Source organism: Solidesulfovibrio sp., assembly GCF_029978005.1.
Taxonomy (GTDB): Bacteria; Desulfobacterota; Desulfovibrionia; order Desulfovibrionales; family Desulfovibrionaceae; genus Solidesulfovibrio.
On record NZ_JARKOZ010000002.1, the window covers coordinates 1 to 57,256 of the forward strand.

Annotated in this window: 52 protein-coding genes and 1 other RNA gene (1 of these 53 cut by a window edge); 21 read left to right on the forward strand and 32 right to left on the reverse strand. The window is 62.3% G+C overall.

Annotated features, from left to right (window positions below; genetic code table 11):
• Window positions 1-115: 115 nt before the first annotated feature.
• The 11 genes from Q1K70_RS00055 to Q1K70_RS00105 form a co-directional block, all read right to left on the reverse strand.
• The gene (locus Q1K70_RS00055) at window positions 116-679 is read right to left on the reverse strand and encodes a DUF1018 domain-containing protein (protein ID WP_300154009.1); all 564 of its coding nucleotides are present in this window, start codon (window positions 677-679) and stop codon (window positions 116-118) included.
• A 337-nt stretch (window positions 680-1,016) separates the two neighbouring features.
• Window positions 1,017-1,556 (reverse strand): NUMOD4 domain-containing protein, encoded by a 540-nt coding sequence (locus tag Q1K70_RS00060; RefSeq protein ID WP_300154012.1) that lies wholly within the window; start codon window positions 1,554-1,556, stop codon window positions 1,017-1,019.
• Window positions 1,557-1,558: 2 nt separating this feature from the next.
• Entirely contained in the window at window positions 1,559-1,906 is a 348-nt protein-coding gene (locus Q1K70_RS00065) for a hypothetical protein (protein ID WP_300154015.1), read from the reverse strand.
• Window positions 1,907-1,913: 7 nt separating this feature from the next.
• Window positions 1,914-1,983: hammerhead ribozyme type II (locus Q1K70_RS00070), an RNA gene on the reverse strand.
• A gap of 6 nt (window positions 1,984-1,989) precedes the next feature.
• Window positions 1,990-2,286 (reverse strand): HU family DNA-binding protein, encoded by a 297-nt coding sequence (locus tag Q1K70_RS00075; protein WP_300154018.1) that lies wholly within the window; start codon window positions 2,284-2,286, stop codon window positions 1,990-1,992.
• 17 nt (window positions 2,287-2,303) lie between these two features.
• A complete protein-coding gene (locus Q1K70_RS00080) occupies window positions 2,304-2,609 on the reverse strand; it encodes a hypothetical protein (protein ID WP_300154021.1) in 306 nt (101 codons plus the stop codon).
• A gap of 220 nt (window positions 2,610-2,829) precedes the next feature.
• Window positions 2,830-3,447: a DUF3164 family protein gene (locus Q1K70_RS00085; RefSeq protein ID WP_300154024.1), complete on the reverse strand. Its 618-nt coding sequence runs from the start codon at window positions 3,445-3,447 to the stop codon at window positions 2,830-2,832.
• Window positions 3,444-3,626 (reverse strand): hypothetical protein, encoded by a 183-nt coding sequence (locus Q1K70_RS00090; RefSeq protein WP_300154026.1) that lies wholly within the window; start codon window positions 3,624-3,626, stop codon window positions 3,444-3,446. Before Q1K70_RS00090 ends, Q1K70_RS00085 begins: the two co-directional genes overlap by 4 nt.
• Entirely contained in the window at window positions 3,610-4,233 is a 624-nt protein-coding gene (locus tag Q1K70_RS00095) for a hypothetical protein (RefSeq protein WP_300154029.1), read from the reverse strand. Before Q1K70_RS00095 ends, Q1K70_RS00090 begins: the two co-directional genes overlap by 17 nt.
• Window positions 4,230-4,952, reverse strand: coding sequence for an ATP-binding protein (locus Q1K70_RS00100; RefSeq protein ID WP_300154031.1), 723 nt, complete (start codon window positions 4,950-4,952; stop codon window positions 4,230-4,232). The genes Q1K70_RS00095 and Q1K70_RS00100 overlap by 4 nt, the downstream gene beginning before the upstream one ends.
• The gene (locus Q1K70_RS00105) at window positions 4,949-7,024 is read right to left on the reverse strand and encodes a Mu transposase C-terminal domain-containing protein (RefSeq protein ID WP_300154033.1); all 2,076 of its coding nucleotides are present in this window, start codon (window positions 7,022-7,024) and stop codon (window positions 4,949-4,951) included. The genes Q1K70_RS00100 and Q1K70_RS00105 overlap by 4 nt, the downstream gene beginning before the upstream one ends.
• Before the next feature lie 132 nt (window positions 7,025-7,156).
• Here Q1K70_RS00105 and Q1K70_RS00110 point away from each other — a divergent pair, with 132 nt between their 5' ends.
• Entirely contained in the window at window positions 7,157-7,576 is a 420-nt protein-coding gene (locus Q1K70_RS00110) for a hypothetical protein (protein WP_300154035.1), read from the forward strand.
• A 229-nt stretch (window positions 7,577-7,805) separates the two neighbouring features.
• Here Q1K70_RS00110 and Q1K70_RS00115 read toward each other — a convergent pair whose 3' ends face one another.
• The 4 genes from Q1K70_RS00115 to Q1K70_RS00130 form a co-directional block, all read right to left on the reverse strand.
• Window positions 7,806-7,964, reverse strand: a complete 159-nt coding sequence (locus tag Q1K70_RS00115; RefSeq protein ID WP_300154037.1) for a hypothetical protein — start codon at window positions 7,962-7,964, stop codon at window positions 7,806-7,808.
• Between the two features lie 35 nt (window positions 7,965-7,999).
• On the reverse strand, window positions 8,000-8,278 hold the full coding sequence (locus tag Q1K70_RS00120; protein WP_300154039.1) for a hypothetical protein: 279 nt from the start codon (window positions 8,276-8,278) through the stop codon (window positions 8,000-8,002).
• A gap of 105 nt (window positions 8,279-8,383) precedes the next feature.
• Window positions 8,384-8,587 (reverse strand): helix-turn-helix transcriptional regulator, encoded by a 204-nt coding sequence (locus Q1K70_RS00125; RefSeq protein WP_300154041.1) that lies wholly within the window; start codon window positions 8,585-8,587, stop codon window positions 8,384-8,386.
• Window positions 8,577-9,011, reverse strand: coding sequence for a hypothetical protein (locus Q1K70_RS00130; protein WP_300154043.1), 435 nt, complete (start codon window positions 9,009-9,011; stop codon window positions 8,577-8,579). Before Q1K70_RS00130 ends, Q1K70_RS00125 begins: the two co-directional genes overlap by 11 nt.
• 183 nt (window positions 9,012-9,194) lie before the next feature.
• Between Q1K70_RS00130 and Q1K70_RS00135 the strand changes: the two genes are divergently transcribed.
• Window positions 9,195-9,815, forward strand: a complete 621-nt coding sequence (locus Q1K70_RS00135; RefSeq protein WP_300154046.1) for a helix-turn-helix domain-containing protein — start codon at window positions 9,195-9,197, stop codon at window positions 9,813-9,815.
• A gap of 378 nt (window positions 9,816-10,193) precedes the next feature.
• On the opposite strand, the gene Q1K70_RS00140 is transcribed toward Q1K70_RS00135, so the two are convergent.
• Entirely contained in the window at window positions 10,194-11,087 is an 894-nt protein-coding gene (locus Q1K70_RS00140) for a glycyl-radical enzyme activating protein (RefSeq protein WP_366521631.1), read from the reverse strand.
• Between the two features lie 400 nt (window positions 11,088-11,487).
• Between Q1K70_RS00140 and Q1K70_RS00145 the strand changes: the two genes are divergently transcribed.
• The 11 genes from Q1K70_RS00145 to Q1K70_RS00195 all read left to right on the forward strand — a co-directional run bounded on the left by Q1K70_RS00145 (window position 11,488) and on the right by Q1K70_RS00195 (window position 26,245).
• A complete protein-coding gene (locus Q1K70_RS00145; RefSeq protein ID WP_300154049.1) occupies window positions 11,488-13,893 on the forward strand; it encodes a pyruvate formate lyase family protein in 2,406 nt (801 codons plus the stop codon).
• A gap of 205 nt (window positions 13,894-14,098) precedes the next feature.
• Complete coding sequence (locus Q1K70_RS00150; RefSeq protein ID WP_300154051.1) at window positions 14,099-14,254, forward strand: hypothetical protein; 156 nt, start codon at window positions 14,099-14,101, stop codon at window positions 14,252-14,254.
• Window positions 14,255-14,305: 51 nt separating this feature from the next.
• Window positions 14,306-14,599: an ErpA-related iron-sulfur cluster insertion protein gene (locus Q1K70_RS00155; RefSeq protein ID WP_300154054.1), complete on the forward strand. Its 294-nt coding sequence runs from the start codon at window positions 14,306-14,308 to the stop codon at window positions 14,597-14,599.
• Between the two features lie 345 nt (window positions 14,600-14,944).
• Complete coding sequence (locus Q1K70_RS00160; RefSeq protein WP_300154057.1) at window positions 14,945-15,775, forward strand: tetratricopeptide repeat protein; 831 nt, start codon at window positions 14,945-14,947, stop codon at window positions 15,773-15,775.
• A complete protein-coding gene (locus tag Q1K70_RS00165; RefSeq protein WP_300154060.1) occupies window positions 15,753-16,373 on the forward strand; it encodes a DUF4125 family protein in 621 nt (206 codons plus the stop codon). The genes Q1K70_RS00160 and Q1K70_RS00165 overlap by 23 nt, the downstream gene beginning before the upstream one ends.
• Before the next feature lie 457 nt (window positions 16,374-16,830).
• The gene (locus Q1K70_RS00170) at window positions 16,831-17,589 is read left to right on the forward strand and encodes a DUF169 domain-containing protein (RefSeq protein WP_300154062.1); all 759 of its coding nucleotides are present in this window, start codon (window positions 16,831-16,833) and stop codon (window positions 17,587-17,589) included.
• Between the two features lie 160 nt (window positions 17,590-17,749).
• Window positions 17,750-20,077: a methyl-accepting chemotaxis protein gene (locus Q1K70_RS00175; RefSeq protein ID WP_300154066.1), complete on the forward strand. Its 2,328-nt coding sequence runs from the start codon at window positions 17,750-17,752 to the stop codon at window positions 20,075-20,077.
• 1,645 nt (window positions 20,078-21,722) lie between these two features.
• A complete protein-coding gene (gene dctP, locus Q1K70_RS00180) occupies window positions 21,723-22,766 on the forward strand; it encodes a TRAP transporter substrate-binding protein DctP (RefSeq protein ID WP_300154068.1) in 1,044 nt (347 codons plus the stop codon).
• A 93-nt stretch (window positions 22,767-22,859) separates the two neighbouring features.
• The gene (locus Q1K70_RS00185; protein WP_300154071.1) at window positions 22,860-23,486 is read left to right on the forward strand and encodes a TRAP transporter small permease; all 627 of its coding nucleotides are present in this window, start codon (window positions 22,860-22,862) and stop codon (window positions 23,484-23,486) included.
• Complete coding sequence (locus Q1K70_RS00190; protein ID WP_300154074.1) at window positions 23,486-24,808, forward strand: TRAP transporter large permease; 1,323 nt, start codon at window positions 23,486-23,488, stop codon at window positions 24,806-24,808. The genes Q1K70_RS00185 and Q1K70_RS00190 overlap by 1 nt, the downstream gene beginning before the upstream one ends.
• 216 nt (window positions 24,809-25,024) lie before the next feature.
• On the forward strand, window positions 25,025-26,245 hold the full coding sequence (locus tag Q1K70_RS00195; RefSeq protein WP_300154076.1) for an MFS transporter: 1,221 nt from the start codon (window positions 25,025-25,027) through the stop codon (window positions 26,243-26,245).
• A gap of 406 nt (window positions 26,246-26,651) precedes the next feature.
• Here Q1K70_RS00195 and Q1K70_RS00200 read toward each other — a convergent pair whose 3' ends face one another.
• Window positions 26,652-28,073 carry a sodium:proton antiporter gene (locus Q1K70_RS00200; RefSeq protein WP_300154079.1) on the reverse strand — a complete coding sequence of 474 codons (1,422 nt, stop codon included), beginning with the start codon at window positions 28,071-28,073 and terminating at the stop codon, window positions 26,652-26,654.
• A gap of 1,066 nt (window positions 28,074-29,139) precedes the next feature.
• Between Q1K70_RS00200 and Q1K70_RS00205 the strand changes: the two genes are divergently transcribed.
• The 7 genes from Q1K70_RS00205 (at window position 29,140) to Q1K70_RS00235 (ending at window position 38,594) form a co-directional block, all read left to right on the forward strand.
• Window positions 29,140-30,204, forward strand: a complete 1,065-nt coding sequence (locus tag Q1K70_RS00205) for a sigma 54-interacting transcriptional regulator (protein ID WP_300154082.1) — start codon at window positions 29,140-29,142, stop codon at window positions 30,202-30,204.
• Window positions 30,205-30,257: 53 nt separating this feature from the next.
• Complete coding sequence (locus tag Q1K70_RS00210; protein ID WP_300154084.1) at window positions 30,258-30,605, forward strand: helix-turn-helix domain-containing protein; 348 nt, start codon at window positions 30,258-30,260, stop codon at window positions 30,603-30,605.
• 1,558 nt (window positions 30,606-32,163) lie between these two features.
• Window positions 32,164-33,783: a nitrogenase component I subunit alpha gene (locus Q1K70_RS00215; protein WP_300154086.1), complete on the forward strand. Its 1,620-nt coding sequence runs from the start codon at window positions 32,164-32,166 to the stop codon at window positions 33,781-33,783.
• A gap of 2 nt (window positions 33,784-33,785) precedes the next feature.
• A complete protein-coding gene (gene nifK, locus Q1K70_RS00220) occupies window positions 33,786-35,147 on the forward strand; it encodes a nitrogenase molybdenum-iron protein subunit beta (protein WP_300154088.1) in 1,362 nt (453 codons plus the stop codon).
• 139 nt (window positions 35,148-35,286) lie between these two features.
• Window positions 35,287-35,694, forward strand: a complete 408-nt coding sequence (locus Q1K70_RS00225) for a NifB/NifX family molybdenum-iron cluster-binding protein (protein WP_300154091.1) — start codon at window positions 35,287-35,289, stop codon at window positions 35,692-35,694.
• A gap of 43 nt (window positions 35,695-35,737) precedes the next feature.
• A complete protein-coding gene (gene nifE, locus Q1K70_RS00230) occupies window positions 35,738-37,114 on the forward strand; it encodes a nitrogenase iron-molybdenum cofactor biosynthesis protein NifE (RefSeq protein ID WP_300154094.1) in 1,377 nt (458 codons plus the stop codon).
• Window positions 37,115-37,151: 37 nt separating this feature from the next.
• Window positions 37,152-38,594, forward strand: a complete 1,443-nt coding sequence (locus Q1K70_RS00235; protein WP_300154097.1) for a nitrogenase component 1 — start codon at window positions 37,152-37,154, stop codon at window positions 38,592-38,594.
• A gap of 166 nt (window positions 38,595-38,760) precedes the next feature.
• On the opposite strand, the gene Q1K70_RS00240 is transcribed toward Q1K70_RS00235, so the two are convergent.
• The 5 genes from Q1K70_RS00240 to Q1K70_RS00260 all read right to left on the reverse strand — a co-directional run bounded on the left by Q1K70_RS00240 (window position 38,761) and on the right by Q1K70_RS00260 (window position 43,728).
• Entirely contained in the window at window positions 38,761-40,317 is a 1,557-nt protein-coding gene (locus tag Q1K70_RS00240) for a sigma 54-interacting transcriptional regulator (RefSeq protein ID WP_300154100.1), read from the reverse strand.
• 187 nt (window positions 40,318-40,504) lie between these two features.
• A complete protein-coding gene (locus tag Q1K70_RS00245; RefSeq protein WP_300154103.1) occupies window positions 40,505-41,245 on the reverse strand; it encodes an ABC transporter permease in 741 nt (246 codons plus the stop codon).
• A gap of 18 nt (window positions 41,246-41,263) precedes the next feature.
• Window positions 41,264-42,043, reverse strand: coding sequence for an ATP-binding cassette domain-containing protein (locus tag Q1K70_RS00250; RefSeq protein WP_300154105.1), 780 nt, complete (start codon window positions 42,041-42,043; stop codon window positions 41,264-41,266).
• Between the two features lie 65 nt (window positions 42,044-42,108).
• Entirely contained in the window at window positions 42,109-43,086 is a 978-nt protein-coding gene (locus tag Q1K70_RS00255) for an ABC transporter substrate-binding protein (RefSeq protein WP_300154108.1), read from the reverse strand.
• A gap of 27 nt (window positions 43,087-43,113) precedes the next feature.
• Window positions 43,114-43,728, reverse strand: a complete 615-nt coding sequence (locus Q1K70_RS00260) for a Fe-only nitrogenase accessory AnfO family protein (protein WP_300154110.1) — start codon at window positions 43,726-43,728, stop codon at window positions 43,114-43,116.
• A 613-nt stretch (window positions 43,729-44,341) separates the two neighbouring features.
• Between Q1K70_RS00260 and Q1K70_RS00265 the strand changes: the two genes are divergently transcribed.
• Window positions 44,342-45,343, forward strand: a complete 1,002-nt coding sequence (locus Q1K70_RS00265; RefSeq protein ID WP_300154113.1) for an aldo/keto reductase — start codon at window positions 44,342-44,344, stop codon at window positions 45,341-45,343.
• Window positions 45,344-45,429: 86 nt separating this feature from the next.
• Here Q1K70_RS00265 and Q1K70_RS00270 read toward each other — a convergent pair whose 3' ends face one another.
• The 10 genes from Q1K70_RS00270 to Q1K70_RS00315 all read right to left on the reverse strand — a co-directional run.
• Entirely contained in the window at window positions 45,430-46,170 is a 741-nt protein-coding gene (locus Q1K70_RS00270; RefSeq protein ID WP_300154116.1) for an N-acyl homoserine lactonase family protein, read from the reverse strand.
• Window positions 46,171-46,182: 12 nt separating this feature from the next.
• Window positions 46,183-46,548 carry a DsrE family protein gene (locus Q1K70_RS00275; protein WP_300154119.1) on the reverse strand — a complete coding sequence of 122 codons (366 nt, stop codon included), beginning with the start codon at window positions 46,546-46,548 and terminating at the stop codon, window positions 46,183-46,185.
• 3 nt (window positions 46,549-46,551) lie between these two features.
• Window positions 46,552-48,906, reverse strand: a complete 2,355-nt coding sequence (locus tag Q1K70_RS00280; RefSeq protein WP_300154121.1) for an ATP-binding protein — start codon at window positions 48,904-48,906, stop codon at window positions 46,552-46,554.
• On the reverse strand, window positions 48,903-50,885 hold the full coding sequence (locus Q1K70_RS00285; protein WP_300154124.1) for a response regulator: 1,983 nt from the start codon (window positions 50,883-50,885) through the stop codon (window positions 48,903-48,905). The genes Q1K70_RS00280 and Q1K70_RS00285 overlap by 4 nt, the downstream gene beginning before the upstream one ends.
• Before the next feature lie 209 nt (window positions 50,886-51,094).
• Window positions 51,095-51,451 (reverse strand): response regulator, encoded by a 357-nt coding sequence (locus Q1K70_RS00290; RefSeq protein ID WP_300154127.1) that lies wholly within the window; start codon window positions 51,449-51,451, stop codon window positions 51,095-51,097.
• 29 nt (window positions 51,452-51,480) lie between these two features.
• Window positions 51,481-52,128 (reverse strand): DUF1641 domain-containing protein, encoded by a 648-nt coding sequence (locus Q1K70_RS00295; RefSeq protein ID WP_300154130.1) that lies wholly within the window; start codon window positions 52,126-52,128, stop codon window positions 51,481-51,483.
• A 13-nt stretch (window positions 52,129-52,141) separates the two neighbouring features.
• A complete protein-coding gene (locus Q1K70_RS00300) occupies window positions 52,142-53,383 on the reverse strand; it encodes an FAD/NAD(P)-binding oxidoreductase (protein WP_300154133.1) in 1,242 nt (413 codons plus the stop codon).
• A 230-nt stretch (window positions 53,384-53,613) separates the two neighbouring features.
• A complete protein-coding gene (locus tag Q1K70_RS00305) occupies window positions 53,614-55,047 on the reverse strand; it encodes a sigma-54 dependent transcriptional regulator (protein ID WP_300154136.1) in 1,434 nt (477 codons plus the stop codon).
• Window positions 55,048-55,060: 13 nt separating this feature from the next.
• Window positions 55,061-56,641, reverse strand: coding sequence for a PAS domain-containing sensor histidine kinase (locus Q1K70_RS00310; RefSeq protein ID WP_300154138.1), 1,581 nt, complete (start codon window positions 56,639-56,641; stop codon window positions 55,061-55,063).
• A gap of 370 nt (window positions 56,642-57,011) precedes the next feature.
• A protein-coding gene (locus Q1K70_RS00315; protein WP_300154141.1) for a glutamine synthetase III crosses the window boundary here: on the reverse strand, window positions 57,012-57,256 show its end. It continues 1,936 nt past the right edge of the window; the window shows 245 of its 2,181 coding nt (coding positions 1,937-2,181); its start codon lies off the right edge, out of view; the stop codon is at window positions 57,012-57,014.

Here is a 57,256-nt window from a genome sequence, read left to right on the forward strand (position 1 = left end):
GCAGTTGCAGCACCACAGAGTTGGTGACGCCGGTCGCATTGCAGTAGGCTTTGATGCTGCGATGGGGGGCCTGGATGGCGGCCCGCAACGCCTCGCGCTAGGCCAGATCCATGCGTCATCTTGCCATGGCCGTGGCATGCCGTGTGCCGCCGGCCTCGGCCGGATCAGGGTCGATGCCGGCCTTGCGACAACGGCTCCACAGGTCCTTGGCCAGGGTGGCCAGGGCGACCGGATCGGCCAACCAGGCGAACCGCTCTACACCAAACTGCTTGGAGACCCGGACATCCAGCCCCTTGGGCTCGTAGCCGAGCAGGCACCACAGCATGAGGACGTACCGTTTCTGCCGGGCCAGCGGGCCGGCCGGGATGTCCAGGCGCTCGTAGCCGTCGGCAGCGTCGCCCTTGCGCCAGTCGCGCAGGCGTTTCGGCAGGAGCGGGATGTCGATGGCCGCATGCTCGGGCAGCCACCGCGTGGCCAGGGCGTCGAGCACCTGGTTGCGCTGGCCAAGGGTCAGCTTGGACCAGGACGGGGCCTCGCCGCCGAGGATACGGCCGAAGATCTCGACGAGCTGATCCTTGTCAGCTTCGTACCGAAACGGCGAGGCCGGCAGGATGCTGCCGAAAAAAACCTTGGACTGCATGCTGTAGATGGCGGCGCAAGAGACAATCTGCTTTGCCATATTATTTACTCCCGATTTTCCTTCCGAGGGCAGACGGGCACGATTCACAACCGCCACCGCAAAGACTAAGACCAATGCAAGGTGGCGGAGTAACATTCACTTTTTTCATGACGACAAGCCGATCATCGTGGGTGACGCCGGCTGTCTCCGGGATGCGGCATCGCCGCCCGCAGCCAGGACAGCACAAGCCGTCCGCGAACTTCCGGGCGATATACATACCCGGACGCTTGCAGGGTTTGTAGCCGGATTCCGCCTCCACATAGACATGCCCGTGGGCGCGTCCCACCACAGTGAGCCAGTAGGTGCATTCTCGAGATTTACCCATGGCGACCCTCCCCTACAGCGCGACCGATCCGCTGAAGTCGTCTTCGGTATGGCCGCCCCCTTCCGGGAACGCGTGATCCGGGCAGCGACGCCAAAACCCCGGAGGCAGGAGGCAGCCGCAAACGACGCAGTACCGTTTCTGCGCGCGCTTCGGCCCTGTCTTGCGACAGACGGGGCACACGCGCTCATCGCCCTGTGGCGCAAAATCCTGCAAACAAGTGATGCACCGACGTTTCGCCTGCGGCTTGGCAGCAACGGACGGTTGCGGACGCTCCGGCGATGCGACAGGCGCGGTCGCGGCATTGCCTTCCCGGGCCTGGCGCAGGGCCTTTTCCAGCTCCGCGACACGCGCTCGCAGACAAGCCACTTCCTCCGGGGCTGGGTAGGCCCGCGCCACGAGTTCCGACGCCTGCACGCGGCAGCAAGAGCCGTTGACGTACAGTTGGTAGCCGCTCCCCTTGCGCGTTAGCCTGTGCTTTGTGCTCCGGGAGCGGACATAACCGCTATGGCTTACTTCGTAGGTCTCAAATCCGGGGATGGTGCGCCATTCCATGGCTATTCCTCGCTCATTCCTCTTGATGATACTGACTTTGATATGCTATTTTTCTTGCCTCTCGCGAGGCGGGATATCTTGATTTTAATTTTAGCAAGCCGAGACTCGAGATATTCCATTATGGCTGTCGCTCTTTCTCCGAGTTCAACGTCGCCGGATTTGATTTCAACAAATAATTTATCAATCCCTTCTTTCTCTTGCGTCAAACGTGCAAGTTTTACAGCATTCTGCAATTCATCCATTTTTTTCTTGAGTTTTGGCGAAATGGGGCCAGACAGCATCAGTATGCATGATGCCAGGGTGTACTTGTCATATTTGAGAAGTGCCTTGAATTCAGCAGTATAACTCATTGCCCCCTCCCGGCTGCTCATCAGGCCCGGACGCGCCACCGTCCGACGACCGCCCCGCATGCAGGGCGGTTTCGCATGGGGTCTTATTTCAGTACGTCCGTCAGCGCTTTCCCGGGATCGAACGACACCGCCATACGGGCCGAGATTTCGACGGGAGCCCCGGTCCTGGGGTTGCGCCCCATGCGCGCCTTGCGCTGCTTGGCCTTCAGTTTGCCAAGCCCTGGCAAGGGCACCTCGCCGCCGCTGGCCAGGCTCTCGGCGGCCACCGTACCCAGGGCGTCGAGCACAGCGGCGATGACCGTCTTCTCGTGGATGTGCTTGGTGTTGGTGCCGGCCGCCAATTGCCCCTTGATCTTCTCGATGAGTTCCGATTTGGTCATGGTGCCATCCTCCTTGGTTAGATGATTGTTTGTATCCGCCGGGCTTCATTGACGTAGTCCGCAGCCATGGCCCCGTCCGATGCGGCTCTGGCGATCAGCGACGAGAGCTTTTCCGCTTTCCCCAGCCAGTAAAGGACCTGGGCTTCGGCGCTCAAAAGCGCTCGCCAAGCCACGAGCCTGCCCCCAGCGGGAGCCGCGCAGGGCTCGATCTCAAAGGAGCCGCAGCAGGCGCACACCGGAGCCTCGGGTTGCCCCTCGTCAAGCGCCGGCCGGGGGCCCACATGCCCGCAACGCAGACAGTGATGCCAACGGTCCCCGTTCATGCCGTTCCCTCCGTTGTCAGGCACTCGACCAGCCTGATACTGACGGCAGCGAGTTCCGCCGCTGCCGCGCATGCTTCCGTCGGGCTCCCGGACTCACAGCTCTCCAGGAGACGGAGCACGCATTGGGCGGTGCTCCGCCCGAGCACCGGCAAGTCGGCAACCGAGACCAGGGCCGGTCGCCGCTCAAGGGCCTGGCGCACCTCGATGGGCAGCGCGTCCATCACAGCGCCGCCAGATCGAGGGCGATGGCCTCGTATTTGCCGTCTTCACGCCGCGTATAGACCCTGACGTAGGCTTTCGTACCCGACACTTGCAGGCTGTCGGACACGGCCTGCATGGCCCGCCGCCAGCGATCGTCGTCGATGGCCAGCCGGCGCAGGCCCAGAACGCGGCCGGTGTTGATGCTGCCGGTGCTGTCCACCCGGAAGGTGTCGTTAATGAGGGCCTTGAGCTCGTCGCGGCTGCCCTCGGTCCATTCGGTCATGCATTCGTCTATCAACGACTTCGCGGCCTGGAGGCGCTCGTCGAAGACCAGGGTTTCGGCGACCGCACGCTGCACCTTGAACCGGCCGTCATAGCTGGTCAGGGTGACGTTTCCCTTGGTCCCGCCGACCCTGGCGTCATACTGTTCCGCCGAGAGCTGGATAAACGCCGCGACATCGCCGAGGACGTCGTCGCGAAAGCCGCGCATGGCCTCGCGCAGGGCAACCGCCTTGCCCGCGATCTCCCGCACGAGCTGGTCGCGTGCTTGGTCGATGGGTTTGACCATCTTGAGGGGCACCAGCCGCCCCTGGGCATCCTCCATGAAGCCTTCGCGCGCTTGCGGTTCGTCGCTCATGACTTCACCTCCTTGCCTTCGCCGAGGCCGACCACCCTGGCCGTGGGCAGCCCCATTTGCTGGATCACCTGGCGCAGGTTCGTCCGGGCCGCGACCACGCGCTCCTTGACGGCCTGGGGGTTCGTGAGCCCGTCCACGGCCATGAGGTCGGCAAGCACCTCCCTAAGCTGTCGCATCATCCTGGTCCTCCTTTTCGAACCGAGCCAGGATGGCCCGGCAGTTCTCGACGATCTTTTTCCGTGTGGCCGGCTGATAGGGATCGTGCGTCAGAAAGAGGCGCACGATTTCCAACGTGGCCCGTTTCTCGGTCTCGAACGGGTCGCGGATTTTCCGAGGCGGCCATGGCGTATCCACCCTGTCTTTGGCGGCTTCGCTGGCGCGAAACAGGTAAGTCTGGCCGCGTTTGCCATGGCGTTCCAGGAAACCCGCCTCGGCCAACCATTGGCAGTATTTGCGCACGTGGTCGTAGGAGACGCGTGAGACGGTGGCCAAATCTTGATAGGCAAAACCGGGCTTGGCCGAGCGGACCGCCCGCCAGACGCGCTGATAAAACTCGCCGGAGCGCTTTTCTTCGGTATCGGGATTGAACCGGAACACGCCCTCCTCGACACGAAGCAGTTCTCGGCGCTTGACCATCTCGTTGACTTGCTTGCGAACCCTGGCTTTGGCCGGCTCATCGGAGCAGGCCAAAGCCTCGTAGATAAGGGGGTAGGCTACGGTCTGCTTGCCACCGACGGACAGCCCTTGGATGACCAGGCGCAAGCGATCCGCTTCTGGTGTTCTCATTCCCGCCTCCAGCTCCGCTGCTTCTGGATCGCCGCCACCATGGCCACGTCGGCGATGTTCGTTTCCCTGGCCCTGGCCGCCTGCTCGAGGAGCTGCACCATGTTGCGCACCAGCCGCATGTCGCCGTCGGAGGTGGCCCGGACCATGGCGCAGGCCTCGGTGGTGAGGTCGAGATTGGCCGCCTCCAAAGCAAAAGCGGCGACGTCGGCCTCGTCCACCGGCCCAAAGGGCACCTCCTGGGTCACGCGGGACCAGATGCGACGCTGGTTCGAGAGCAGGCCGATCAAATCCTCCTCGCCGATCAGGATCACGGGGCAACCGGTCTCATTGTGGATGTCCCGCAGGTCGTTGACGCGGCCGATATGCAGCCTGTCCGCCTCATCCATGTAGATGGTGACCGCCTGTCCTTGGTCGCGCCGTTTCGCCAGGGTTTCGATGATGCGCACCTTGCAGGCATGGGCGGATCGAGGTGCGCTGTTCTCTCCTGTGGTCTCCCTGCACAGCCTCCCCAGGAAGGCGGCCTGCGTCATGCCCTCCCAGGCCGAGAGGAAGACACCCCCGCGCTCGGTGTAGCTGTTGCGGGCTGTGAAGGTCTTGCCCCGACCGGCTTGCCCCCAGGCCACGACGATGCCCGGCTGCCCGCGTTCGGTGTCCTCGACGGTCCGCACAGCCCGCCGGAAAGCGGTCACGTTGCCCGTCTCCACAAAAACCGATCTCATGCGTTTCCTCCCCCGTTGGCGGCCATGCGGCGGCGCTCGTAGACGGTGCGCAACCGCGCGTAGCGTCCACTCGCGCAGGCCGCGTATTCCTCGGTTTGCTCGTAGCGGGCCATCCAGGCGGCGTCGGCCTCGCGAAGGGGCACGCCATCCCGGACGGACACGTTGAAAAGGTATTCGTAGCGGTCGAGCTCGGTGACGATGGATGCCATCTGCGCCGGCGGCACATAGGCCGGCGCGGCTTCGAGCTTGGCCCGGGCCGCGGACTTGGCGGCTTCGATGCTCTTGACGTTCGGGGCGGGCGGTTCCGGCAGGGCAGGCGGGGCCGTGGCGGTCTTTTGCTCGGCCACGAGCTGCATGCGGTGCTGCGTTTCCGGGAGCACCACGTTGGCGAGGAACTCCCTGGCATCCGCTGTGACATGGTTTTCAAGTGCCTTTTTGTAGGCGATCTCGGCCGCCAGCAGGGCCTTATCTTCGTCCGTGCCCAGGATGCCGGCCGCCGGGTGCACATTGGTCGGCACTGGGGGGGCCTCGCAGATCAGCCGCTTGCCCGTCTCGTCGTAGACCAGCACCGACCGGCGGTCCTGGTCGTCGTAGCGCACCAGCACCGGATGGCGCAGCGAATGCAAAAATGGGTGGCGGTAATGCCGGCCGAAGATCTTGACGCCGTTTTGCTCGATTTGCCGAATCGTCTTGGAGAGCATGCACAGCCGCAGCTTCAGCAGCTCGGCATCGGTCAGGCCCGGGCCGGCTCCCGGCGCGAACACATCAAGGGGGGCCTGGCCTTTCAAGTGGCCACGTTGCGGCCGGTGAACGTACTCGTCGAACCACATGGCCACGGCCGTGTGGGCCTCTTCCAGGGTCAGCGGCCGGTAGCCTGATGCTTCGTAGAGCTTGCGGTGCAGGTCCTCGCCGCGTTTGAGGCGCGGCGGCTTGGTGGCGATGGAAGAACCGACGTAGGAAGGGCACCAGCGTTCCAACTCGCCGAAGGTGCCGAAAAATCGTTCCACGGTTTTGGACTGGCCGTGATAACCCCAAGCAAAAATTGTTTGGATGCCAAGCTCTTGGAATACGCCGCCCAGGCCGCACTGCGTCAGGTCCACGCCGTTGAAAAACTCCCCCTTGAACGCCTTGCCGTTGTCCAGGTAGGCGACGCGGGGGAACTTCCCCAGGCGCAGGCAGGCCCGGCGTAGGGCCGAGGCGATGGCCTGCGTGTTTTCCGTAGGCATGATCTCCCAGCCGAGAGGGTAAGACGACTTCATGTCGTACCAGAGCACCAGCTCCATGCGAGCGCCCTTGCCGGTCTCGGGATCGAGGATTTCGAAATTGAGCTTGTGGCCGTCGGCCACCAGGATGTCGCCCACCGCGATCTTGGAGTAGTCGCGCACGATGTACGGGCAGCATTCGTCCACCCAGGCTTTCTTGCCCTTTCTGGAGTAAACGAATTGGCCGTAATTGTTGGCGATCCACTTTTCGATAAACCGGCGAATGGTAATTTCGGAGCACGGCGGCAGACCTGCCGGCTTGAAGGCTTTGAGCGCCTCGCGGCAGACTTCGGCGATGTTCGGCGCGTTGGGGTGCCGGACCAGGGCGGTGATGATGGTCTGGTGGCCCACGGTCAGGACCGGTTCGATGCGCACGCCCCCGCGCGTGTCGGCCAGGGCCAGGGCGGAGCCGGTGCGGCGTAGCTTGAGCTTCCAGCGTTCCAGGGATTGCGCGGATACCGACTCGCCCAGCACTTCCTTGATTTTCGGCCAGACACCGGCCCGGTAGGCCGACAAAAATTCCTTTTGCGCCACACCCTTGCGCGGGGCCTTGGCCAACGCCTCGGTGTAGAGGCGCACCAGGTCCGCCCGGGCCAGCGCCCCGCGCCGCTGGTCTTCGGTGAGCAGCGTTTCGTCGTCGGTGACGGCTGGGAGGTTCGCGCCTTCATGGGCGGCCAGGGCGTCCCGGACCTCGGCAGGGAGGGAGGCCGCCAGATACAGCCGACGGCGGCCGCCACGGCAGGCCTGCTCCTCAAACGTCCAGGATTCCTTGCCGGCCCTGGCATGAGCTGCCCGCTCCGTGATTTCCATCGCCTGTGCGATCTCTTTTGCCGTGTATGTGTCCTGCATCGTGCCGCCGTCCGCTTGATAGAGTTCCGCGCCCCCTGATAGGGTCTCCGTTACCTGTTCACCTGACCGTCAACCCGCAAAGGAGGCGCGGAAATGCTTTTCGACAACTATGCTGCCGCGAGCCGGGTTCATGTTCATGAACTGCTCACCATTCTCTCGGCCGACGAAATCAATGGTCTGCGCGAGACCTGCCGGCGTCTCGGGCAAAAAGGCGTGCAGCAATGGTATGGTGAACATTTCGATCTTGTTCTCGACTATGTCCGCGCGACACCCAGCGAAAGAAAACGTAAGAAAGCCTGGCAAGTTCAAGATATAAAAGGGATACTTGTACTCGTATCTTCAATACATGCCGCACAAGCCAGGGGGCTTTTAAAGGCCATAACGAACAGGGTCTTTGCTCCTGGATTGTCATACCGGGAAACGACAGCCCTAGCTGGTGAAATTTATCTCGACGTTCTAATGCAGCCAGTACCTTACTGGCCCTTTGATCCGCCTGATCCTTTTGCAGAGTAGGCATTGTGTTCACCACGCTTGTTGGCTGCTCATTAGGCCGGGAACGTGCTCCATCCGCTTTATGTGCCGGCGGAGTGTCGTCTCCGAGCAATCCGACAAACCGCGTTCCTCAAAGATCATGCGAGCCCAACGACAGACTACGGCGATGGGCGGTTTGGCTGGATGGTTGGCCAAGGCAAGCAGAATCGAGGCATGGGCATCGGACACGGCCATCCGCTTGTTCATGACGCTACTCCTCCACCCCGAGGAAGCGCTTTGTGGTCGCGGATTCAACCCCTGTCCCGCTGTCCCGCAGCATCACGCCGACGCCGCACATGCCCAGCAGCGCGGCCCGAACCGCCGCTTCGGGAATGTTGTTTTGCCTCAAAACCTGGGCAATCTGCCGCATCTCTTCCGCCTTCCCGGTCATCCGCTTCCGCTTGCTCACTGCGTCACCCCCAGAAGGGTATGGCCCTGTTCCCGGCACCTGCGGCGCAGGGCGACATGGGCGGCGCGGAAGCCGTCCCGCGTGAGGCAGAAGAACACGCCCATCGACGCATCCTCGAACGCGTCGATGTCGAACCGGCCATTCTTCATGAAAGGCTTCTCGTCGGTGGGGGCCGCGACAAGATAGCCAACCAACCCGCTCGTCGGTTCGGTATGCAACCCGGAGACACCACAAAGACCGGGTTCCACCCGCCACATGTCCATGATCATCTCCATCACCTGTCCTCCTGTTTCGGTTGATATTTTCCGCGCCCCCGGGGGATGGTACTGGCGGTCTGGCCGCTCGGCCCAAACGCCGTGAGGCGCGGAAATTCCTGGCGGCTAGGCCGCTTGCTTGTCTTTTGCTCCCAGGTACTTGGCCGGACAGCCATGTTCCCGCAGCCAACCGAGGATCGCGGGGGAGTTTGTCTTGCGCCCGGCCAGGAAGTGGCTGACGTAGCTGCGGGACACTCCCGCGCCGGTGGACACGTCCACTCCCTTGATGCCCTTACGGACGAGCCAGACCCTGATTCGTTCAACCTTCACCATTGATCCGCTCCCAAAGTTCCCGCTTCCGTCGGCTGCGCTTTCGTTCTTCGACCACCACCTTGCCCATCTCGTAGATGGCCGCCTCTTCCGGCGAGAGCACGACGTACCCGGCCGGACAGGCGGCGGCCAAAATCCGGGCATCGCCCAGGATCACGGTCAAAGCGGCCACATATTCCAAAGGAATATGGCGCTCGCCCTTTTTGCTCGCGGCGGTCCAACTGTTGATGTGGTGCTCGCTCACGTTGGCCCCGGTCAGTCTGGCCAGTTCGTCGGCGATGTACTGTCGGGTGAGGCCGGATGCCTTGATGGCGGCATCCACCGCTTCGTAGACGGCCTCGAGGCAGCGGAGGCTGCCGGCCGCCATGTGCGTCGTCGGCAGACTGGACAGGGGCAACGTGAGCTGCACCATGCGACTGTCCAAATTGCGCTGCCTCTTAGCCATTGCCCTTCCCAGGTTTCCCGACTAGATTCCGGGCCAAGGCGGTCAATTTGTTGACCGCGTAGGAAAGGTTTAGGCTCGTGAGTAAAAGTTGTCAACGGGTAATAAAGCTACTTCGGGCTTTCGATCCTGTGGGTTCTATATATTTCCAAACAATAGACTGATATGACTAGCGAAAATAAAAAACCAGCTACTTCTGACTTAGCTTCGGGCTTTCAAGACGAAAGCCTGAATTCCTTTGATTTTGCCATAAAAAGATTGCGTCTTGCAATAAATGTGAATGATATTGGTGAGTTAGCGTCATTTCTTGGAATTAGTCGGCAGGCGATAAACAAAGCTCGCTCGGCGAAAAAAATTCCTCCATCGTGGTTTATTCAAGTTGGTCAAGGAACAAATGTTTCGATTGATTGGCTTGTTTCCGGCGACGGCCCCATGCGCCGGGGTGAAACCGCCGTGCCCGCGACCACTTCAGCGCCGCCGACCGCCGATGCCTTCTTGACGGCCCCACAAGAAGAATTTCGAATGTCGGATATGCTGACCAAGACGGCCGAAGTGCTGGAGTCCGACACCATTTATCGGACAGCTTTAGCGAGCAATATCAACGCGTTTCATCAAGCGGTGAGGAGCGAGCGGACGCTGGCTCGGCTGGAAGAGCGCATGGGGGAGATCGAAGCCAAGGCGGATGCCATGGCACGCGAACTAAGCGAATTACGTCGTGAAAACAGGGAATTAAAGGAACGGCTGGAGCCTGCCAGCCAGGACAAGGCGGTGGGTGCGGCGGGGTAAGCTGATTATTGTATCAAATTGGGCTATTAGCTCTTTTTTTATGTCCATCGCCTTCGACGATTCGATATTTCTTGGCTCCGTCATGTAGGCGGCCTTCAAACTTTCTCACTTTGCCTGATATTTTCACCCCCATTTCGGCCCAATTTCTCATCTTGCCTTCCGCCCGCCCCGCGCGTCTGGCCGACGCCCGCAAGCCCACGTCCGGCCTATGTTTAGCCCACGTTGAGCCTACCCGATTCAGGCCCCACGCCATTTCTCATTTTGCCTGACTCCCCACACCAAAGGTCGGCCCGGCCCGCTCTTGTCGCTTCCCGGGGCGTGTGGCCGCTCCCCCATTTAGTGTCGGCCACAAGCCCTGAAAGACAACCAGGACCAGCATCAAACAATGATGGTGACCATGAGGTCATGCTTGGCGAACCGGGCGAGCGCCGTCTGCAGTTCCCCCGGCTGGTAAGATCCCATATGCGGCCGAGGAAGATTCAGGGCGTCGTATTTGCTGTATCCGAAAGTATGGCAGGGCAGCACATCGATTTCATGTCGCCCGTGTTTATGGAGAAACATGGCCATATCCGCGATATTTTTCTCCGTATCATTGACTCCCGGCATAAGCGGCACGCGAACGCGCACCTCCCTCCCCGATTCGAAAAGCGTATGAAGGTTTTTCAGGATGATCGCGTTGTCGCGGCCGGTCAGGCGTTTGTGCTCTTCAGGGTCCATATGCTTGCAGTCGAAGAGGAAAAGCTCGGCCCTTCGCATGACTTCCCTGAACCGCTCCGGCTCGCACACGCCGCAAGTATCGATGCAGGTATGATACCCTCTCCTGTTGCACGCCGCGAGGAGATCAAGCAGAAAATCACCGGCCGCCGTCGGTTCGCCACCGCCGATAGTCACGCCGCCGCCCGAATTGCTGTAAAAGAGGCTGTCGCTATCGCTGATGCGTAAAATGTCCTCCACGGACATACGTTTTCCCGACATTTCCCGCGCCTTCGCCGGACACACCTCCACGCATGCCCCGCAATCCGTGCAGAGCGTCCGATCACGGTTGTAAACGCCGTCTCTCTTGGTCACTGCGCCCTGAGGACAAACTTTCTCGCATTCGCCGCAACCCGTGCAAAGATTTGCGAAAACCATGAGCTGCGGCTTGAAGCTCTGCGATTCCGGATTGCTGCACCAGGGGCAGTGCAAGGGACAACCTTTGAGAAAAATCGTCGTCCGCAATCCTGGTCCGTCTTTCGTCGACATCCTCTGTATGTTGTACACAATCCCGTCCACCAGTCGCACTCCTTCTATAGAATGTTTGCCCGCCTCGCCTTGAACTCCAAGGTTCCCTTCGACGGGCAGTTTGCAAAGCATTTTTGATGCCACTGAAAAACTACAAATAAATCAGCGTAGTACGCCCCAGAGCGCGCACCTCCAGGACGAATGACGGCGCGATCGTGTGCAAACAGGTACAGATTGTACTGGATTACACGAAGGCCACTCTTCTTTCGGTACACTTCTTCGCAACTCCGGTCGGAAGAACGCAGAGGGCGTCGAGTCCTTGGCAAAAGTTTTTATTTTTCACGCAATTACAGCAAAGAAAAATTTGGCAAGCCATTTGCAACCAACACGACGCAAAAGAGAGCCGCAGGCTTTCGCCGGACCCCAAAGAAATGATGCGAGGAGGCTTTACATGGGATACGCAATTGATTGGGATACATTGGACCAACGCATTTCCAACCAGAAGGAGACGCTTCTCGACACGTCGCAGAATATGGATCCCGAGCGCCTCAAATTCCTGAGCGAGGCTTACGATGAGTGCAAGGGAGAAAGCGTATTCATCACTCGCGCCAAGCTTTTTGAAAAAGTGCTGACGAACAAAAAGATCTACCTTGACGGCAACCCTATCGTCGGCAGCCTCGCCGGCGGCCGGGCCATGATCTATGCCTACCCGGAATGGCAGTGCAACTGGATCAGGGAGGACCTCGACTCCGAAAAGCTGGCTCTGTCGTCCCTGGGCGAGGTCCGCTTCTCCGACGACACCAAAGCCGTTCTGAAGAAAGTCTACAAGGACTGGAAGGGCAAGACCACCTACGACCGCGCCAACAAGCTCTACAAGGAACTCTACGGCGGCAACGCCGAACTCCTTGTGAAGTGCGGCTGGATCTACCCGGTGAACGACAACTCCACCGGCTCCGGCGTGGCCGATTATCCCGCCATGCTGAACAAGGGTGTCCGCGGCCTCCTCGAGGAGGTTGACGCCGCCTACAAGGCCCTTCCCAAGCACGCCACCAACTGGTCCAAAATCGAATTCTACCGGGCCTGCAAGATCGTCCTCAATGCCGTGATCGCCTACGCGCACCGGTATGCCGACTTGGCCGAGGAGACCGCCAAGACCGAGTCCGATCCCAAGAGAAAGGCGGAGCTGCTGGAAATCGCCGAGGTCTGCCGCCGCGTGCCCGAATACCCGGCCCGCAACTTTCGTGAAGCCGTCCAGTCCTTTTGGTTCGCGCACTGCTGCATCGAAATCGAGCAATGCGGCTGCGGGCACTCACTGGGGCGGTACGGCCAGTACATGTACCCCTTCTACAAAAAAGACATTGAGGAAGGGAACCTCACGAAGGATCAGGTTCTTTCCCTCTTGAAGTGCCAGTGGGTCAAACACCTTGAGATCGCGGTCTACCAGGGCGACGCGTATGCCAAGGCGTTTTCGGGCCATACCGGCCAGACCATCTCCCTGGGCGGCTATACCGCCGACGGCGACGACGCGTCCAACGCTCTCGAAGAGCTGCTCATGGATACGCAGATCGCCATGCACAACATCCAGCCCACGCTGGCCCTGTTCTACACCCCGAAGATGAAGCAGTCGTACCTTGAGAAGGCTGTGGACGTCGTCCGCCATGGTTCCGGCCAACCGCAATTCATGAACATGGATGCCGCCATGGCCCGTTCCCTGGTCCGCTTCGCCTCGCGGGGAATCACCCTGGACGAGGCCCGCACGCTTCCCGTCATCTTCGGCTGCGTCGGCACGGGCATGCAGGGCAAGGGCTCCTACGTCACCTTCGAGGGCCAGCCGAACCTGGCCAAGCTGGTCGAGTTCGCCATGTACAATGGCCATGATCCGCACACCAACAAACAGGTTTTCCCCGAAGTGAAGCCTGCCGAGGACTGCGGCGACTTCGAGGAATTCTACCAGAGCATGCTCCAGCACATGGACCATGCCTACGATGCGCAGCGCAAGATCAGCGATCTCGGCAACTGCACTCGTGAGGAAGTCGTTCCGAACATCTTCCGGTCGTGCCTGCTTGAAGGCTGCATCGAGAGCGGTCTCTGCGAAGAGGCCGGCGGGCCCAAGTATTCCCAGTCGCTGTGCATCACCGCGACCGGCATCGATGCCGTGAACTCGCTGTATGCCATCAAGCATCTTGTCTACGACACCAAGAAGCTCACCTGGGCCAAGCTCAAGGAAGCTCTGGCCGCCAACTTCGAAGGCTTCGAGGACATCCAGAAGATTTGCTACGAAGCCCCCAAGCACGGCAACGACATCGAAGACGTGGATCAGCTCACCAGGCGATTCTTCCGCGACGTCGAGCGCACCTACCGCTCGCATGGCCCGGATTACTTCGGCTACGAAGCCCACATGGATCCTTTCTCCCTGTCCTACCACAACTACTTCGCGCCGATGACCGGCGCCCTTCCCAACGGGCGCAAGAAGGGCGTCGCCCTGACCGATGCGAGCGTTTCCGCCATGCCGGGCACCGATGTGCACGGCAGCACGGCCCTGATCAAGTCGGCTGCGCAGGCGATCGACACTGTCCGCAACAATTGCAACCACATGAACATGAAGTTCCTGCCTTCCGCCTTGGAAGGTCCCAACGGCAGCCGGATGCTGCTTAACCTGGTCAAGACCTATTTCGACCTCGGCGGCGGTCACATCCAGTTCAACTGCGTGGACGCCGAGACGCTGCACGATGCCCAGGACCGTCCGCAAAACCATAAGGATCTCGTCGTTCGAGTCGCCGGATTCTCTTCGTACTTCACGCGGCTTTACAAAGGCGTCCAGGACGAGATCATCAAACGCACGGAATACGCGGCCTAATCCATGACGCGAGGCGGGGGCTCTCGCCGCGAGAGAGCCCCCGCCTCTTTGTTCCGAGGAAGAGCACATGCTAGAAATTGCCGTTACGCCTGAGGTTTCCGCCAAGTTCAAGGAAATCCTGAATGAGGAAGGCGATCCGAACGCCGTTTTTCGAATCTACGAAACAAAAGTCGGAGGCGGCTGAAAAAGTCATCTGGAACTCCGGGTGAGTCTTGATGAGCGCACGGATGCCGACGAGGAGCAGGAAACCCAGGTGGCAGGCATGCCCTTCGTCGTCGCCAACGAAGTCATAGACGGGTACGGCTCCAAATATAGCATCGCCGCCACTGAAAATGGCCTGCCCGGCGTAACTGCCGGCTGAACGAAGCAACTCCCGCACAAGATAATTTTCAACACTCAAAAAGGATACGCAATGCTGAACATTTCCATTGCCGCTGAAGTCTCCGCCAAGTTCAAGAAACTTTTGGAAGAAGAAAGTGGTCAAAATCCCGTGTTTCGGATTTATGAATCCAAGGTCGGCGGCGGCTGTAAAAGCCATATGGAACTTCGCGTGAGCCTTGACGAGCGGTCGGATGTCGACGAGGAGCAGGAAATCCAAGTCGATGGCATACCCTTCGTGGTCGGCGACGACGTCATCGATACCTACGGCTCGCAATACAGCATCTTTGCAGCCGAAAACGGCATGCCCGGCGTCAAGGCCGGCTGAAGCCGAAAGGGGCATCCGTGCACGACGGATGCCCTTTTTCTTTGCCACGCTGAGGATATTATCGCCAATCGAGTTGGCACGACATTTGCGGAAAATTTCAGAATTTGAGTACAAAAAAAGACGAATCCCGGTTTTCGTACCCGGAAGGGAGGACGAGGCGGACAGGACGAGGCCATCCATGAGCCTCGGCTCGGATTCAGCAAAGACAATGCAAGTACTCAGATGTTGATGTGTTGCGAAGTGCTTTTTGCAGTTGACCATGTTTTTCTTGAGCCCAAAGGCGAATCTTCAACTCTGTAAATCGTGACGGACAGGAAAAACCGATTCCGTCCACTTCTTCAACGTATGAATATCCTAGAGCAAATTGCCGCGACCGAGCAACTCTTCTCAAAGGGCAAGATCGAAGAAGCGATGCTTGTATATGATGACATGTCCCGAATGGAGCACCTTACGGCGCAGGAAAAAGGCTTGGTTCTTTTTGGCCTTGGGGCCTGCCATCTCGTTCAAAACGACTATGAAAACGCCTGCTCGAGACTGAAAGAGAGCTGGGAACTGCTTTTATCCGCCTTGGGCGCAAAAAATCCGAGCACAACGCGTACGATGGTCCTTCTCTCTCGAGCGTTGATCGCTGTCGGCAGTCTGGAATCCGGCATGGAGATCGGCCGCGGCGCTTTGGAAAATCTTGTCGCACTGTATGGGCCAGAGGATGCGCAAACAGCCACCGCGGCTTTTTTCCTGTCCGCTGGAGCCTACAAGTTCGGACGCCTGGCCGAGGCGGAAAGCCTGACGCTTCAAGCGATGGGCGCCTGGGAAAAAAAACACGGGCACGATTCGCTCCAAGTGGCGACCTGCCTCGATGCGCTCGGCAAGCTCCGGGATGTTTGCGGAGAGAAGCGGGAAGGCGTGCGGTTTCACCGGCAGGCCCTGGACATAAAATTGAAGATCCTCGGCGATCACGAGACCACGGCGGCTTCGCTCGGGCATGCCGGCGTCGCCCTAGCGGAGCTGGGCGACTGGAAGGAGGCGGCGACGCTCTTGACCCGGGCGCTTGAGACTTTCCGGCGTATCGGCGCAGCCGAGGACGCCGCAGGCACGGCTCTTTTTCGTGAAAAACTCGCCCTATGCCGGCAAATGCTTTCCAAGGAGATCCGCGATGGACAAGAAACTGCTCACTGATGCAATCGTCGACATCGAATGGGATATGTTCCGCAGCGTAAACAACAAAGGCGGAAAAGCCGCCTGCCAGATGGACCACGCCACGTTTCTCATCATGCGCAACAGCCAATTCGCCTCTTGGGACGACGCCCTGCTCGCAAGCTATCTGAATGATCTTGCATCCGCCCAGGGGCAGGGACGAAACCTCATGAGCGAAAAGTATGCACGCATGATGGAGTCCACCTTCCCGGAGGAATATGCCCAGCTTGCGGACCGCCTTCCGTCGATCGATCCCGTCGCTGCCCAACAAATCGAGGAGATCGTTTCCATCCATGTGCAGTGGAAGGAAGTGCTCGACAAACGCTATCCCCACCTGAGCGATCGATCGCGCCCTGTGCGCAGCCGGGACGACAGCGTCGGGCTGGCCTCTTTGGAGACATACACGCGCGCGGAGCTCAAGACCTATTCGCCAAAAACCATATCGCTGTACCATGCGGCCACGATAAAACGTATCGAACGCGGCGAAAGCGAAGCCGAGCAGAACATGTTGCATCAAGTCAGACAATACGGCTTCGAGAATCCCGACGAAGCCGACAACTATTTCAGCACCCATGCGTAGCGACCACGGGCAGCCCGAAAGTCTTCGGGCTGCCCGCGTGTTCGATTCTCTGCTCTTGCAGTATGCTCTTTGCCATGCCTTCTTTGAAGAGATTGCGGCATGGATACTGGCACTGAACATCTTTTGGTTGCGAATACCATCTTGAACTGCCCGAAACGTATCTTCGACAGCACTTGTCCGTGGACATCATATGGCAGCAGAGCCTCGTTCTGAAGAGGCCTTATATCACTCGAAACGAACCATTCATCGTGGACAGGCATTCTTGATTTCTATCAATCACTGGAATCTCACGGAACACCATCATGCCAATTAATTCCTGCACTTATATCTACCTAAAATTTTACGATTTACCACAATCGCAACGATCCATATGCCTGACTCTCCTCTCCTGTGCACGGCAGGAGACAGCCGCCCTGTATTGAATCAACTTTGAACCATACGGAACCATGGAGTCGTCATGTCCCTCAGCTACCGCGAAATCGAAGACGTGTTGATGCAAGGGCTTCGCCTGTACCATCATCCGATTGCAGTAACTTTTTTTTCGACCGACGAGGAGGTGAGTTATTTCAAACAAGTGACTCGCCATGTCGTGCCGGCGAAACCTTTAACCTTCTGTCAGTGGGAAATCGCGGCGAGGATGGAAGGCAAAACGGTCGTCGCTGAAAAGAAGCGTTTGGGATGCTGCCCCGCGAAGATCAGTTTCGGGTGGGAGGACATCGGAGAAGACGACATCAATTTCCTGACGGATGCCTATACGGATTTTGAAGCAGCCAAAATGATCATGAATTCCAAGCCGCGGCTCCCCCTCGATTCCATAAAGGCTATTTCGGTGGGTCCTCTGGGAAAAGCAGTCATCCCTCCACAGGTCATCCACCTGTACTGCGACAACATGCAATCACACTCTCTTGCCGTCGCGTATATGAAAGCCATGAAGATCCATCCGTTGCGTCCAATGGTCTGCGAGAGTTCGTCGGCTTGCGGCGGAAGCGTCTTTTGCCATCAAGAACAGACCTTCAATTTGTCGCCCTGTTGCAAAGGAAGTTACAATTCTGGCAAAACAGAGCGCGGTGAAGTGAACGTCTTTATACCAGCTACGCATCTGGAGTCGACGGTCAACTGTCTCGTCGATACCGTCCTGAACAATGAAGAAGAGACATTCCCCGGGCCAGACATCTGTAAAAACTGTGCGCTCATCACCTTTCATGAGCAAAGCTAGCTCTACGGTTTTCGAAAGAGTCTTCGCCTGACAAGGCTTTTCGAAGCGCTATTGTCGGATGAATTCTTTTTCTGCATCTAACAAAAACAGAATTAATTGCTCCAGCTTCCTTGTTGATCCGTTCCGGCAGACTTCTTGAGCACGACATAAGGAGGGCGTTATGCGGAAGTGCGGCATCAACGGAGTCATCACCCTTTTCGTCGTCTTGTCGGTTGTAGCGGGCATCGGCGCGCTCATCGCCTACGTCTCGGCCTCCACCTACGACAACACCAAGGCCCTGCAGGAGGAATCCCTCACCCAGACGGCGAACATCACCACCAAGGTGCTCGGCCTTTTCGTCGAGAACGCCGAGCGAACGGCCGCCAACCTGGCCACCCAGCCGGCCACCGTGGCGGCCCTGCGCAGCGAACCGAGCGACGTGGGGGCCATCATCGAAAGCGCCCTGGAAGTCTCTCCGGAGCTGCTCTCGATCTTTTTCTTCGACACCAAGGGCAACCTCGTGGTCGCCCGCAGCCGACAGGGCGGGGTGACCAAGAGCTACGCCGACCAGGAATACTGCAAGGCGATCCTCTCCGGCCAAAAAACCTATGTCAGCCGTTCCATCCTGCGCGACAAGAACACCTCGGACATGATCTTCGTCGCCTCGAGCGCCGTGCTCGGCCCGGATGGCAAAATCCTTGGCGGTGTGGCCGTGTCGACCATGTGGGAGGCCATCACCAAGGAATACATCGATCCCATCCGGTTCGGGAAGCGGGGTTACGCCTTCATGCTCGACGAGGCCGGCGTCTCCATCGCCCACGCCATGAACAAGGACCAACTGCTGCACGACACCACGGACCAGGACTATGTGCGCCAGGCCTTGAAGCTGCCCAAGGGCCTCGTCCGCTACACGCTCGGCGGCGAGGTCAAGCAGATGGCCGTGGCCCAGGTTCCGGCCACGGGCTGGCTCGTATGCATGTCCGAATACGAGGACGAACTCATGGCCGGGGCGACGCGCCAGCGCACGGTGCTTCTCGGCCTGGGCGCCCTCGTGGCGGCGGCGGTGGTGGCCGTCATCACCGTGGCCAACCGGCGGCTGGTCTTCGGGCCCCTGCGCACTATCGACGCCTTCACTTCCCATGTGGCCACGGGCGACTTCAACGTGACCCTGACAGGGCGGTTCCGGTTCGAACTGGCCATGCTGGCGGACAACCTCAGGCGCATGGTCGGAGAACTCAAGACGCGGCTCGGCTTCGCGCAGGGCGTGGTCAACGGCATTCCCACCCCCTGCGCGATCATCGGGCCCGACTGCAAGATGTCCTGGGTCAACCAGCCCATGTGCGACCTGATCGAGAAGCCCGGCCCGCCCGAGAGCTACGTGGGCCAGTCGGCCGGGATCTTTTACTACGGAGACGCCGACCGGTCGACCAATTCCGAGAAAGCCCTGCAAGAGCGGCACATGATCACGGCCGAGCGCACCCATGTCACGCCTTCCGGCAACACCCTGGAAGTCGTCATCATCACCACGCCGTTCTACGACATGGACGGCAACCTGCTCGGCACCATCGCCTTTTGGAGCGACCAGACGGAGGTCCGAACCCAGCAGCAGCAGATCGCATCCCAGAACACCCTCATGCTGGACACGGCCCGGAAGGCCTCCGCCGCGTCGGACAATATGGCCGCCGCGGCGCAGCAGCTCTCGGCCCAGATCGGGCAGGCCAACCAGGGGGCCCAGGAGCAAAGCAGCCGCGTGCAGGATACGGTGTGCGCCGTGGAGCAGATGAACGCCACCATCCTGGAGGTGGCCAGGAATGCCGCCGAAACCGCCAAAAACGCCGACATGGCCGGGAAGAAGGCCCGGGAGGGCGAACAGCTCGTCAGCCGGGTCATGACCTCCGTGGACTCGGTGCGCCAAGCCGCCGGCCAGCTCCGGACCTCCATCCGCGACCTGGGCGAGCGCGCCCGAGGCATCGGCAGCGTGCTCAACGTCATAAGCGACATCGCCGACCAGACGAACCTGCTGGCCCTCAATGCCGCCATCGAAGCGGCCCGGGCCGGCGAGGCCGGCCGGGGCTTCGCCGTCGTCGCCGACGAGGTGCGAAAGCTCGCCGAAAAAACCATGAACGCCACCAAGGAGGTCGGCGAGGCCATCACCGGCATCCAAAGCGGCACCACCGACACCGTGGACATGGTGGATCTGGCGGTGGAAGCCGTGGCCGAGGCCACGCACCTGGCCGAAGACTCGGGGTCGGCCCTGAGCGAGATCGTCGCCGTGGTCGAAGCCGCCGGGGACCAAGTCCGGGCCATCGCCACCGCTTCCGAAGAACAATCCTCCACTTCGGAGGAAATCACCCGCGCCGTGGAATCCATCAGCCGCATCGCCTCGGAAACGGCCAATGCGATGGCCCAGTCCTCGGACGCGGTCGCCAGTTTGGCCGACCAGGCGCAAAGCCTCAACGCGCTGGTGGCCGGCATTCGGGGAAACGCAGCCCAACCCGCCCTCTCCTGACCTGGGGCAATGCCCACCTGCCCAACGCGCCGGCGTGGAAAGACGCTCCTCCCGCGCCGGCGCTTCTTTCTACTCTGACAGCACGCGAAGTAAATTCGACGCAGCGGTGGCTTTGACCCGCAGCCGTACCGATGAGGGACCGGCTGCGGCGTGTTGCACGCCGTTCTCAACTGAGCCGTCGGCCAGCCTGTTCCATCGACAGAGGCCTTTCAGTTTAAGCAACATCTCGGCGTATCTATTTTGTTGTGTTCGGATTCTCTGGAATGCCGGTGTACTCCTTTCGGTACACCAGAGTGATTGTTGCTTTTAATAAATTAATTCAGCATATTGCATGGCAATGCAGCCGGGTTGTACCCAAATGCGAACACTCTGAAAGGCCGTGAACGTGCCGCAGGGATCCTAATTTATACTAATAAATCAATACATTAAGAGATTGACACGCATGGTACAAACATTGCTTTGAGAACAGTATCAAATGCATTCTTCTTTGTGATTTTTGTAACAAGACGCTTCTGGATTTTATGCCGGAGAGCCGGCGCGCCCATTGCGAAGCGGACGGGAGCGTTCGACCGAAATGCGAAAGGACGGTCGACTGCAGACGCTTCCGCAAGACTGGAGCCGCCGATGGATGGCGTGTTTTCACATGACGAAATAGTTTCGCAAAAGTCTATGGAGACGCTTTGATGTATGCAGCGCATGTCCGGCATGTGCAAACTGGATCGTAAAATAGTTTCTTGAATCTGCTTTTCCGTCGCTGTCGGACAGCGAGGCTGAGCAGCAGGGAATTCTCGTAAAATGAGATTTTTGAAGAGTCCTGCCCGATCCAAAACCGTTGGAGCAACGTCGGTCGTTTTGGGGCAAAGGGGCAAATCGGCGATCAGTGTGTCGGGAATGCCGCCCATGCCAGAGCTAGGAAGTCAGGTCTTCCGGTTGCGCGAGCAGGGCCACAGCCGGCCGGAACACGGATGCGGCCATGCAGATGCGCCGGCTGGCCTCGAGGTTTGCGCGGCACGGCTTCGCCGGAGCGGCCGGCGCGAACGGGATGGCTTCGAGGCTGCCCCGGTCCGGGGGGCAGAGGCACGGGACGTCCGCAGGCGTCCCCAGGAGACAAGCGTTCCCCGACGGAGTTTCCAGGCAACCACCGTCCGCAGAAACTATAAATCACCATCTGGAGAGAATGTCGCGGCATTTTCTTCGAAACAAAAGGAGGGAGTTTGTCGTCATACAGAACAATGGGCAATCAGTGGCGTCGCCGGAGAGCGTTTCGGCGACCGAGTTTTCCATCAGGTACTGTCTGATGTCATTCCGTCTGCCCTGCGCAGAACGGAAACTGTTGACGGTATGCTGACGATTCTCACTGCGATATTGTATAAAGCAGAACGGAGACAACATGAAAAGGATGTATGAAGGCTACTCCCCAATGTCGCGACGCACGTTCCTGAAGGGGTCTGCCGTCACGCTTGCAGCTTTTTCCATGGGCGGGGCGATGATGCCACGCTTTGCTTCCGCAGCTGAAGTTTCGCCGGGAAACGCTCCGTATATTACGCAGATAACGCCGGAATTGATCAAGGACAACGACACCGGGTGGATTTATTACGGCGCGGAGGCCAAAGACCGGCCGCTGACGCCCAATGACAAGGCGCAGATGAAGCCCGAAGATTTCCAAAAGGATGCCCTCACGCTCAAGTGCTCCTGCTACTACCCGAACAGCGGCGACATCGGTCACGGCATCCACTGGGAGACCTTCAGCTTCCTGGAATACAAATTCGGCGGCCGGGTGAAATTCGACCGGTATTTCGGCCAGTCCCTGCACAGCCTCGTCGACGGTTGGAAATCGCTGCGCGCCGGCCTCGTGGACATCACGCAGATCTACCACATCCACAACCAGGGCGCTTTCAACCTGTTCATGGCCGACGGCCTGCCCTTCCTCTCCAACAGCGTGGTCGTGGCCACCCAGATCATGGAGGAGATGTACCCCAAGTATTTCAAAAAGGAAGTCGAGGCCCAGCAGGTCCATCTCGGCTGGATCCCCCACTTCGACGTGCAGGGCCTCATCTGCACCACGCCCATCCGCAAGATGGAAGACCTCAAGGGCAAGCGGATCATGGGCTTTGGCGGCGAGGTCATGCGCAACACCCTGATCGGTCTGGGCGCGACCCCTGTGGCCATCCCCACCCCGGACGTCTTCATCGGCCTGCAGCGCGGCGTCGTCGACGGCGTGGCCTGGGCGGTCGGCAGCATGATCCCCTGGCGTTTCCACGAAGTCGCCAAATACGTCACGGTCACCGGCATGTCCAACACCGCCATCAGCTACGGCATCAACAGGAAGACGTTCGCCAGCCTTTCCCCGGAAATGCAGAAGGAACTGTATTTCAATTGCCGATTGGCCGGCAATCATATGTCGGAAGGCTACACCAAACTGGAGGACCGCGGCCTCAAGGGCCTCAAGGAGGCGGGCGTCGAGATCATCACCCTTGACCCCGAGGAAAAGAAGCGCTGGGTCCAGGTCGGCGACACCATCTGGGACAAGTTCATTGCCGAAAACGAGAAGAAGGGCTTGCCTGCCAAGGAATTCGCCAAGGACTTCCGGGATTGCGCCGCGAAATTCAACGCCATGACCATCCGGCAGATCCGGGAATACGTCGAGGACCCCAAGAACACGATCCATGGCATCATTGACGGTTTTTAAACGCACCGTCTGCACTGCAGTTCCAAAGTCTGGACTCCGGAATCGCGGTTCCGGAGTCCAGCTGGGTATTTTCGCACCGACAAGGAGCTTCCTATGCTGAAAGACGACACGGAACCCAGCGGTGGAGCCGGCTGGGCTGAGCTGGCGATCGATGATCTTGATGTGGCGGGGAAATGCGGTCCTTGCGTTCCCGTAAAAGAGGAGGTCGAAGACCTGCCCAAAGTCGGCTGGATGAAGGCCCTGGACAAAGTGGCCGACCTTTGCCTCATAGGCAGCATGTATGTGCTCTATCCCGCCATTTTGGTGGTCATCTGCACGGACGTCATTGGCCGCAACTTCTTCGGAACGCCCCTGTCCTGGGCCATCGAAGGCAGTGGCTTGTTCCTCATCGGCGGCATCTTTCTTGCCGTTTCCCGAGTGGAACTGGACAACGACCACATATTGCTCGACATCCTCTATGCGAATTATTCGAAGAAAAAGAAACTGATCTGCGACATGGTGACCAGGTCCATCGCTTTCTTGTGGATGCTGGCCGCGACCATCCGCAGCTCCTTCGAGATCCCCACCTCCATCGTTTTAAAGGAGAGCGGGACCGACTTCCGTTATCCCTTCTGGCCCATGCGCGTGATCATGACGTTCGGCTTCCTCGTACTTACGCTGGCCCTGCTCGCCAATGCCGTCCACGCGTATCAGCAACTTCGCAACGGAGGAAGAAAGTAATGCATTTCGATCCAGTCATGCTGGGATATGCCGGCATCGTCGTGATGCTCGCCCTATCCGTAGCGGGCATGCCCATGGCCTATGCCATGTGCGCCGTGGCCAGCATCGGGCTTTGCTTCACGTTGGGAGTCGTCAATGCCTCGACCCAGACCATGTTCGTGGCCTGGGAACAGGCGAGCAACTTTTCCCTGATGAGTATCCCGTTGTTCATCTTCATGGGGTCCATAGCCTACCATACCGGCATTGTCGGCGACCTCTTCGTGGCCTTCCGACGATGGATAGGCTTTCTGCCCGGCGGCCTGACCGCCGCGGGCATCTTCGCCGCGGCCTGCTTCGGCGCGGTGACCGGTTCCACGGCGGCGGCTTCCGCCACCATGGCCTCGACCGTCATCCCGGAGCTGGAAAAAGCCGGTTACGACCAGAAGCTGGCCGCGGGCGCCATTGCCGCCTCGGGCGGCCTGGCGGCCATCATTCCGCCCAGCGTGTTCGTGATCATCTACGCGGTGCTCACGGACCAGTCGGCGGGCGAGATGTTCATCGCCATTCTCGGCCCCGGCCTGCTCACCACGGCCCTGTTCGCCCTGTACTGCATCGTCCGCTGCTGCATCACCCCGTCCATGGGGCCGAAGCAGCCCAGCTGCACCTGGAAGGAACGCTTCCAGTGCCTGCCCGCCGCCATTCCCATCATGGTGACCTTCGCCATCGTCGTGGGCGGCATCTACGGCGGCCTGGCCACCCCCACCGAGGCTGCCGCCATGGGCGTGGTGGGCGTCATCATCATCGCGGCCTGCATGGGGCGGCTGACCAAAAAACTGCTCGTCCCGGCCTTCCGGGAAGGGGCCAAGATGAGCGCGGCCATCTTCTTCCTGTTCATCGGCGGCTGGCTGATGGCGCGCTTCATGGTCACCACCGGCACCACGCACCACATGGTGGACATGTTCGTCGGCATGAAAATGTCTTACAACATGCTTATTTTCTTGATGTTCGTTCTTTTCCTGATCCTGGGCTGCATCCTGGAGTCCACGTCCATCCTGGTCCTGACCATGCCCTTCATGTTCCCCATCACCCAGCAGTACGGCGTCAACCCGGTCTGGTTCGGCGTGTTCGTGACGGTCATGATGGTGCTGGCCGGCATTTCTCCCCCGGTCGGCCTCAACGTGTTCGTGGTGCGCGGCGTCTGCCAGCACATATCGGTGATGAACATCTACAAGGGGGCGGCGCCGTTCCTGTTCATCCTCATGATCACCGTCCTTGTGATGTGCATCTGGCCGGATCTTGTCCTGGGTCCTGTGCACCACATGATGAGCAGTTCCCATCCCTGACGGTTCCTAAGTCCTGACATGGCAAAATGCGCAGCCCGGTTTTGCATATGGGCTGGCAAGGCCGGGGAAAGGCGACAGCCTTTTCCCGGCCTTCGTCGTGCAATGGGCCGGAATTCACGCCCGGCGGGATTCCCCCCTCAAGACTGCGAGGCGAGTATGTCTGATGCATCCGGGGCCCGCGCGGCTGCGCCCGGCCTGCCCCTTCCCGCGTACGGCATGTGGACGAGCGTTTTTCTCGCGGGCTTCATCCTCATGGTCGCGTACGGCGTGCGCCTGACCGTGGGCCTGTTCGTCCATCCGATCATCATGGACAAGGGCCTGACCATCGCCGAAGTGAGCATGGCGCTGGCCATAGGGCAGATATCCTGGGGCCTGTTCCAGCCGCTCTTCGGGGCCTGGGTGGACAAAGGCCACGCGTTCGCCGCCCTTGCCGTGGGGGCGTTTTGCATCGCGGCCGGCCAGTTCCTGACCATGGCCTCGGACGACGTCTGGATCCTCGTCCTGGCCCAGGGGCTCTTTTCCCCGGCCGGGATCGCGGCCGGCAGCTTCGCCATCCTCATCGGGATCGTGGGCGGCCGCATCCCCGCAGACAAGCGCTCGGTGGCCAGCGGCATCATCAATTCGGGCGGATCGCTGGGGCAGTTCGTCTTCGCGCCCATCGTCCAGTTCTGCATCCAACTGCGCGGTTACTCCACCAGCCTGGCGGTCCTGGCCGCAGTCGCGCTGGCGGCCGTCTATCCGGCCTGGGCGCTTTGCCGGCGCAATCCGCCCGTGCCCAGGTCCGAACGCCATCCGGACGTGTTCAGGCCGGAAACGCCGCTGGCGCGCGAGGGCCTAAGCGAGCAAATCCGTACCGCCCTGCGCGACCCGAGCTTCCTTTTTCTCAATGCCGGATTTTTCACCTGTGGTTTTCACGTGGCCTTTCTCGTCACGCACCTTCCCGGCGAAGTGACCGCCTGCGGGCACACCGCCGCGGTGTCCGCGGCCAGCATTTCCTTGATCGGCCTGTGCAATATCGCCGGCTGCATCGGTGCCGGCATTCTCGGCAAGTATTACCGCATGAAAAACGTGCTGGCCACCACGTATGCCGCGCGGGCCGTGATGATCATGCTGTTCATCTTCTCCTCGAAGTCGGAACTGGCCTTCTATGTTTTTTCCGCGGCCACGGGCTTTACCTGGCTCGCGACCGTGCCCCCGACGGCCGGCATCGTGGGAAAGCTGTTCGGCCAGCGCTACGTGGCGACCTTGTTCGGGCTGACCTTCTTCACGCACCAGATCGGCGGCTTTTTCGGGGCCTGGCTTGGCGGCGTGGCCATGGAGACCTCGGGGAACCTGTTGTGGGTCTGGTGGGTGGACGTCGCCCTGGCGAGCATGGCCGCCCTGGTGAACCTGCCGATCAAGGAAGAGGCCCCTCGGTGGCGCAAGGTCGCCGCTTGATCGCCAATGGCCTCGGAGAGCCTGACGGCGCTGCGCCGGCGGCATAGCGGGGCAGCGTCCGGAAGCCCGGCAAGCCCTTTTGCTTCGCGCCGGGGCCGGCGGCATAGGATACTGCGCCATCGCGAGCGGATGGGGAGCGCCGAAGCGCGGGGCGGCGTTTGCGGCGGCGACTCCCCGGCGGCGAAGCGGCGCGGGGACACGGCGAAGCAGCGGGCCGGGGATGCCCCCGGCCGTGGGAACGGTGTCCGTGCCGCGGCATGAGCCGGCAGGCCTGGTCGCCTCGATCTGCAGACCGGCGGCCCTGGGCCCGCTTGCGCAGGCGACAGGGCCGCATCGTCAGGATCGGTAGGCGCTCGGCCGGGGGGCCCGGGAGCCGACGCCCCGCCCCGAGCTTGCCCGGTCCGGCCTAGAAGAACACCCAGGTGAGGAGCAGGAACAGGGGGATCAGAATGCCCACGGACCAAGCCATGTAGCCGAAAAAGCTCGGCATGCGCACGCCCTGGTTTTCCGCGATGGACCGGACCATGAAGTTGGGCGCGTTGCCGATGTAGGTGTTGGCGCCCATGAAGACCGCGCCGGCCGAAATGGCGGCCAGGGTGGCGGGGGCGTTGTGCATGAGGTGCATGGGATCGCCGCCCGCGGTATTGAAAAAGACCACATAGGTCGGAGCATTGTCCAGGAAACTCGACAACATGCCCGTGAGCCACAGGTACATGGCGTTGTCGGGCTGGCCGTTGTGGGTCACGAGTTGGATGAGTCCGGAAAGCGCGCCATCGCTCCCGGCTTTCAAAATGGCGATGGCCGGAATCATGCTGATGAAGATGCCCAGGAAAAGTTTGGCCACCTCCTGAATGGGCGCCCAGGAAAAGCAGTTCAACTCGCGGCACGTGCCGTCGGTGCAGCGCAGGGACAGCCAGGCGATGCCCAGCAGCAACACGTCGCGCAGCAGGTTCTGCCCCTCGATGGGGATGCCGTAGATCGTCGTGACGACGCCCAGCGGGGAGAGGCCGGTGACCAGAACCACCGCCACCACGCCCAGCAGAAAGAGCAGGTTGATCTTCCCGTCTATGCCGAGCTTCTCCGGCGCCTCCTGGCCGTCCGACGACTGCAGGGGCTTGCCTTCCTTGGCGTAGAGGACGGAATCGATCGTCAGGTAAATCAGCAGCAAGGCCACCACCATCATCAGGGTCTTGGGGAAAAGGTTGGTCGTGACCCAAAAAAAGCTGACGCCTTTCAAAAAGCCCAAGAACAGCGGCGGATCGCCCAAGGGCGTCAACGAACCTCCGATATTGGCGACCAGGAAAATAAAGAAGATGATGCTGTGCACCTTGTAGCGGCGATGGGCGTTGGCCTGCAGCAACGGACGGATGAGTATCATGGCCGCGCCGGTGGTGCCCATCCAGCTTGCGAGCACAGTGCCGATGGCCAGCAGGCTGGTATTGACCAAGGGAGTCCCGGTGAGCGACCCTTTGAGCCGCACGCCCCCGGCGACGGTAAAGAGCGTAAAAAGCAAGATGATGAAAGGAATGTAGTCCAGCAAAATGATATGCAGGAACTCGTAGAAGGCGACGGAGAACCCGTACGCCAACGCGCAGGGAACCAGGAAGGCCATCGCCCAGAAGACGGAAATCTTGCCGAAATGGTGCTCCCAGAATTGCGGCGCGAACAACGGTATCAAGGCGATGGAAAGCAACATGCACGCAAATGGGATGGCCCAGTAGATCGTCAGTTGCGCACCAGGAACGGAGAGGTGCTGGTCGGCCAGGGCCGTAGCGGGAATGCCTAGCAGAGCCGAAAACATGGCGAGAAGAATCATGAACGTCGGCATGGCTACTCCAAGTAATCTAACGTGTAGAGGCGTTAATCTTCAATACTATTTCCATCTCCAAAAAGGACATCCCCGATTGTCCGCATCATTCGAGATGCAGTAGATTTTCTCCAGGCCTGCGCTGGCCTCTCCGGCTCGCATTTTCAAGAACAAGGCCTTCCTTTCGGCTCATGCCCTCTTCCACCGCATAGAATCATCTTCCATCCGAACTCGTTCGCCGCACCGGCTGCTTTTTTCATATCGTCAGGGCAACATTTCTTTGCTGCATCCTCGCGCATTTCCGTCAAAGCACTGGCCCCTTCTGAAATGACCTTGACCTTTGTTCGTATTGTTTCTTTAAAATGATGGCGTGCCCCCTTCCAGCGAGGCACCTATTGGCGCGGCCCGATACGAATGTCGCAGTCGGCCTTGTTAGTTTGAGAGATCGAAGCAAACCTCGCGAGTTGCCCAATGCGTTTCCCAATGCCCCCGCTTTCCGGCGCAAACGCCCCCGAAAAACACCCCGCGGCGCTGCCCGCCCCCCCATGTGCCTGGAGCCGTCGACATCGGACGGCCTTTGCATATCTAGCAAGGCCCATACCAAAAAATATTTATAATAATTTCAAAATATTATATTTAACAGGAGACCTTCCGCGCCTACGGCCGAGACAAAAATCATAGCGCCTTGTCGCCGCGCCGACCGCACTCAATCCAACATACTGAATTTACTGCATTTAACAACAGACGGTCGCCTTCATATATGTGCTGTTTGTCACGAAATCGGTACACCCATGAACAACCGCGTCGTATATTCCCCAAAAAAATCATTCAAAAAAAGACAGTTAGAATAGTTGCATGACATTCTCTGGCCTGAAGGCTGCAGCGGAAAAGTTGACTACAGGGACAGGACTGTTGGAGATGAGCGCATGTCCGTCTTGGGCCTATTGACGGCGGCGACTTTCCTCACTAATGTTGAAAAAAAAATTGAATTTAACTGTTCCCATTTTGGTCCTCAAGCGATCTTTCTGCCTTTTCGACAATGGCGGGGGCCAATTGGGCTTTTATGCAGCCAATACAGGACCATCGTATGCCCAGTCACAATTTTGCTACGCCCGAAGCGCTCGCGAAACTTGCCGAGAGCCCGTACTCCGGGGTCTTTGAATTGCTGCACACCGGCATAGCCATTTTGTCCGCGACCGGCGACTTCCTCTATGCCAATAAGACATATTTGGAAATGTACAACCTCCCGGCGGACATTGTCGGCAAGCACGTCTCTGAGCTTTTTCTCACCGCCGAGCAGGGGGTTATGACGACAATTCGCACCCGAAAACTCACGCTCTGTTCGAGCGTCACCAAGGACAACGCCCAGGGGGTTTCCTTCCGCTACCCTGTTCTGGATGCGAAAGGAGAACTGGTAGGCGTCACCATCGAAAGCGTTTCCCCCAACATCAGCAAGGATAAACTTCTTTCGCTGCTGGAGATGGTACGAAACCTTGAGATGCAGGCGCATTACTACGAGCGCAAGACGCAAAAGAAACACGGGATGCTCCATACCTTTGAGAGCATTGTCGGAGAATCCGAGGCCATGCAGGCCATGAAAAAGCGCGGCAGGCGTTTTGCCAAGAGCAGAGAACCCATTCTGCTTATCGGCGAGAGCGGTACGGGCAAAGAATTGATTGCCCAGGCTCTGCACTCGGCCAGCGATCGCGCTTCAAAGCCTTTTGTCACTGTAAACTGTGCGGCATTGCCCCATGAACTGATGGAGTCGGAACTCTTTGGTTATGAAGCTGGAGCATTCACCGGCGCCAAGTCCGGAGGGTTGAAGGGGAAATTTGAACAGGCGGACAAAGGCACGATTTTTCTTGATGAAATCGGCGAGCTACCCATGCCCCTGCAGGCGAAGCTCTTGCGCGTTCTGGAAAGCGGCGAGATACAGAAGATTGCCCATTCCGGCAGCCTGCATTCGGACTTCCGCCTTATCGCCGCGACCAATAGAAATCTCGCCGAATTGGTAAAAAACAGAAATTTCCGGGAAGATCTCTACCACAGGCTGAATATTCTCGAAGGGAAATCACGATCTCCAATGAACTCTACCGCGTTTTCAGCCTCTACTCCTGGCGCGGCAACATCCGCGAACTCAAAAACATCCTGACCTTCGCGCTGTACAGCCTTGAGGATGACGGCGATGTCCTGACCATCGATCACTTGCCGGATCGATTCCTGCGTGAGATGCGCAATGAACGGCCCAAGCCCGCCGAAAATTTCCAGGTGGAAGAACAGAATCTCGCCAAGGCCGGAGCCGAAGCCGAGCGCAAGGTGCTGGCGGCCGTGCTGGCCAGCACGGAATACAACAAAACCCTGGCCGCCCGCGTCCTAGGCATTTCCCGCAACAAACTCTACAAGAAAATGCGGGATCTCGGACTGCACAGCGCGACGGATGGGTCCGCTCTCGCAAAAAAAGCGTCAGATGACGCCCGTAGGGGCCGGGAATTGCTGCACCCCGTGCAACCACCCACAAAACGTTTGCATTCCCGCCATAGGAACACTGGCTGAGCACATTTTTCTTGTCGGTTCCTGGTCAGGACGGTTCCCTAATCAGCAGCAGTAGCATCGGGGCCCGATCTATCGGCCTGTGCGGGAGGATCGCTATCCAAGCTGATACAAAAACGGATTTGGCTCATTTGTGGATGAATGAAGGCGAGTCCTACGCCCATAGAGGGGATCCGAAGCAACGTCTGTTTGTAAATGGTTCCGCTTCACTTCCGGATCAATATCCCCGACGCTGACGCTGAAACCTGACGTTGCACGGTTTCGCGTTTGCGCATCTGCTCGACGGAATGCGCCATCCACCCTCGCAAATATTTCGACAGCGACTTACCTCTCTTTCGGCCTGTTCTCGGATCACATCCATTATTTCAGTTTCACATCGAAATTGGACATACTCAATTCCCGTTTTGCGGTCGCGTTTTCGCATCGCGTCCTGACGGTCTGTCGACGTATAATCCATGTGCCCCCCCCCGGCATTATATATGACACCGGAAAAATAACCTGTTAATATATGCTCTACGCCGTCCCATGTGGTGCTCTGTCAACCGTCACATGGGACGGCAATTCTACCGTTACATGCAACGGTTTCTTGTCCGACACTTGTCCGACAGTATATTGCAAGGCTTTTTCTCCAGCCGGTCCGCGTCATGGCCCGGGTCAGGCAAGGGGCAATGCCGGAAGGCATGCCCTTGCCTTCTGTTGCGCCCCATCCCGCCCCGTCTTCGCCCGTCCGTCGCGGCGATGGCTCGCTCTCGCCGGCCATCCCGTCACCCCCTGCGCGCGAAGGTCCCGTGCTGTCGCCTCGGCGCCAACCGGACCGCTCCCTGCTGCGCAACGCCGAATGCCCCATGCCCCGCCACGGTGACCCGGCCGACGCACGGGCGGAAAGCGTCCCGTGCCCATGCCCCCGGGCCGGGGACTGGCCTCCAACCGGCATGCCCGGCCCCACGAAGAAGCCGGCCGGCAGACGATCCCATTTTTTATCATTTATAACTGCATGATACGAAAATTGTTCGAATCAGAACAATCCCGCGCCACGAAGGAACACATCAACGCCCTGTCTCGGCCATCCTCAGGCAATATATTAGTATAATTAATTTTTATTTGAATACAGTCGCCCACGACCGGCAACGGGGAGGCCGCCGACGCTTTCGGGCCTGGGCATCCGGCCGCTCCTCGCCGTTCCCCCGTGAACACATGCCCCGCCCGTCCCTGCCTTCTCCTCCCGCCGCAGGAGCAAGCAAGCGAGAGAAAGGAGACATAGTAACAATATGTTTTTACGTGATTTTTTTCCGATAGCCACGTCCCGGGGCGTGTCTCGGTGAAGCCCTCCCGTCCGCCCTCGATGTGCTGGCACGCATTTCGCTATTCTTCGGAAAATTCAAAAAACAGTCTTTGATAACAAAGTATTGAATATCTCTTAACGTGCTGCGCATCATCCGTGTCGAGGGAACCCGGCATGAGAAACCAGTCTTTGTGGATTCCGTTCGGGACAAGACGAGGGAGAACCGGCCTTCGGCCCTCGTTTGAAGATTCAGCAACCATCGCACTGTAGGGGTAAAGCATGCTCGACATAGCCGTCATGAAGGAAGAGGTCACCAAGATACTGGACCACTACAAGGGCAAGACCTACAAAAGCCGGAAGGATCACGTCCTGGTCGTGGATTCCAGCGAAGCGCCCCAGGAAATCGTCGCCGACTGCCGGACGGTTCCCGGCATCATCACGGAGCGCGGCTGCTGCTACGCCGGCTGCAAGGGCGTGGTCGTGGGGCCTCTCAAGGACACGGTGGCCCTGACCCACGGGCCCATAGGCTGCGGCTACTACAGCTGGCTCACCCGGCGCAACAAGGCCCGCATGAACGAAGGGGACAAGCACAACTACCTCCCCTACTGCTTTTCCACGGACATGCAGGAGACAGACGTCGTCTTCGGCGGCGAGAAGAAGCTGCGCCAGGCCATCACCGAGATCGTGGACATCTTCAACCCGCCGAGCATCATGATCTGCTCGACCTGCCCGGTGGGGCTCATTGGCGACGACATCCAGGCCGTGGCCCGCTGGTCCCAGGAGCAGTTCGGCATCCAGACCATCGCCTACGGCTGCGAGGGCTACAAGGGCGTGAGCCAGTCGGCCGGACACCACATCGCCAACAACGGCCTGTACAAGAACGTCATCGGAACGGGCACCGATCCTTCCGTCAAGAAGAAGTATTCCGTCAACATCCTCGGCGAATACAACATCGGCGGCGACGGCTGGGAAATCGAACGGATGCTCCACAGCCTCGGCTACACCATCCTTTCGATCATGTCCGGCGACGGCTCCGTCGCACGCCTGCGAAACGCCCATTTCGCCGACCTTAACCTGGTGCAGTGCCACCGCTCGACGAACTACAACGCCGAGCTGCTGCGCGAGACCTACGGCACGGACTGGATCAAGGTAAACTTCCTCGGCGTGCGCGCCACCATCAAGGCCCTGCGCGACATGGCCCTGTATTTCGGCGATCCGGAACTCATCACCAGGACCGAGGAGTTCATCTACGGGGAACTGGAGGCGATCGAGCCCGAGATCGAGAAGTACAAGGCCGTTTGCCAGGGCAAGACCGTGGCGCTTTTCGTCGGCGGCTCCCGGGCCAACCACTTTCAAGGCCTGTTCGAGGAGATCGGCATGGAGACCGTGCTGGCCGGCTTCGAATTCGCCCACCGCGACGACTACGAAGGCCGCGAAGTCATCCCCTTCATCAAGGAAAACGCCGACAACAAGAACATCGAGAACATCACCGGCCAGCCCGACGAGAAGATGTACCGCCTCCTTTTGTCCAAGGAAAAGTTCGAGGAGCTCAACAAGGAAATGGAAATCAACTATTTCAAAGGGATGATCAAGATCATGACCGACGGCAGCGTGGTGGTGGACGACATCAACCACTACGAGATGGAGTCGTTCATGAAGGTCCTCAAGCCCGACCTGTTCGGCTCCGGCATCAAGGAGAAGTACGTCATCCACAAGATGGGGACGCTCTCCAAGCAGATCCACTCCTACGACTACAGCGGCCCCTTCGCCGGCTTCAAGGGCGCGGTCGTCTTCGCCCACGACGTGGCCATGGGGCTGACCACCCCGGTGTGGAAGCTGATCAAACCGAAATGGAGGCGCGACGCCGCGCCCGAACGCACGCTGGCGGAGGTGCTGTAGCCATGCTCGACCATACCCCCAAGGAAATCAAGGAACGCAAGGCCGTGGTCATCAACCCGGCCAAGACCTGCCAGCCCCTGGGCGCGACCTACGCCGCCCTGGGCATCCACCGCTGCCTGCCCCACAGCCACGGCTCCCAGGGCTGCCAGATGTACTTCCGGGGCCATCTCAACCGGCACTTCCGGGAACCGGCCGAGGCCTCGACCAGCTCCTTCACCGAGGGCGCGAGCGTCTTCGGCGGCATGGCCAACCTCAAGACGGCCATCAACAACGTCTTCCACATCTACGACCCGGACATGATCGCCATCCACACCACCTGCCTCTCGGAGACGATCGGGGACGACCTGCCGACGATCATCCGGTCCTCGGAAAAGCCGGAAGGGAAATACATCATCCACGCCAACACGCCGAGCTACGTCGGCTCCCACATCCTCGGCTTCGCCAACATGACCGCGGCGGCCATCCGCTACCTCAGCGCGAAAACCGGCGCCCCCAACGGCAAGATCCTGCTCGTCCCGGGCTTCGTGAACCCCGGCGACATGCGCGAGATCAAGCGCATCATGAAGGCCATGGGCGTGGACTACACCATGCTGCCCGACACCACCGGCGTCATGGACGCGCCCCTGACCGGCAACTACCACATCTTTCCCGACGGCGGCACGCGCATCGAGGACATCATCGACGCCGGCAACTGCCTGGCCACGGTCGCCCTGGGCCAGTTCGCCTCCGGCGCCGCCGCCAGGGAACTGGAAAACAGGTGCGGCGTCGCGCCGCACATCATGGACACGCCCATGAGCATCGACGTCATGGACGATTTCCTGATGCTGCTGTCGCGCCTCACGGGCAGGGAAATCCCGGCGGAACTCGAGGAGGAGCGCGGCCAGATCATCGACATCATGGCCGACCTGCACCAGCACTACTTCGGCAAGCGGGTGGCCCTGTTCGGCGATCCGGACATCATGATCGGCCTGACCGGCTTTTTGCTCGAACTGGGCATGATCCCCGCCTTCGTCCTGACCGGAAGCCCGTCCAACGATTTCGAGAAACGCGTCAACGCCCTGCTGGCCAAGGCCGGCGTGGCAGGCAGGGCCAAGGCGGCCGGCGACCTGTTCGCCCTGCACCAGTGGATCAAAAACGAGCCCGTGGACCTGCTCATCGGCAACACCTACGGGAAATACATCGCCCGCGCCGAGGACATTCCCTTTGTCCGGGTCGGCTTCCCCATCATGGACAGGGGCGTGCATTCCTACCAGCCCGTCGTGGGCTACCGGGGGCTCATGCGCCTGCTGGAGCTCATGGGCAACGCCCTGCTCGAACGCCAGGAGCGGGACGCCAAGGACGAGGACATCGAGCTGATCATGTAGCGCGGCGCCGGCCCGCCTCCCGCGAGGCGGGCCGGCGCGCCCTCGTGCCGGTCCCGCCGGCGCGGCCGGACAGCGCGGCCGCGCGTTCCGGGTCGGGCCGGTCCTGGACCGCCCCTTCGCGCTGCCAAAGGAGATTCCCATGCAAGTCGTGGTCGCCACGCAAGACAAGCAGACGCTCAACGGGCACTTCGCCCTGGCCAGGTATTTCCTGTTCTACGACGTCACCGAGGCGGGCTGGGCCTTGCTCCGGGAAGTCGAGTTCACCCCCGGGGACGACGACGGCCCCGTCTCCAGGATCAGCGGCAAGAAGCCGTTTCGCATCGACGAACGGATCGACGCCATCCGCGGGGCCGATCTCCTGTTCATCTCCGGCATCGGCGGCCCCATCGCGGACAAGGTCATCGCGGCCAAGGTCTACCCCATCGAGATGAACGCGCCGGAGGCCATCGACGCCTCCCTGGACAAGCTGCAGGCGCTCATGAAGGGCAAGCAGCCGCTGTGGCTCCAGAGGATTCTGAAGCACGACTTCCTGTTCGAAGGCGAGTGATCGGCGCGCCCGGGTCCGGGCGCGCCGCCCTTGGAGGATGCCCATGGAAGGACCGGCCGAGTCCCTTTTCGACGTCAGGGACATTCTGGAAGAACGCAAATCGCATATCATGATCAAGGACTCCGGGTGCGGCGGCGGCATCCGGTGCGAGAAGGAAACCATCGCCGGCTCCATCAGCCAGCGGGCCTGCGTCTACTGCGGGGCCCGGGTCGTGCTCAACCCCATCACCGACGCGGTGCACCTGGTGCACGGCCCCATCGGCTGCGCCAGCTACACCTGGGACCTGCGCGGCAGCCTGACGAGCGGATCGAGCCTGTTTCGCAACAGCTTCTCCACCGACCTGCGCGAGAAGGACGTCATCTTCGGCGGCGAGAAGAAGCTGGCCGCGGCCATCGACGAGATCGTCGCGCAGTACACGCCCACGCCCCGGCTCGTCTTCGTCTACGCCACCTGCGTGGTCGGGGTCATCGGCGACGACATCGAGGCGGTGTGCCGCAAGAAGGAGGCCCAGCACGGCATCCGGGTCATCCCGGTCAAGTCCAGCGGCTTCGTCGGGGCCAAGCCCATGGGCTACAAGCTGGCCTGCGCGGCGCTTCTGGAGCTCATGGGCGACGCGCCCCGGGAAAAGCGGCCCGGCGTGAACATCCTCGGGGACTACAACCACGGCGGCGAGATCTGGATCATCGAGGGCTACCTGCGCAAGATCGGCGTCGAGGTCGTGGCGCGCGTCACCGGCGACGCCTCCTGCGAGCGGCTCATGCAGGCCCCGAGCGCCACGCTCAACATCGTGGAGTGCTCGGGCTCCATGGCCTACCTGAGCCAGCAGATGGAGAAGCGCTTCGGCATCCCCGCCCTCAAGGTCCGCTTCATCGGCTTTAACGACATCAAGACCTCCCTGGTCCAGATCGCCGAGCGCCTCGGCGGGGGGGCGCTGGTGGAAAAGGCCCTGGCCCTGGTCGCGGCGGAAGAGGCCCATGTGGGGCCCATCATCGCCGAATACCGCGCCAGGCTGGTCGGCAAGACCGCCGCCGTGTGCGTGGGCGGGGCCTACAAGGCCATCGCCATGATCCGCCTGCTCAAGGAATTCGGGGTGCGGCCCGTGCTCATCGGCACCCAGCACGGCAGCGCCGAGGACTACGCGATCATCCGGGACTTCTCCGTGGACGGGGCCGTCATCATCAACGACACCTCGCCGTCGGAAATCGAGAAATACGTCCGGGAATACAAGCCCGACCTGTTCGTGGGCAACGTCAAGGAACGCACCCTGGCGCTTAAAATGGGCGTGCCTTTCGTGGATTTCAACCACGACCGGAAATACCCCCTGACCACCTACGAAGGCATGATCAACTTCATCAAGGAGCTGGACGTGACGTCAAACAGTCCTGTCTGGAAATGGGCCAGGACGGAGTTGACGGAGTAGACGCGGCCTTGGGACTGCTTTGAGAAGAAGGGACGACATGAAAAAGCGCAATTTCGTCAACTTGAACATCAATCCGTGCAAGATGTGCATGCCCATGGGGGCGGCCATCGCGCTGCGCGGCATCGAAAACAGCATGATGATGCTGCACGGCTCCCAGGGATGCAACGCCTACCTGCGCACCCACCTGACCACGCATTTCTCGGAGCCCATGGACATCGCCTCCTCGTCCCTGCACGAGAACGCCACCATCCACGGCGGCGGAGGGAACCTCAAGAAGGGCCTCAAGAACCTGATCCAGCTCTACCGGCCGACCTTCATCGGCGTGGCCACCACCTGCCTGGCCGAGACCATCGGCGAGGATGTCGTGCGCATCGTCAAGGAATTCAAGGCTGAAAACGACATCGGCCAGGTCAGCGTCATCGCCACCAACACGCCCGGCTACGGCGGCACCCTCTACGAAGGCTACTTCCGGACCCTGCGCGACGTCGCGCGCCACGTGGCCCGGGAAACGCCCCGCCACGAGCGGATAAACGTGGTCATGGCCCACGTGAGCCCAGGCGACGTGCGCAACATCAAGGCCATGCTGCGCGCCTTCGGCCTGGACGCCGTCGTCTTCCCGGACATCTCCGCCACCTTCGACGCCCCCTTCTCCCGGGAGTTCCACCGCATCCCCAAGGGGGGCACGCCCCACGCGGACATCGCGGCCATGGCCGGGGCGCGGGCGACGCTGGAAATCGGCGCGACGATCCCCGACCAGATCTCGCCGGGCAAATATCTCGAGGACCAGTTCGGCGTGCCGCTTTCCCGCTGCCCGATCCCCATCGGGCTGGCCAACTGCGACGCCTTCATGCGCGCCCTGGCGCGGCTCGCCGGCCGTCCGGTCCCGACGGAGTTCCACGAGGACCGCGGCCGGCTGCTCGACGGCATGATCGACATGCACAAGGTCAGCGGCGAGATCCGGGCGCTGGTCTACGGCGACCCCGACCTGGTCTCCGCAGTGGCGAGCCTGTGCGCGGAAAACGGCATCGCGCCGGCCGTCCTGAGCACCGGCGCGGAGAGCCCGCTGTTTCGCGCCCTGATGCGCGAACTGCTCAAGGAGTCGTACGAGGCGTCCATCGTCCTCGACGACACCGACTTCGAGACCATCGAACACCATGCGCTGCGAAGCGGCGTCAACCTCGCCATCGGCAATTCCGCCGGCAAACAGCTGACCGAGAAGCACGGCATCCCCCCGGTGCGCATAGGCTTTCCCATCAACGACCGCTACGGCGGACAGCGGCTGGTCTACACCGGCTACGCCGGCTCGCTCAAGCTCCTCGACGACGTCGTCAACGCCAGGCTGGCGAAAAAGTTCGGCATGCACCGCGTGGTCATGCGCGAGCGCTACCATCGACCGGACGATGCCTCCGGCCGGGACAGGGCCGGGGACGGTCCGATCGCGGCCGGAGGCCCGATTGCGGACCCTGTTCGCGCCTCCTGACGCCCTCCCCGTCGCAAGGGGCGACGGGGAAATCCGGAGCCCGGGCGGACGCGGCGACGCCCCCCCCCCCGGCGTCGCCTTTTCCCGCCCAGGCGGCACGGCGCAAAAAAGGCCCGGACGGCGACGTCCGGGCCTTGCGCTTTTCCGCGTGCCGGCCGGGCCCGGCTCACTCCTCGCCGCGCCGGAACGCCTTGTAGGCCAGGTTGTACTTCTTCATGCGCAGCGTCAGGGTCCGGCGGGTCAGGTGCAGCTCCTTGGCGGCCTTGGTCAGGTTGCCGCCGTGCAGGCGCAGCGCCTCCACGAGCATCTCGTATTCCACGGCCGCCAGCCGGGCCTCCAGGCCCTGCCGGTCCTCCCCGTCGGCAAATACCGCCGACTGCACGGAAAGCGGCAGGTCGTGGCCGTGAACGGCGTCGTCCTCGGTCAGGATCACCGCCCGCTCGATGACGTTCTCCAGCTCGCGGACGTTGCCCGGCCAGTGGTAGCCGAGCAGCATCTTGAGGGCCGAGGTCGTGATCCTGTCGACCTGCTTGCCGTTTTCCAGGGAGAACTTCGAGGCGAAGTATTCGGAGAGGGCGACCACGTCGTCGCCGCGCTCCCGCAGGGGCGGGATGACGAGGGGAAACACGTTGAGGCGGAAATAGAGGTCCTGGCGGAAGGCGCCGCTTCGCACCATCTCGGCCAGGTCCCGGTTGGTGGCGGCCAGGACCCGGATGTCCACGTTCACGGCCCTTCCTCCGCCCACGCGCTCGAAGGTCCGTTCCTGGAGCACGCGCAGCAGCTTGGCCTGGGCCCCGAGCGAAAGCTCGCCCACCTCGTCGAGGAAGATCGTGCCGCCGTCCGCCTCCTCGAACCGTCCCTTGCGCAGTTGCGAAGCGCCGGTGAACGCGCCCTTCTCGTGGCCGAACAGTTCGCTTTCCAGGATGCTCTCCGGCAGGGCCGCGCAATTGAACGTCACCATGGGGCCGTCGGCGCAGGGGCTTGCCGCGTGGATGGCGTTGGCGATCATCTCCTTGCCCACGCCGCTTTCCCCGAGCACGAGCACGGTGGTCCTGGTGCCGGCGACCTTGTGGAGCATGGCGAAGACGTCCAGCATGGCCTTGGACGCACCGATGATGTTGGCGGGCTTGAGCAGGTCGCGGCGTTCGTGGCTCGGTTCGCGGCGTCGCCGCTCGAAATCGCACCTGTCCCGGCCGGCGGCGAGATGGAGGTCCATGGCCTGGGCCAGAAGACAGCAGACGACCTCCAGGGCCTCGACATGGTTGCGCATGACGTCGTCGTCGTCGTAGCGCCGGATGGCGCTGACGCTGCCCAGCACCTTCGGGCCGCGGACGATGGGCACGCTGAAAAAGGCGCTTGCCTGGTCCCCGGCGTCGAGCAGGCTCCTTTTGCGATTCGTGAACGACGGGTCGTCGCAGATCCTCGGGATGACGATCGATTTGGGCAAGCGAAACGTTTTTTCGATGGCCCAGTCGCTCAGGCAGTGCAAGCCCCTGTCCTGTTCTTCCTCCGTTGCCCCGAAACGTTCGTAGACGAGGATTTCGCCGGCTTCCTGACGAAAGAGGCTGATGATCGACCGATTGATGTCCATGTCGTGGCGCATGTACTCGAGAAGCCCCTCGAGGACGCGGGACAGGCCGCTCCTTTCGGATATCGCCCGCTTGATGGCCGACAGCACGGGCACGATCCTGTCGCGACAGGCGGCGGAACGGCATTCCCGCAAGCGCGGTTCGTTTCCGTCGCGCGTCGGCGCGTGCGACCCTTTCAACGCGAATTCATTCCTAAGCATAAGATGCGATGCCCCGTCGTACGCGATACACATTTCAAGACTGCCGCCGCGAGGGCGTGCGCATCGGGAAGAAAGCCTCTTCCCGCCGTCCGTTCGGCGTCCGGCGTTCGTGGCGCGACGCCTATTCCCAATGCACGACCCTGGCCTGCAGCGCCGCGCAAAGCTTGTTGATGGCCAGTCCGGCCAGGCCGACGACGATGATGTCGCAATAGAGTTCGGGCGTGTCGTAAGCGATCTGCGCGGCGGTGACGCGGCCCCCGAGACCGAAGCGCGCGCCTACGAGCATCTCCGTGACCACGGCGATGATGACGGCCATGGACAGGGCCACCCGCGTGCCGACGAAGATGCTCGGCAGAGCGCCCGGCACGATGACGCTCCAGAAAAGCCGCAGCCTGCCCGCGCCCATGCACCGGGCCACGTCGCGGCGCAGGCGCGGCCCAGAACGCACCCCGGCGGCCACGGTGACGAGCAGGATGGGCAGGCAGCCGAAGGCCACCACGGCGATGCGCGACGCCTCGCCGATGCCGAACAGCAGCAGGGCCAGGGGAAAGGCGACGACCGGCGGAATGGACCGGAAATAATCGATGGGCAGCTCGAAACAGGCGAAGAGTTTTTCGCTGGCCCCGACGACAAGCCCGCCCGGCGCACCGAGACAGAAGGCCAGACCGAAACCGGCCAGGGCCCGCCACAAGGTGGCGGCCACATCCCCGAGAAAACGGCCTTCCCGCGAAAGATGCCGCGCCTTGTCCCACACCTCGGCGGGCGACGGCAGGAACATGGGATTGACCAGCCCCAGGAGGGCGACGGCCTGCCAGAGCACGACGAGAACCAGCAGCAGGCAAAGCGGACGCACGTGACGCATAGGCAAACCGGCGCGCCGTTACTGCGCGATCCCCGCGTAGGGGCAGTCTTCGCGGCGCTTGCGCCCGCGCCGCGGCGCGAGGATCTCCCGCGCCACCCTGGCCGGCCTGCCGGACAGCACGCAGACCCGGGCGGCCAGATCGCTGAAATGGGCCAGATCGTGGGAAACCATGAGCGCCGAAACCCGGCAGGCGGCGAACGCCCGCCGCAGCACCTCGCGCAGCCAGGCCGTGCTGGCCTGATCCAGGGCGGAAAACGGCTCGTCCAGGAGCAGCACCGACGGATCGCCGATCAGACCGCGCAGGACGGAAACATACTGCTGCTGCCCGCCGCTGAGCTGGTAGGGGTATTTGTCCAGGCCAAAGGGGATGTCCACGGTCCGGCGCAGGCGCGTAAGCCGTTCCCGCCGCATTTTCACGGGCATTCCGGCGGCGGCCAGGGGAAAAAGGATGTTGGTCTCGACGGAAAACCAGGGAAACAAGCTGTTCTTGTAGTCCTGAAACACATAAGCCACGCGCCGCTGCGGCGCGGCGTGCACGATCTCGCCGGCGTCCGGGCGCAACAGGCCGGCCACCATGTTGAGCAGCGTGGTCTTGCCGCTGCCGTTGGGGCCGAAAAGCCCCACCACCTCGCCCTGCCCCACCCGCAGGCTGAAATCCTCGAACACCGCGTCGGCCTTTCCCCTGCGCCCGGGATTGCGCCGGAACACATGCCGGATATCGATGGCCGGCGGCGCATCCCCGGACGGCGGGGAAAAGGGCTTTGGGGCAAGGGCTTCCATGGCGCATCCCGTATCCATGACTTCGGTCCTTCGGGCCGGGAGGCGACGCGGGCCGCCTCCCGTGCGCGCAAGCGCGGCCGGCCCTATTTCTTGGCCGACAGGGCCATGTCCTTGAGTTCCAACTTGGCCGGGATCATCTTGAGGGCGAGATAGCGCTCCATGACCGCCTCGAGATCGGCCCCGGAGAATTGGGCGCTCGGGAGGTAGAACGGGTCGGAATAGAAGGGCACGAAGGGTTTTTCCGTGTCCTTGACGAACTTTTCCATGGACCGCTTGGCCTTGGCCGGATCGGCGTCGATGCGCGCGATGGCCTCGTCCAGGGATTTGACGATCTTGGCCACCACGGCCGGATGGGCGTCGGCGTAGGCCTTGGCGATGTTGAAGCTGGCGAAGGGAAAGGGCGAGCCGAGGAACTCGGGCACCACCGCGCCGGTCACGAGCTCCCTGCCAAGGCCCGACTTGAGCACGGCGGCGGCGGCCGGGTCGTTGGTGAAAAGCGCGTCCACGGTTCCCGACTCCAGGGCCGAGGCCGACAGGGGCGGGGCCACGTTCTGCAGGGTCACGTCCGCCGGATCGACGCCGTTTTCGGCCAGGATGGCCTCCATCCAGAGCTTGTAGGCGATGGTGGGCAGGATGCCGACGCGCTTGCCCTTGAGCTCCGCGATGCTCCCTACGGGCGAGTCCTTCTTGACCAGCAGCTTGCTGATGGGGTGCTTGGCGTCTTCCACCAGACTCGTCAGGTAATAGAGGTCCTTTTTCGCCCGCAGCGAGGCGTTCATGGTGATGGCGTAGGCGGTGTAGCCGGCCACGTCGATCTTGCCCGAGACCAGGGCGTCCATGAGGGGCTGGGCGGTCTCGAATTCCTCCAGGGTCGCGTCCAGGCCGTTTTGGGCGAAAAGCCCCTGGTCGGCCGCGACGAAGACCGGCAGGCTGATGATGAGCTTGCTGTAGCCGATGGTCACCTTGTCGGCCTGGGCGAAGGCCGTCGCGGCGGTGAAGGCGAAAAGCAACGCCAGGCAAAACGCCGGCAGGGGAAAACGCGTGCGCAAACGACAAAGCATGCAAAAACTCCTTGTTATCATAGCATGTTAAGAGGCAGGACGAAAGACAAGGCGCAACTCGTCGGCATTGACCCACTCCTGGCTGCACGTGAGCCTGCCGCTACGGCAGCGTGCCTCCATCCAGGGCGGCATGTGGCTGCAGTAGACCTCCAGGCTCTTGAAGGGAGTGGTTTCCAGAAACGATTCCAGGACCTGCTTGGAGGTCAGCCCGCTGGTCTTGGCCTGGCTGCCCAGGAGCGAGACGGTGTAATGTCCGTCGCCCATGTCCTTGGGCGCGGGCCAGATGCGGTTTCGCTGCTCGACGAGATCTTTTTCCAGCTCGACCTGCTCCCAGACATAGTCCAGCAGCAGTTCGGGCTCGGTCTCGTATTCCCAGAGATTGACGCCCTTGTTCTGCAACGCGCGCGCGAAGACGGAGGGAAGCTTTCCGGACAGGAAGATGGTGCACCTGCCAAGAAACAGCCGCACTTCCGCCGCATTGCGGCGTATGGCGACCAGGCCCCGTTCCAGGTTGACGAGCAGGGCGATCTCCCGTGACGGATTCCAGACCTGCCCCTCGAAACGGTAAACCACGACGCGGCCCGGCTCCGTGACATCCCCGGCCTTCCCGTCCTGGCCCATGTGTACGGCGATTTCCATCATGCTCTTTCCCTTCTCGCGGCATGGTTCGATGCCGAAAAGTGTCTGTCGTCACCCAATGTCCGGCGCAAACGCGGTTGCGTACCGAACTGCTAGGCAATTCACGTGCCATGAAAAATAAACAAAGCATCATGTAATATTAGACAATTTCGATCACCAATTTCCATAAAAAGATGCCTACGATTATGTTCCAAAAACCATAACAACTGCACAAAAGTGTCTCTTTCAAGTCGATAATTCCGTCCAAACAACTTCAGTCTCGAATACTATTAAAATCGTGTCGCCAAATCCGATGCCACTCCATCCCCAGCAACGCTGCAACGGCCTTGCTCCTGGAGTATTTTTCCGGGTGCCCATCCGTATCGCTTCCCGGGCCTCCCGGATGGCCTGGCGTTTTCCTTGGCCCTGCCCTCCTTGCCGCAACATCCTTGCCGGGCATGGCCGGCCGGGACGGCCGGCGTTTCGAGGCCCAAGGCGCAATCGACATCCGGGCCGCTCGGGTGGAAATGCATCCTCCCCTGGCCGAGGCCGCTGCCACAAGGAGCGCGCCCCTTGACCGGCGCGCCGCAGTGGAGTCTTCTCCTTGCGGCGACATGACCACCCGCAAAGGAGTTTCATGATGCGTTACAAGCTGCTCGGCAGGACAGGCGTCAAGGTTTCGGAACTGTGCTTCGGCACCATGACCTTCGGCAAGGAGGCGGACGAGGCCGAATCCGCGCGCCTGTTCCACCTCTGCCGCGAGGCCGGGATCAACTTCTTCGACTGCGCCAACGTCTACAGCGACGGGGCGGCCGAGACCATTCTCGGCCGGCTCATGAAGGACTGCCGCGACGAACTGGTCGTCACCACCAAGGTGGCGCAAAAGGCCGGCAGCGACGTCAACGCCGTGGGCGCGTCCCGCCGGCACATCATGCAGCAGGTGGAAAAAAGCCTCGCGCGCCTGGGCACGGACAGGATCGACCTGTACTTCATCCACCATTTCGATCCGCTCACGCCCATCGAGGAGACGCTTCGCGCCCTGGACGACCTGGTGCGCCAGGGAAAGGTCCTCGCCATCGGGGCGAGCAACTGGGCCGCCTGGCAGGTCGCCAAGGCCCTCGGCATTTCCGAGGCCAAGGGGCTCGCCCGGTTCGAATGCCTGGAGCCCATGTACAACCTGGTCAAGCGCCAGGCCGAGGTCGAAATCCTGCCCCTGGCCCAATCCGAGGGATTGGGGGTGATCCCCTACAATCCCCTGGCGGCGGGACTTTTGACCGGCAAGTACTCGGCCAAGGACGCCCCGGCGCAGGGGCGCATCGTCGAAAACAAGATGTACGGCACCCGCTACGGCGACCCGGCCTACTACGCCGTGGCCGAGCGCTTCGTCGCCTTCGCCGCGCAAAACGGCCTGCACCCCGTGAGTCTGGCCGTGCGCTGGGTGGCCTCCCATCCCGGCGTCACCGCGCCCATCATCGGAGCGCGAAACGTCGAGCAGCTCAAGCCCTCCCTGGCCGCAGCCGACCTGCAGCTCGCCCCGGAGGTCCTCGAGTCCGTCGCCCGCCTTTCCATCCAGCCGGCAACGGCCACGGACAGGCTCGAAGAGGTCATCGATCCCCGGTACAAGACGCGCAACAGATAGGGAGCGCGTCGCCTCCCCTCCAAAACGAAAACGCCGCCCCGGCAACAGGTTGCCGGGGCGGCGTTTTTAGGCGCTGGGCCGGACGGTCAGGCCGCGTGGTCCTTGGCCCGACAGAGGCGGGCCACGCCGAGGTCGTGCAGGGGAAGCAGCATCGCCCCCTGGCGGCGCAGGGCGCTCAGGCGCTGGGCCGTGTCGTAGGCGGCGAAGGCGTCGCAGTGCACGCCCGGGCAGACCGCCGGCCCGGAATCGGGGAAGTTCTCCTGGTTGGAGCACATGCCCGTGATGACCGCCTTGCCGTCCGGGGTGTCCACCAGGACCGTCTGGGTCCCGGGGGTGTGGCCGGGCGTGGCCATGACCGAAAGCCCGGGCAGGATCTCGGCGTCGCCGTCCAGCGGCACGAGGTCCAGGCCCTCGATGTAGGCGTCGTCGTAGCGGTAATCCAGGGGATGCGGATGGCGGCAGGCCTCGATCTCGGCGCGTTGCACGAAGAACTTCGCCTGGGGGAACAAGAGGTTGTTGCCGCAGTGGTCGTCGTGCAGATGGGTGTTGACCACCCCCCAGACGGACTGCGGCGCGACGCCCTGCCCGGCCAGGGCGTCCTCCATGAGCTGGGCGTCGAGACCGGTATCCGCGACGAATTCCGGCGGGGCCACGAAGTCCTCGAGTCCCGTGTCCACGAGCACGATGCGCCCCTCGGACGCGGTCTCGCGCAGGAGAAACGACCACATGGGCAGCCAGATGCGCTTCCCGTAGCCGCGCTGGTAGGTCATGATTCCCTGATCGACGTTGCGGACCCCCACGAGCATGGGGGTGATGGTGAAAGGCATGGCGTACGCTCCTTAAAACGAGAAGACCTTGGACGTTTCGGCCATGTCCAGCATGGCCGCGTCGCTTAGGACCGAAAGGTCGCCCGGCAGGGCGGGCATGTGGGCCAAACGCTCCCGGGCGCTGCGCTTGTCGAGCATGATGCGGGCCCGGGAGCCGCGCAGGGAGGCGAACAGCCGACACGGGTCGTCGGCCGGCCGCGAAGGCGTGCCGAAGGCGCATTTGGGCTGGCTGCGCGAAACGAGGTCCACGGCCTCGCCCGTGAGGTACAGGCAGACCTCGTGCCCCTTGTGCACGGCGAGTTTCGCCAGGCGCAGGCACTGGCCCACCGGGGTGCGGTCCTGAGGGCCCCTGGCCAGGACGAACAGATACTTGCTCACGGGTTACCTCCCCTCTCGCGGCGCGCCGGCATGGCCGGCCACGGGCAGACGGATGAAAAAGCTCGCGCCGCCGGTTTCGTTGTTCGAGACATGGATCTCGCCCCCGTACTCCTTGATGATGCCGTAGCTGATGGAAAGCCCCAGGCCCGTGCCCTTGCCCACCTGCTTGGTGGTGAAGAAAGGCTCGAAGATCCGGTCCGCGATGCAGGCCGGCACGCCGCCGCCCGTGTCGCTGATGCGCACGGTCACGTAGTCCTTGTTGGCCATGGTGCGCACGGTGATGCGCCTTACGACCTCCTCGCCCTCGCCGGCCTGGGCGGCCTGCTCGGCCCGTTCCTCCACGGCGTCGCGGGCGTTGAGCAGAAAGTTGATGAACACCTGCTCCAGGCGGTTGGGATCGCCGGGCACGTCCGGCAGCCGCTCGGCCAGCTCCCAGACGAGCTCGATGCCGCGAAGGGACAGCTGCTGGCCGAAGATGTCGAAGGCCTTGGTCAGCACTTCGTTGACGTTGACCGGCTCCACGTGCAGCGGGGCCTTGCGGCCGAACTCGCGCATGTGGCTGATGATGCGCGTGGCCCGCTCCACCTGCGCCACCATGAGGGAGGTGGCCCGGGCCAGCAGGGCCGGCTCGGGCTGCTCGCCCCGGTCCACCCGCCGGCGCAGGAGGTCGACGGAGGTCTGGATGACCGACAGGGGCTGGTTGAGCTCGTGGGCCACGCCTGTCGCCATCTCGCCGAGCGTGGCCATCTTGCCGGCCTGGATGAGCTGCTGCTCGGTCTCCAGGCGCTTGGTGACGTCGATGGCCGTGACCAAAAGGACCGGCCGGTCGAAAAAGGCCGAAGGCGAGGCGTTGATGCTGAGGTAATGTTCGCGGCCCTCGGCGTCGCGCCGGCGCACCTGGTTGACCCCGCCGCCCGTGACCAGGGCCTGGGACAGGGAGAGCCGATCCTCGTTGGGGAAAAAGTCCAGGAAGCTCTTGCCGATGAGCGCCTGCTTGTCCGAGCCGTGCATGGCCACCGCGCCCCGGTTGCAGTCCATGACCGTCAGTTCGCTGGGGTCGGCGAGGTCGAGCATGAACACGGCGCTTGGGATATTATTGAAAATATCCATATATTTGCGCTCGTTTCGCTTGAGCGATCGCTCCAGCTCCTTGCGCTCGGTGATGTCCAGACACATCTCCATGGCGGCCACGATCTCGCCCGAGGCGTCGCGGATGGGCGCGGTGTGCACGATCCAGTGGGCCTTCTTGCCGTCCTTGTAGCAGCCGCTCTCCTCGGTGGAGACGCTCTGGCCGGTCTCGAAGGTGGTCTCCACGGGACAGGGCACGCACTTGCAGTCCCGGTTCTTGTAGGCCTTGTAGCAGTACTCGCCCTTGGCCGCGGAAAAGCGCTCGCCGAAGGCGTTGTTGAAGCGCAGCAGGCGGTAGTCCTTGTCCTGGACCGTGACCAGGCAGGGCACGCCCTCGAAGAGGTTGCGGTAGAGGTCCTTTTGCGCCCCGAGCTCGGTGTTTTTGGCGATGAGTTCGTGGCCCATGTCGCGCATGGCCGCGGCCAGCATGCCGAGCTCGTCGGGCTGGGACACGGGCGGCGCGACCGGCTCCACGCCCTGGGACAGGGCGGCGGCCTCCTTGATCATGCGCGAGACCGGCCGCTTGATGAGCACGACCACGAGCAGCGACAGCGCCCCGGCGGACAGGAAGAAGAGGATGCCGGCCAGCCACAGCGTCTGGGACATGCTGGCCCCGATGAGCGCCTGGCTGTCCTCGTTGGAAAAGGCGATGTCCAGGACCCCGAGGATCTTGTCCGACTCCTTGTGGAAGTGGCAGCCGGCGGGTTCGGAGCAGCCCGGTTCGTTCAAAATGGGGCTGGCCAGGCGCAGGACGTCCGCGCCGGCGTCGGTGCTGCGGCCGTAGAGCCGCCGGGGCAGGCTGGGATTTAAAAGCGGCGGCAGGCTCGAATGGCAGGCCTGGCACAGGGGGTCGGACTGGGGCACGCGCTTGCCCGTCTCCCCGGCCCGGGTGGAGAACATGATCTCGTTTTGCTTGTTGTAGATGCGGATGGCGCGGATGCCGGGCAGGGTGCCGCAGTTTTCCACGATGGCCCGGATGTCGTCCCGGGAGTTGAGCATCATGGCGTAGTGCAGGCCGAGCTTGACGGTGTGGGCCACCCGGTCGGCGCTGACGATGAGGTTCTGGCGGGCGAATTCCTGCTGGTGGCGGATGTGGTAGAAGCTCCAGACCAGGATGCACACGAACAGGACGATGGACAGGGGAATGGAAAGCTTGAACGTGAGCCGCCCCTGGGCCAGCCGCCAGGCCGCCGCCGGCAGGAAGGCAAGAGCGCGCCAGAAACGGTTCACGCCGCCGCCTCCGAGGCCCGCTCGCCCCGGGGCAGGCGCACCAGGATGCGCGTGCCCGCGCCGGGGGCGCTTTCCACCACGATGGACCCGCCGTGCTGGCGCACGATCTGGTTGGAGATGAAAAGCCCCAGGCCCGTGCCGCGCGTGCCTTTGGAGGAGAAAAAGAGCGTGAACATCTTCTCCCGGGTGTCCTGGTCCATGCCGATGCCGTCGTCGGCCACGGCGAAGACCAGATCACCCGCCTCGCCGTAGACCGAAAGGGTCACCTTGCGCCCGCCCGGGGCCGCGCCGGCCTGCTGGTCGGCCTCGGCGCAGGCGTCCACGGCGTTTTCCAGGAAGTTGACCAGGGCCGAGTGCATGGCCGACTCGTCGAGATCGGCCACGCCGGCGCTGTCGGCCACGGAGAGGGCGAAGCCCACGCCGCGCGAGGCGGCCTTGGGCTCCACGGCCTCGGCCAGGTCGCGGGCGAACACGGCCGCGTCCACGGTTTCGCGGCGCGTCTCGCGGCTTTTGGCGTAATAGAGGATGTCCATGACCATCTTGCGGATGCGCGCGATCTTGTCGCGCACGATGTTCCAGCCCTCGCGCAGCTTGGCGTCGTCCCCGCGCGAAAGCCCCAGGTCCACCTTGAACACCCCGCCGTCGAGGGAGGTGAGAAGCCCCTTCACCCCGTGGGACATGGACCCGAGCATGAGCCCGAGGGAGGCGAGGTGGTCCTGGAGCTGGCGGATCTGCGTGATGTCCGTGGCGATCTCCATGACCTGGTCGATCTCCCCGGATTCGTCGCGGATGGGCGCGGTCTGGATGAGCACGTTGCGCTGCTCGCCGCTGCGCGTGGTGACCACGGTCTCGTCGTCGTGGGAGACGCCGTCCTCGAAGGTGCGCGACACCGGGCAGCGCTGGCAGGGGGCGTCGCCGTGGGCGAAGAGCGAAAAGCACTTGTGGGCCCGCTCCGGGCCGAAGTCCTGGCGGAAGCGGCGGTTGGCCTCGACGAGGCAAAAGTCGCGGTCCACCACGGCGATGGTGGCCGGCACGGCGTCGAACAGGCGCTGGAACTTCTCCCGGGCGGCGCGCAGCTCTTCCTGGAGGCGCTTGACCTCGGAGATGTCCACGGAAAGCTCGAGCACGAGCTCCACCGCGCCGTCCTTGCTGACGATGGGCGCGGTGTGGACGATGACCGGAATCTCCCGGCCGTCGATGCCGCGCAGGGATTCCCGGCCGCGCTGGGGCCGGCCGGTCTCGATGGTCTTCCAGACCGGGCAGGCGTTGCCGCTGCCGCTGCGGCCGGCGTAGGCCTCCCAGGAGTTGTGGCCGACGAGGTCGCCCAGGCGCTCGCGGCTCAAGTGGTTGACGGCCACGATCTCCAGGTACCGGTTGTGGATGGCGATGAAGCAAGGCAGCTCGTTGAAGTAGCCCGGCCCCTCGTCGCAGGAAGCGGCCAGGTCCTTCATGGCCGTGGACAGGCCCTCCACGGCCTGGCCCACGGCCAGCTGGCGCTCGAGCTCCACCAGCCGGGCGCTCTTCTCCTTGACGATGCGCTCCAGATTGTGGGTGTGCTCGCGCAGCTGGCGGCGCATGTCGATCTTCTCGCAGGCCCGCTTGAGGGTGTTGACGAGCAGTTCGTCGCGCACGGGCTTGGTCAGGAAATCCAAGGCCTCGAACTGGAGGCTTTGAATGGCCAGTTCCATATCCCCGTGCCCGCTGATCATGATGACCTCGACGTCGGGGTCGAGAGCCTTGACCCGGCGCAGGAGTTCGACGCCGTCCATGACGGGCATCTTGATGTCGGTGAGCACGATGTCGGGCTTGAAGTCGGAAAAGCGCTCCAGAGCGTCGCGGCCGTCGGCGGCCGTGGCCACGACGTAGCCGAGGTCGGACAGGGACAGTTCGAGAACCTCGCGCAGGGCGTCCTCGTCGTCCACAATGAGCACGCGTTTGTCGGGAAGGCCGATGAGCGGCGTGGTCGAGGCTTCGGACATGGGCGCACTCCTTGTGCCCCAATGCCGCGGCGGGGGTGAGGGCGTCCCGCCGCGGCCGGGGCTTCGCCCGGGGAAGGCGCGCGGACCGCGCCGCCGGGCGCACCGAGGTCTTGGTTCTCCCCCGGGAAACGCGGCGGCCGCGTTTCCCGGGGAACCGGGGGCATCGCCGCCCGCCGGAAAACATCGTCATGTTTTTCGGCTTGGCAAGCTCAGTCGCCGATCATTTCGCTCACGAGCTTGAGGGTCTTTTTGGGGTCCACGGGCTTGGACAGCACGGGCACGTTTTTGGCGATCGCCGGCGGCCGGGGGCCGACGCCGGAGATGACGATGACCGGGATGTCGGCCAGGGACGGCTCCTGGCGCAGCTTGACGTAGAAAAGCGTCCCGCCGCGCGCCGGCATGTCCATGTCCAGGGTGATGAGGTCCGGGCGGTGGACCTGCGCCTTTTCCAGGCCTTCCACGCCGTTGACGGCGGTGAAGGTCGTGAATCCCTCGGCGTCGAAGACGTCCTTCAGGTAGGACACGACATCCGGGTCGTCGTCGATGATAAGGATTTTCTTGGCCATAGGTTCCTCGCGGGCAGCGCCCATTTTCTTTACTTCAGTTTCTTCAGGGATTTGGCCATTTGCAGGCCAACACCCAGCCCTTCGCGCAGATCCGGGTCGCGCAGCGCCGACACCAGGCCCATGATGCCGAGGGGTTGCGCCTTGTCGAGTTCCATGGCCGCCGGCAGCTCGGTCAGCTTGTCCATCAGGGCCAGGAATTCCGGCGTGGCGATCTTTTTGAGCAGACCGATCATCTCCACGAAGGCGTCGCTCATCTGCTCGAAGTCCTCGGGCGTGTAGCGGGCGGAGACCTTGGCCCGCATCTCGAGCATGGCCTCGTAGGTACGGAAGACCCCGCGCTGCTCCAGGGTGCCCAGGTAGCGGATGACGTTGTGCACGCCGGTTTTGAGCAGCGGCTCCATGGTGTGGACCAGTTCGATCATGTTCTCCATCTGGTCCATCATGTAGGCCATGTTCTTCATGTTGCGAAGGAACCGCTTGAGCAGGACGATGCCGTCCTCAAGCTGGAAGCCGTAGTCCACCTGGCCGAGCTCGCGCAGCACGTTCTGAAAAGCCGACTTGATCAGCGGATTCAGGTCGTGGGTGAGCTCCTTCATTTCCAGGCGCTTCACCCGCATCTCGGCAAGCTCCGCCTCGATGGCGGTGAGCTTTTCCAGGATAAGGTCCTCGTTTTTCATACGTCAGGACCCCCTACAGGCTGCAAACGCCCATGCGTTTCTTGCCGGCCATGAACATCTGGGGTTCAAGCGGCAGTTCTTTGCCCTTGAGCATGAGGTTGAAATAGACCCACTTGAACATCATCTTGCCGGCGTAGTTCATGAAGGACTCGCCCAGGAGATCCAGGGGTCCCAGGCCCGGGAAGGGATACTTGCCCGGCAGCGGCTCGACCTTGTAGTTGAAGTCGATGAGCGTGGCCTTCTCGTAGCCGGTGACGATGAAGCAGGTGGAATGGCCGTCGAATTCCGGCCGGGCTTCCAGGCCCTCGATCTCGCGGTGCAGGTTCTCGGCCACCACGTCGGACTGGTAGTGGGCCACCGCGCCGGCCTTGGAGGTGGGCACGTTGGTGGCGTCGCCGATGATGTACATGTTCTCGTAGACCTTGGACTTGAGCGTATGGTGGTCGGTGTCCATGTAGCACATGGGGTCGCCGATGCCCGAGTCCTCGATGACCTGGGAGCCGAAGTTGGGCGGAATGGACACGAGCAGGTCGTAGTCGACCTCTTCGCCCTTGTGGGACTCGATGACCTTGCGCTCGACGTCCACGCTGCCGATCTCGAAGTTCGGCGTGATCTTGATGTTCTTCTCCTCGCACAGCTTGCCGAGGATCTCGGCGGCCACGGGCTTGGTGAAGGCGCCGGTCAGGGGCGTGACCAGCTCGATCTCGATGTTGCAGCGGCTGTCGTTGATCATGAAGAACCAATCGGACATGAACACGAACTCGAGCGGGGCGACCGGGCACTTGATGGGCATCTCGGCGATGTTGAGCACGAGCTTGCCCTTGTTGAAGTGCTTGAGCTTTTTGGCCAGGGCCATGGCCCCGTCCGGGGTGTAGAAGTCGAAGATGTCCTTGCGCCAGCCGTCTTCCATGCCGTCGATCTCGCCCGGCATGATGCGGCAGCCCGTGCCGACCACGACCCAGTCGTAGTCGTGCGTGCCGTTCTTGCAGGTGACCTTCTTGGCCGCCGGGTCGATGGCCACGATCTCGTCCTGCACGAAGTCCACGCCGGACGGGATGAAGTCCATCTGCGGCTTCACGCAGTCCTCGATGGAATAGATGCCGAAGGGGATGAAGAGCCAGCCGGCCTGGTAGTGGTGCTGCCAGGACCGGTCGATGACGGTGATCTTCCATTCTCTCGGATTGAGCACCTTGGCCATTTTGGTGGCCACCATGACGCCGCCGGCGCCGGAACCCAAAATCAGCAGTTTCTTCATGACGATCACGACTCCTCGCTAAGATGTCCGCGCCGCGGGCGCGTTGGACGCGGCCGCGTCCGATTTCGGGAGTCGTCAAAGCAAGGGCCGGACCAAAGCTATTTCGATTGTGAATTCAGTGTCTTGGTAAGAAATCTCTTGGCCGGCCGGCCGGGGGCGCAACCCGGGTTTACACCTCTTCTGCAACCATTTGACTGGAAATCAAATGATTCAGGCGTGTTGCAAAAACGTCAACCGGAGTTGACAGGGCAACCGGGGTTGACGTCGCGCATGTTGCGGCAGCGCTTGCTGAGCGCCTGGCGGGAAATGCCCAAAAGTTTCGCGGCCCTGCTCTGGTTGCCGCCGGTGCGGCGCAACGCCTCGGCGATCATGCCTTCGGTCACCCTGGCGGCGGCCTGGCGCAGGGTGGGCAGCTCGCCCAGGGGGGCGGCCGGCAAGGGGCAGCTGGCCACGCCCACGGAGCCGATCCAGGCCTGCACCGGCTCGAGGGAGAGCGTGGGCTCGCCCGGCGGCAGCATGGTCAGGGCGTGGTGCAGCAGGGAGCGCAGCTCGCGCACGTTGCCGGGAAAGGCGTGGCCGGCCAGGACCTCGTAGAACCGCTCCGGGATGTCCGGGCAGGGCCGGCCCTGCTCGGCCGCGGCCTCGGCCAGGAAATGCGGAGCCAGCACCGTCAGGTCGTCCAGGCGCTCGCGCAGGGGCGGGATGACCACCAGGTGGGTGCGCAGGCGAAAGAAGAGGTCGCGCCGGAAGACGTCCGGGTTCATGAGTTCGGCCACGGGCCGGTTGGTGGCGGCCACCACCCGGCAGTCCATGGGCCGGGGCGCGTCCGCGCCCAGGGGATAGAACTCGCGCTCCTGGAGGCAGCGCAGGAGCTTGAGCTGGGAGGCCAGCGACAGGTCGCCGATCTCGTCGAGGAAAAGCGTGCCCCCGGCCGCCTCCTCCATGAGCCCGCCCCGCTCCGTCTGGGCTCCGGTGAAGGCCCCCTTGCGGTGGCCGAACAGCGTGTCCGTGAGCATGACGTCGTCGAGCCCGGCCACGTTGCAGCCGATGAAAGGCCCCTTGCGCCCCACGGCCAGGCCGGCCTCGTGGATGGCCCTGGCGGCCAGCTCCTTGCCCACGCCCGTCTCGCCGACCACCAGGGCCGGCTCGCGCGACACGGCCACGGCGGCCAGATCGGCGCGGATGCGGGCCATGACCGGATTGCGGGTCAGGATGCGCGCCCCGCCCTCGCCGCCCGGGGCGGGCGCGGCCGGCGCAGCCGGCGTCGGGCCGGGCGGGCGGCCTTCCAGGGCTTGCGTCACGGCGGCCAGCAGGCGCGTGCGGTCCACGGGCTTGACCAGGTAGTCGAAGGAGCCGCCGCGCAGGCAGCGCACCGCGGTTTCCACGTCGTTTTGGCCGGTGATGACGATGGCCGGCACGTCCAGGCCCAGGCGGCGCATGTGTTCGAGGATCTGCTCGCCGCCGAGGTGGGGCATGGACAGGTCGAGGATGACCAGGGAGAACTTGCGGCTGGCCAGCAGGTCCGGGGCCTTGCGGCTGTCGCTGAGGGAGACGGTGTTGTTGAGGCCGGAAAAGCGCAGGTTGAGGGCGTAGCTCGTCAGCGCCTGCTCCTCGTCGTCGATGAGCAGGATGGGGGCGCGGGGCTTTCGCGAGGAGAGCGTCACGAGGCAGCCTCCGTCAGGACAGGGACGGGCCGGCCAGGGCCACGGGCAGCGAGACCACGGCCCGTGTGCCGCGCCCGGGCGCGGATTCGATCTCGAGCCTGCCGCCGTGCTCCCGGGCCACGGACAGGGAGATGGAAAGCCCGAGCCCCGTGCCGCCGTCCACGCCCTTGGTGGAATAGAAAGGCTGTGTGACCAGCGGCAGGGCCTCGGCGGCGATGCCCACGCCCTCGTCGGCGACGCTGATGGTCACGCAGCCCCGGGCCGGGTCCTGGCGCGTCTCCAGGACGATGCCCTGGGAGATGTGGGTCAGGGCCTGGCAGGCGTTTTGGAGCAGGTTGACCACCACCTGTTCCAGGCGCTGCCGCCGGCCGCGCACCAGGGGCAGGTTGTAGCCGTAACGGATGGAAAAGCGCTTGGTGGACTTGGAGATCTTCTTCTGCATGAGCGCCGAGGCGGCCTGGACCACCTCGTTGATGCCGAGCAGCTCGAAGCCGCCGTCCACTTCCTGGCGGCTGTACTGCTTGAGCTCCTTGACGATGCCGCTGATGCGGGTGGACCCTTCCACGATGCCCTGGATGAGCTGGTGCCCGTGGTTGATGATCTCGGGCATGATGAGCCCGCTCTCGCGGAAGTGCTCGGCCACGGCCTCTTCGGGCAGCCGCTCCAGCACCGGGGCCAGCCGCCACCAGATGTCCATGAGCAGCGGGGCATTTAGCATGATGAAATTGTTGGGGTTGTTGATCTCGTGGGCGACTTCCGAGACGAGGCCCCCCAGAGAGAGCAGCCTGTCGGCATGCATGACCCGGCTCTCGGCCATCTTCTGGTCCGAGATGTCCGCGCCGGCGGCCTGGTACTCGCGCACGTGGCCGGTCTTGTAGAAGAATCCCTGAATGACCCAGCGCACCCACATGGGCCGGCCCTCCAGCGCCCCCATGCCGCCGGCGTCGTCCAGGCGCTGCTCGAACTCGGCCACGGGCTGCTCGGGCGTGATGGCGGCCACGGCGCGGTGGAAGTCGTCGCGCACGGCGGGCGGCAAAAGCAGCGACATATTCTCGCCCTGGCACTCGTTGCGGCCCCGGCCGAAGCAGCGGCAGCACGAAACGTTGGCGTAGGTGATGGAGAAGTCCGGCAAAAAGCAGCAGATGGGGTCCGGCCGCTTGTCCAGGATGGACTGGTATTTCTTCTTGCGGTTGAGCAGCGCGTCGATGCAGTCGCGGTACTTGGTCACGTCCTCGACGAGGAGCTGACGCAGCCTGCGGCCCTCCACCTCGACTTCCGACAGGTGGATGCGCACCCAGCCGTTGCCGCCGTCGGCCCGGGCCACGGCGCGCTCGACGTTGAGCCAGCGGCCGTGCGGACAGCCGATGTCCAGGCTCGTGGCGCAAAAGCCCAGGCAAAAGACCGACAGCACGTCGTCGAAGGCCATGAACTCCAGGTCGCGGGCGGTGATTTCGGTGATGGCGTGGAAGGCGGAATTGACGTGGACGATGTCCCCCGCCCCGTCGCCGAGGATGACGCCGAGCGGCAACGCCGCGTAGGCGGCGGCCAGGGCGTCGGGGAAATAGGGGGCGAGCGGCTGGCAAGCTTGCTGCATGAGACGTCTCCAAACCCGGTTCGCCGCGCCCCGCGTCCCCTGCCCAGGGAGCGCCGACAAAACCTTCTTCGGCAGTATGAAATTACTCCGTTACCCCACTCCTTTTCCCTTGGCAAGGGCGCTCGGGCGGCCCCTTTCCAAGCGATCTTCTTCCTTTCTCCGGCCTTCCGTCAACATCCCCCTGCCGTTGCGCGGGGCAGGTCCGTTCCTTCCCCGGCGCGGATCCTGCGTCTGGGCAACGCCCCGCGGCCACGCTTCCCGCTTGCCGTCCCGTCCGGGGCCACGAAAAAAGCGCCGCCCGGCGGCAACCGGGGCGGCGCTTGCGTCGCGGCGCCCCGGGATGGACCCGGGGCGGCGCGGTTGGGTGCGATTAGCGGATGAACAGCATCTCCTGGTAGCTCGGCAGGGACCACAGGTCGTCGGCCACCACGGATTCCAGGGCGTCGGCCACGGCGCGCACTTCGCCCATGGCCGGCAGCACGGTGCAGCACATGTGCTTGGCCTCGGCCAGGGAGCCGTCGGCGCTGTGCTCGAGGATCTTCTCGAGGTCGGCCACCTTGACCTGCAGGTCGCGCAGCTTGGCGGTGACGCACTCCAGGGTGGTCATCTTGAAGT

Excerpts from the sequence above, each read along its gene's own strand:
- Q1K70_RS00055 (WP_300154009.1), bottom strand. The coding sequence starts at position 679 with ATGGCAAAGCAGATTGTCTCTTGCGCCGCCATCTACAGCATGCAGTCC.
- Q1K70_RS00060 (WP_300154012.1), bottom strand. The coding sequence starts at position 1,556 with ATGGAATGGCGCACCATCCCCGGATTTGAGACCTACGAAGTAAGCCAT.
- Q1K70_RS00065 (WP_300154015.1), bottom strand. The coding sequence starts at position 1,906 with ATGAGTTATACTGCTGAATTCAAGGCACTTCTCAAATATGACAAGTAC.
- Q1K70_RS00075 (WP_300154018.1), bottom strand. The coding sequence starts at position 2,286 with ATGACCAAATCGGAACTCATCGAGAAGATCAAGGGGCAATTGGCGGCC.
- Q1K70_RS00080 (WP_300154021.1), bottom strand. The coding sequence starts at position 2,609 with ATGAACGGGGACCGTTGGCATCACTGTCTGCGTTGCGGGCATGTGGGC.
- Q1K70_RS00085 (WP_300154024.1), bottom strand. The coding sequence starts at position 3,447 with ATGAGCGACGAACCGCAAGCGCGCGAAGGCTTCATGGAGGATGCCCAG.
- Q1K70_RS00090 (WP_300154026.1), bottom strand. The coding sequence starts at position 3,626 with ATGATGCGACAGCTTAGGGAGGTGCTTGCCGACCTCATGGCCGTGGAC.
- Q1K70_RS00095 (WP_300154029.1), bottom strand. The coding sequence starts at position 4,233 with ATGAGAACACCAGAAGCGGATCGCTTGCGCCTGGTCATCCAAGGGCTG.
- Q1K70_RS00100 (WP_300154031.1), bottom strand. The coding sequence starts at position 4,952 with ATGAGATCGGTTTTTGTGGAGACGGGCAACGTGACCGCTTTCCGGCGG.
- Q1K70_RS00105 (WP_300154033.1), bottom strand. The coding sequence starts at position 7,024 with ATGGAAATCACGGAGCGGGCAGCTCATGCCAGGGCCGGCAAGGAATCC.
- Q1K70_RS00110 (WP_300154035.1), top strand. The coding sequence starts at position 7,157 with ATGCTTTTCGACAACTATGCTGCCGCGAGCCGGGTTCATGTTCATGAA.
- Q1K70_RS00115 (WP_300154037.1), bottom strand. The coding sequence starts at position 7,964 with ATGCGGCAGATTGCCCAGGTTTTGAGGCAAAACAACATTCCCGAAGCG.
- Q1K70_RS00120 (WP_300154039.1), bottom strand. The coding sequence starts at position 8,278 with ATGGAGATGATCATGGACATGTGGCGGGTGGAACCCGGTCTTTGTGGT.
- Q1K70_RS00135 (WP_300154046.1), top strand. The coding sequence starts at position 9,195 with ATGACTAGCGAAAATAAAAAACCAGCTACTTCTGACTTAGCTTCGGGC.
- Q1K70_RS00145 (WP_300154049.1), top strand. The coding sequence starts at position 11,488 with ATGGGATACGCAATTGATTGGGATACATTGGACCAACGCATTTCCAAC.
- Q1K70_RS00155 (WP_300154054.1), top strand. The coding sequence starts at position 14,306 with ATGCTGAACATTTCCATTGCCGCTGAAGTCTCCGCCAAGTTCAAGAAA.
- Q1K70_RS00160 (WP_300154057.1), top strand. The coding sequence starts at position 14,945 with ATGAATATCCTAGAGCAAATTGCCGCGACCGAGCAACTCTTCTCAAAG.
- Q1K70_RS00165 (WP_300154060.1), top strand. The coding sequence starts at position 15,753 with ATGGACAAGAAACTGCTCACTGATGCAATCGTCGACATCGAATGGGAT.
- Q1K70_RS00170 (WP_300154062.1), top strand. The coding sequence starts at position 16,831 with ATGTCCCTCAGCTACCGCGAAATCGAAGACGTGTTGATGCAAGGGCTT.
- Q1K70_RS00175 (WP_300154066.1), top strand. The coding sequence starts at position 17,750 with ATGCGGAAGTGCGGCATCAACGGAGTCATCACCCTTTTCGTCGTCTTG.
- dctP (WP_300154068.1), top strand. The coding sequence starts at position 21,723 with ATGAAGCCCGAAGATTTCCAAAAGGATGCCCTCACGCTCAAGTGCTCC.
- Q1K70_RS00185 (WP_300154071.1), top strand. The coding sequence starts at position 22,860 with ATGCTGAAAGACGACACGGAACCCAGCGGTGGAGCCGGCTGGGCTGAG.
- Q1K70_RS00190 (WP_300154074.1), top strand. The coding sequence starts at position 23,486 with ATGCATTTCGATCCAGTCATGCTGGGATATGCCGGCATCGTCGTGATG.
- Q1K70_RS00195 (WP_300154076.1), top strand. The coding sequence starts at position 25,025 with ATGTGGACGAGCGTTTTTCTCGCGGGCTTCATCCTCATGGTCGCGTAC.
- Q1K70_RS00200 (WP_300154079.1), bottom strand. The coding sequence starts at position 28,073 with ATGCCGACGTTCATGATTCTTCTCGCCATGTTTTCGGCTCTGCTAGGC.
- Q1K70_RS00205 (WP_300154082.1), top strand. The coding sequence starts at position 29,140 with ATGCCCAGTCACAATTTTGCTACGCCCGAAGCGCTCGCGAAACTTGCC.
- Q1K70_RS00215 (WP_300154086.1), top strand. The coding sequence starts at position 32,164 with ATGCTCGACATAGCCGTCATGAAGGAAGAGGTCACCAAGATACTGGAC.
- nifK (WP_300154088.1), top strand. The coding sequence starts at position 33,786 with ATGCTCGACCATACCCCCAAGGAAATCAAGGAACGCAAGGCCGTGGTC.
- Q1K70_RS00225 (WP_300154091.1), top strand. The coding sequence starts at position 35,287 with ATGCAAGTCGTGGTCGCCACGCAAGACAAGCAGACGCTCAACGGGCAC.
- nifE (WP_300154094.1), top strand. The coding sequence starts at position 35,738 with ATGGAAGGACCGGCCGAGTCCCTTTTCGACGTCAGGGACATTCTGGAA.
- Q1K70_RS00235 (WP_300154097.1), top strand. The coding sequence starts at position 37,152 with ATGAAAAAGCGCAATTTCGTCAACTTGAACATCAATCCGTGCAAGATG.
- Q1K70_RS00245 (WP_300154103.1), bottom strand. The coding sequence starts at position 41,245 with ATGCGTCACGTGCGTCCGCTTTGCCTGCTGCTGGTTCTCGTCGTGCTC.
- Q1K70_RS00250 (WP_300154105.1), bottom strand. The coding sequence starts at position 42,043 with ATGGATACGGGATGCGCCATGGAAGCCCTTGCCCCAAAGCCCTTTTCC.
- Q1K70_RS00255 (WP_300154108.1), bottom strand. The coding sequence starts at position 43,086 with ATGCTTTGTCGTTTGCGCACGCGTTTTCCCCTGCCGGCGTTTTGCCTG.
- Q1K70_RS00260 (WP_300154110.1), bottom strand. The coding sequence starts at position 43,728 with ATGATGGAAATCGCCGTACACATGGGCCAGGACGGGAAGGCCGGGGAT.
- Q1K70_RS00265 (WP_300154113.1), top strand. The coding sequence starts at position 44,342 with ATGATGCGTTACAAGCTGCTCGGCAGGACAGGCGTCAAGGTTTCGGAA.
- Q1K70_RS00270 (WP_300154116.1), bottom strand. The coding sequence starts at position 46,170 with ATGCCTTTCACCATCACCCCCATGCTCGTGGGGGTCCGCAACGTCGAT.
- Q1K70_RS00285 (WP_300154124.1), bottom strand. The coding sequence starts at position 50,885 with ATGTCCGAAGCCTCGACCACGCCGCTCATCGGCCTTCCCGACAAACGC.
- Q1K70_RS00290 (WP_300154127.1), bottom strand. The coding sequence starts at position 51,451 with ATGGCCAAGAAAATCCTTATCATCGACGACGACCCGGATGTCGTGTCC.
- Q1K70_RS00295 (WP_300154130.1), bottom strand. The coding sequence starts at position 52,128 with ATGAAAAACGAGGACCTTATCCTGGAAAAGCTCACCGCCATCGAGGCG.
- Q1K70_RS00300 (WP_300154133.1), bottom strand. The coding sequence starts at position 53,383 with ATGAAGAAACTGCTGATTTTGGGTTCCGGCGCCGGCGGCGTCATGGTG.
- Q1K70_RS00310 (WP_300154138.1), bottom strand. The coding sequence starts at position 56,641 with ATGCAGCAAGCTTGCCAGCCGCTCGCCCCCTATTTCCCCGACGCCCTG.